At 72.8% G+C, this 55,213-nt stretch carries 53 protein-coding genes and 1 riboswitch (2 of these 54 running past the window's edge); of the genes, 39 read left to right on the plus strand and 14 right to left on the minus strand.

Features of this window, described 5'->3' with window-relative positions; all coding sequences use genetic code 11:
* The 4 genes in view from ABT034_RS13560 to ABT034_RS13575 are tightly spaced (at most 24 nt apart) and all read left to right on the plus strand, a layout consistent with a single transcriptional unit that may run on beyond the window.
* Positions 1–712: the 3' portion of an amidohydrolase family protein gene (locus ABT034_RS13560; RefSeq protein ID WP_351214535.1), read on the plus strand. Its footprint begins 209 nt before the window's first position; only the last 712 of its 921 coding nucleotides appear in the window; the start codon falls outside the window, past its left edge; the stop codon is at positions 710–712.
* A 24-nt stretch (positions 713–736) separates the two neighbouring features.
* The gene (gene ligA / locus ABT034_RS13565) at positions 737–2,044 is read left to right on the plus strand and encodes a protocatechuate 4,5-dioxygenase subunit alpha (protein ID WP_351214537.1); all 1,308 of its coding nucleotides are present in this window, start codon (positions 737–739) and stop codon (positions 2,042–2,044) included.
* Between the two features lies 1 nt (position 2,045).
* Complete coding sequence (locus ABT034_RS13570; protein ID WP_351214538.1) at positions 2,046–3,020, plus strand: Gfo/Idh/MocA family oxidoreductase; 975 nt, start codon at positions 2,046–2,048, stop codon at positions 3,018–3,020.
* A complete protein-coding gene (locus tag ABT034_RS13575) occupies positions 3,017–3,298 on the plus strand; it encodes an aldo/keto reductase (protein ID WP_351214540.1) in 282 nt (93 codons plus the stop codon). The genes ABT034_RS13570 and ABT034_RS13575 overlap by 4 nt, the downstream gene beginning before the upstream one ends.
* A gap of 12 nt (positions 3,299–3,310) precedes the next feature.
* On the opposite strand, the gene ABT034_RS13580 is transcribed toward ABT034_RS13575, so the two are convergent.
* Positions 3,311–3,877 (minus strand): TetR/AcrR family transcriptional regulator, encoded by a 567-nt coding sequence (locus ABT034_RS13580; protein WP_351214542.1) that lies wholly within the window; start codon positions 3,875–3,877, stop codon positions 3,311–3,313.
* A gap of 171 nt (positions 3,878–4,048) precedes the next feature.
* On the opposite strand from ABT034_RS13580, the gene ABT034_RS13585 reads away from it, so the two are divergent.
* The 5 genes from ABT034_RS13585 (at position 4,049) to ABT034_RS13605 (ending at position 9,356) form a co-directional block, all read left to right on the plus strand.
* A complete protein-coding gene (locus ABT034_RS13585; protein WP_351214544.1) occupies positions 4,049–5,656 on the plus strand; it encodes a CocE/NonD family hydrolase in 1,608 nt (535 codons plus the stop codon).
* A 119-nt stretch (positions 5,657–5,775) separates the two neighbouring features.
* The gene (locus ABT034_RS13590; RefSeq protein ID WP_351214546.1) at positions 5,776–6,729 is read left to right on the plus strand and encodes an ABC transporter permease; all 954 of its coding nucleotides are present in this window, start codon (positions 5,776–5,778) and stop codon (positions 6,727–6,729) included.
* Positions 6,726–7,583: an ABC transporter permease gene (locus ABT034_RS13595; protein WP_351214548.1), complete on the plus strand. Its 858-nt coding sequence runs from the start codon at positions 6,726–6,728 to the stop codon at positions 7,581–7,583. The genes ABT034_RS13590 and ABT034_RS13595 overlap by 4 nt, the downstream gene beginning before the upstream one ends.
* Positions 7,580–8,575 (plus strand): ABC transporter ATP-binding protein, encoded by a 996-nt coding sequence (locus tag ABT034_RS13600; protein WP_351214550.1) that lies wholly within the window; start codon positions 7,580–7,582, stop codon positions 8,573–8,575. Before ABT034_RS13595 ends, ABT034_RS13600 begins: the two co-directional genes overlap by 4 nt.
* Positions 8,568–9,356, plus strand: coding sequence for an ABC transporter ATP-binding protein (locus ABT034_RS13605; RefSeq protein ID WP_351214552.1), 789 nt, complete (start codon positions 8,568–8,570; stop codon positions 9,354–9,356). Before ABT034_RS13600 ends, ABT034_RS13605 begins: the two co-directional genes overlap by 8 nt.
* Before the next feature lie 178 nt (positions 9,357–9,534).
* On the opposite strand, the gene ABT034_RS13610 is transcribed toward ABT034_RS13605, so the two are convergent.
* Positions 9,535–9,978 (minus strand): MarR family winged helix-turn-helix transcriptional regulator, encoded by a 444-nt coding sequence (locus ABT034_RS13610; RefSeq protein ID WP_351214554.1) that lies wholly within the window; start codon positions 9,976–9,978, stop codon positions 9,535–9,537.
* A 106-nt stretch (positions 9,979–10,084) separates the two neighbouring features.
* Between ABT034_RS13610 and ABT034_RS13615 the strand changes: the two genes are divergently transcribed.
* The 3 genes from ABT034_RS13615 to ABT034_RS13625 are packed head-to-tail and all read left to right on the plus strand — an operon-like array spanning position 10,085 to position 12,016.
* Positions 10,085–10,645: a quercetin 2,3-dioxygenase gene (locus ABT034_RS13615; protein WP_351214556.1), complete on the plus strand. Its 561-nt coding sequence runs from the start codon at positions 10,085–10,087 to the stop codon at positions 10,643–10,645.
* Positions 10,646–10,649: 4 nt separating this feature from the next.
* Positions 10,650–10,796: a DUF1427 family protein gene (locus ABT034_RS13620; RefSeq protein WP_351214558.1), complete on the plus strand. Its 147-nt coding sequence runs from the start codon at positions 10,650–10,652 to the stop codon at positions 10,794–10,796.
* Positions 10,793–12,016 carry an alpha/beta hydrolase fold domain-containing protein gene (locus ABT034_RS13625; protein WP_351214560.1) on the plus strand — a complete coding sequence of 408 codons (1,224 nt, stop codon included), beginning with the start codon at positions 10,793–10,795 and terminating at the stop codon, positions 12,014–12,016. The genes ABT034_RS13620 and ABT034_RS13625 overlap by 4 nt, the downstream gene beginning before the upstream one ends.
* Positions 12,017–12,035: 19 nt before the next feature.
* Here the strand turns inward: ABT034_RS13625 and ABT034_RS13630 are convergent, their stop codons facing one another.
* Positions 12,036–13,484, minus strand: a complete 1,449-nt coding sequence (locus tag ABT034_RS13630) for an amidase (RefSeq protein WP_351214561.1) — start codon at positions 13,482–13,484, stop codon at positions 12,036–12,038.
* A gap of 29 nt (positions 13,485–13,513) precedes the next feature.
* Positions 13,514–15,160, minus strand: coding sequence for an ABC transporter substrate-binding protein (locus ABT034_RS13635; protein WP_351214563.1), 1,647 nt, complete (start codon positions 15,158–15,160; stop codon positions 13,514–13,516).
* Positions 15,161–15,388: 228 nt separating this feature from the next.
* Between ABT034_RS13635 and ABT034_RS13640 the strand changes: the two genes are divergently transcribed.
* Positions 15,389–15,850 carry a DUF3237 domain-containing protein gene (locus ABT034_RS13640; protein WP_351214565.1) on the plus strand — a complete coding sequence of 154 codons (462 nt, stop codon included), beginning with the start codon at positions 15,389–15,391 and terminating at the stop codon, positions 15,848–15,850.
* A gap of 60 nt (positions 15,851–15,910) precedes the next feature.
* Here ABT034_RS13640 and ABT034_RS13645 read toward each other — a convergent pair whose 3' ends face one another.
* Positions 15,911–16,324, minus strand: a complete 414-nt coding sequence (locus ABT034_RS13645; protein ID WP_351214567.1) for a MarR family winged helix-turn-helix transcriptional regulator — start codon at positions 16,322–16,324, stop codon at positions 15,911–15,913.
* A gap of 193 nt (positions 16,325–16,517) precedes the next feature.
* Here ABT034_RS13645 and ABT034_RS13650 point away from each other — a divergent pair, with 193 nt between their 5' ends.
* From ABT034_RS13650 to ABT034_RS13710, 13 genes are all read left to right on the plus strand, one after another.
* Positions 16,518–17,429: an SDR family oxidoreductase gene (locus ABT034_RS13650; protein ID WP_351214569.1), complete on the plus strand. Its 912-nt coding sequence runs from the start codon at positions 16,518–16,520 to the stop codon at positions 17,427–17,429.
* Between the two features lies 1 nt (position 17,430).
* Positions 17,431–18,318: an amidohydrolase family protein gene (locus ABT034_RS13655; RefSeq protein WP_351214571.1), complete on the plus strand. Its 888-nt coding sequence runs from the start codon at positions 17,431–17,433 to the stop codon at positions 18,316–18,318.
* A gap of 10 nt (positions 18,319–18,328) precedes the next feature.
* Positions 18,329–19,876, plus strand: a complete 1,548-nt coding sequence (locus ABT034_RS13660; RefSeq protein ID WP_351214573.1) for an acyl-CoA synthetase — start codon at positions 18,329–18,331, stop codon at positions 19,874–19,876.
* A 70-nt stretch (positions 19,877–19,946) separates the two neighbouring features.
* Positions 19,947–20,405, plus strand: a complete 459-nt coding sequence (locus ABT034_RS13665) for a MaoC family dehydratase (RefSeq protein ID WP_351214575.1) — start codon at positions 19,947–19,949, stop codon at positions 20,403–20,405.
* A gap of 435 nt (positions 20,406–20,840) precedes the next feature.
* The gene (dhaK, locus tag ABT034_RS13670) at positions 20,841–21,833 is read left to right on the plus strand and encodes a dihydroxyacetone kinase subunit DhaK (protein ID WP_351214577.1); all 993 of its coding nucleotides are present in this window, start codon (positions 20,841–20,843) and stop codon (positions 21,831–21,833) included.
* A gap of 26 nt (positions 21,834–21,859) precedes the next feature.
* Positions 21,860–22,492, plus strand: a complete 633-nt coding sequence (gene dhaL, locus ABT034_RS13675; RefSeq protein ID WP_502972910.1) for a dihydroxyacetone kinase subunit DhaL — start codon at positions 21,860–21,862, stop codon at positions 22,490–22,492.
* On the plus strand, positions 22,489–22,917 hold the full coding sequence (locus tag ABT034_RS13680; RefSeq protein WP_351214579.1) for a PTS-dependent dihydroxyacetone kinase phosphotransferase subunit DhaM: 429 nt from the start codon (positions 22,489–22,491) through the stop codon (positions 22,915–22,917). Before dhaL ends, ABT034_RS13680 begins: the two co-directional genes overlap by 4 nt.
* A gap of 63 nt (positions 22,918–22,980) precedes the next feature.
* Positions 22,981–23,213, plus strand: a riboswitch (cobalamin riboswitch).
* 29 nt (positions 23,214–23,242) lie between these two features.
* Positions 23,243–23,941, plus strand: coding sequence for an energy-coupling factor ABC transporter permease (locus tag ABT034_RS13685; RefSeq protein ID WP_351214581.1), 699 nt, complete (start codon positions 23,243–23,245; stop codon positions 23,939–23,941).
* Positions 23,938–24,369 carry an energy-coupling factor ABC transporter substrate-binding protein gene (locus ABT034_RS13690; RefSeq protein ID WP_351214583.1) on the plus strand — a complete coding sequence of 144 codons (432 nt, stop codon included), beginning with the start codon at positions 23,938–23,940 and terminating at the stop codon, positions 24,367–24,369. The genes ABT034_RS13685 and ABT034_RS13690 overlap by 4 nt, the downstream gene beginning before the upstream one ends.
* A 6-nt stretch (positions 24,370–24,375) precedes the next feature.
* Positions 24,376–25,125 carry a cobalt ECF transporter T component CbiQ gene (cbiQ, locus tag ABT034_RS13695; protein WP_351214585.1) on the plus strand — a complete coding sequence of 250 codons (750 nt, stop codon included), beginning with the start codon at positions 24,376–24,378 and terminating at the stop codon, positions 25,123–25,125.
* Positions 25,122–25,991 carry an energy-coupling factor ABC transporter ATP-binding protein gene (locus ABT034_RS13700; RefSeq protein ID WP_351214587.1) on the plus strand — a complete coding sequence of 290 codons (870 nt, stop codon included), beginning with the start codon at positions 25,122–25,124 and terminating at the stop codon, positions 25,989–25,991. Before cbiQ ends, ABT034_RS13700 begins: the two co-directional genes overlap by 4 nt.
* A gap of 117 nt (positions 25,992–26,108) precedes the next feature.
* Positions 26,109–28,124 carry an FAD-dependent oxidoreductase gene (locus ABT034_RS13705; RefSeq protein WP_351214589.1) on the plus strand — a complete coding sequence of 672 codons (2,016 nt, stop codon included), beginning with the start codon at positions 26,109–26,111 and terminating at the stop codon, positions 28,122–28,124.
* 32 nt (positions 28,125–28,156) lie between these two features.
* A complete protein-coding gene (locus tag ABT034_RS13710) occupies positions 28,157–28,789 on the plus strand; it encodes a PadR family transcriptional regulator (protein WP_351214591.1) in 633 nt (210 codons plus the stop codon).
* Here ABT034_RS13710 and ABT034_RS13715 read toward each other — a convergent pair.
* Positions 28,786–29,172, minus strand: coding sequence for an ATP-binding protein (locus ABT034_RS13715; RefSeq protein ID WP_351214593.1), 387 nt, complete (start codon positions 29,170–29,172; stop codon positions 28,786–28,788). The genes ABT034_RS13710 and ABT034_RS13715 overlap by 4 nt on opposite strands.
* Positions 29,173–29,370: 198 nt before the next feature.
* Between ABT034_RS13715 and ABT034_RS13720 the strand changes: the two genes are divergently transcribed.
* Complete coding sequence (locus tag ABT034_RS13720; protein WP_351214595.1) at positions 29,371–30,762, plus strand: FAD-dependent oxidoreductase; 1,392 nt, start codon at positions 29,371–29,373, stop codon at positions 30,760–30,762.
* A 144-nt stretch (positions 30,763–30,906) separates the two neighbouring features.
* Here ABT034_RS13720 and ABT034_RS13725 read toward each other — a convergent pair whose 3' ends face one another.
* A complete protein-coding gene (locus ABT034_RS13725; protein WP_351214597.1) occupies positions 30,907–32,247 on the minus strand; it encodes a DUF2252 domain-containing protein in 1,341 nt (446 codons plus the stop codon).
* Between the two features lie 183 nt (positions 32,248–32,430).
* Between ABT034_RS13725 and ABT034_RS13730 the strand changes: the two genes are divergently transcribed.
* Positions 32,431–33,186 (plus strand): GntR family transcriptional regulator, encoded by a 756-nt coding sequence (locus tag ABT034_RS13730; protein ID WP_351214599.1) that lies wholly within the window; start codon positions 32,431–32,433, stop codon positions 33,184–33,186.
* 28 nt (positions 33,187–33,214) lie between these two features.
* Here the strand turns inward: ABT034_RS13730 and ABT034_RS13735 are convergent, their stop codons facing one another.
* Both ABT034_RS13735 and ABT034_RS13740 read right to left on the minus strand, forming a co-directional pair.
* On the minus strand, positions 33,215–34,753 hold the full coding sequence (locus tag ABT034_RS13735) for an amino acid permease (RefSeq protein ID WP_351214601.1): 1,539 nt from the start codon (positions 34,751–34,753) through the stop codon (positions 33,215–33,217).
* A gap of 58 nt (positions 34,754–34,811) precedes the next feature.
* On the minus strand, positions 34,812–35,786 hold the full coding sequence (locus tag ABT034_RS13740; protein WP_351214603.1) for a hypothetical protein: 975 nt from the start codon (positions 35,784–35,786) through the stop codon (positions 34,812–34,814).
* Between the two features lie 303 nt (positions 35,787–36,089).
* On the opposite strand from ABT034_RS13740, the gene ABT034_RS13745 reads away from it, so the two are divergent.
* The 5 genes from ABT034_RS13745 (at position 36,090) to ABT034_RS13765 (ending at position 41,164) form a co-directional block, all read left to right on the plus strand.
* Entirely contained in the window at positions 36,090–37,655 is a 1,566-nt protein-coding gene (locus ABT034_RS13745; RefSeq protein ID WP_351214605.1) for an FGGY family carbohydrate kinase, read from the plus strand.
* Positions 37,652–39,070: an FAD-dependent oxidoreductase gene (locus ABT034_RS13750; RefSeq protein WP_351214607.1), complete on the plus strand. Its 1,419-nt coding sequence runs from the start codon at positions 37,652–37,654 to the stop codon at positions 39,068–39,070. The genes ABT034_RS13745 and ABT034_RS13750 overlap by 4 nt, the downstream gene beginning before the upstream one ends.
* Complete coding sequence (locus tag ABT034_RS13755; RefSeq protein ID WP_351214609.1) at positions 39,067–40,272, plus strand: FAD-dependent oxidoreductase; 1,206 nt, start codon at positions 39,067–39,069, stop codon at positions 40,270–40,272. Before ABT034_RS13750 ends, ABT034_RS13755 begins: the two co-directional genes overlap by 4 nt.
* 107 nt (positions 40,273–40,379) lie before the next feature.
* Positions 40,380–40,856 carry an NUDIX hydrolase gene (locus ABT034_RS13760; protein WP_351214611.1) on the plus strand — a complete coding sequence of 159 codons (477 nt, stop codon included), beginning with the start codon at positions 40,380–40,382 and terminating at the stop codon, positions 40,854–40,856.
* Positions 40,857–40,918: 62 nt separating this feature from the next.
* Positions 40,919–41,164: a hypothetical protein gene (locus tag ABT034_RS13765; protein WP_351214613.1), complete on the plus strand. Its 246-nt coding sequence runs from the start codon at positions 40,919–40,921 to the stop codon at positions 41,162–41,164.
* Between the two features lie 42 nt (positions 41,165–41,206).
* On the opposite strand, the gene ABT034_RS13770 is transcribed toward ABT034_RS13765, so the two are convergent.
* A complete protein-coding gene (locus ABT034_RS13770; protein WP_351214615.1) occupies positions 41,207–42,457 on the minus strand; it encodes a cytochrome P450 family protein in 1,251 nt (416 codons plus the stop codon).
* A gap of 47 nt (positions 42,458–42,504) precedes the next feature.
* Positions 42,505–44,454 carry an NAD-binding protein gene (locus tag ABT034_RS13775; protein WP_351214668.1) on the minus strand — a complete coding sequence of 650 codons (1,950 nt, stop codon included), beginning with the start codon at positions 44,452–44,454 and terminating at the stop codon, positions 42,505–42,507.
* Positions 44,455–44,815: 361 nt separating this feature from the next.
* Between ABT034_RS13775 and ABT034_RS13780 the strand changes: the two genes are divergently transcribed.
* Complete coding sequence (locus ABT034_RS13780) at positions 44,816–46,144, plus strand: D-alanyl-D-alanine carboxypeptidase family protein (RefSeq protein WP_351214617.1); 1,329 nt, start codon at positions 44,816–44,818, stop codon at positions 46,142–46,144.
* 28 nt (positions 46,145–46,172) lie between these two features.
* Here the strand turns inward: ABT034_RS13780 and ABT034_RS13785 are convergent, their stop codons facing one another.
* Entirely contained in the window at positions 46,173–48,551 is a 2,379-nt protein-coding gene (locus tag ABT034_RS13785; protein WP_351214619.1) for an ATP-binding cassette domain-containing protein, read from the minus strand.
* Positions 48,552–48,677: 126 nt separating this feature from the next.
* Positions 48,678–49,037: a DUF5133 domain-containing protein gene (locus tag ABT034_RS13790; protein ID WP_351214621.1), complete on the minus strand. Its 360-nt coding sequence runs from the start codon at positions 49,035–49,037 to the stop codon at positions 48,678–48,680.
* 17 nt (positions 49,038–49,054) lie between these two features.
* On the opposite strand from ABT034_RS13790, the gene ABT034_RS13795 reads away from it, so the two are divergent.
* Entirely contained in the window at positions 49,055–50,092 is a 1,038-nt protein-coding gene (locus tag ABT034_RS13795) for an NAD-dependent epimerase/dehydratase family protein (RefSeq protein ID WP_351214623.1), read from the plus strand.
* A 58-nt stretch (positions 50,093–50,150) separates the two neighbouring features.
* On the opposite strand, the gene ABT034_RS13800 is transcribed toward ABT034_RS13795, so the two are convergent.
* On the minus strand, positions 50,151–51,011 hold the full coding sequence (locus ABT034_RS13800) for a glutathione S-transferase C-terminal domain-containing protein (RefSeq protein ID WP_351214624.1): 861 nt from the start codon (positions 51,009–51,011) through the stop codon (positions 50,151–50,153).
* A gap of 343 nt (positions 51,012–51,354) precedes the next feature.
* Here ABT034_RS13800 and ABT034_RS13805 point away from each other — a divergent pair, with 343 nt between their 5' ends.
* From ABT034_RS13805 to ABT034_RS13820, 4 genes are all read left to right on the plus strand, one after another.
* On the plus strand, positions 51,355–51,810 hold the full coding sequence (locus ABT034_RS13805) for an RrF2 family transcriptional regulator (protein ID WP_351214626.1): 456 nt from the start codon (positions 51,355–51,357) through the stop codon (positions 51,808–51,810).
* A 193-nt stretch (positions 51,811–52,003) separates the two neighbouring features.
* Positions 52,004–53,371 (plus strand): acyl-CoA dehydrogenase family protein, encoded by a 1,368-nt coding sequence (locus tag ABT034_RS13810; RefSeq protein WP_351214628.1) that lies wholly within the window; start codon positions 52,004–52,006, stop codon positions 53,369–53,371.
* A gap of 154 nt (positions 53,372–53,525) precedes the next feature.
* On the plus strand, positions 53,526–54,398 hold the full coding sequence (locus tag ABT034_RS13815; RefSeq protein ID WP_351214630.1) for a universal stress protein: 873 nt from the start codon (positions 53,526–53,528) through the stop codon (positions 54,396–54,398).
* A gap of 161 nt (positions 54,399–54,559) precedes the next feature.
* Positions 54,560–55,213 carry the 5' portion of a CAP domain-containing protein gene (locus ABT034_RS13820; protein WP_351214632.1) on the plus strand. Its footprint extends 330 nt past the window's final position, so the window shows 654 of its 984 coding nt (coding positions 1–654); the start codon lies at positions 54,560–54,562; the stop codon falls past the right edge of the window.

The raw sequence follows: 55,213 nt of genomic DNA on the forward strand, positions 1-55,213 counted from the left end.
CACCCGCAGCGTCATCGTGCAGGCCACCTGCCACGGCGCCGACAACACCGCCATGGTCGACGCCCTGCGCGCCTCCAAGGGCATGGCCCGGGGTGTGGCGACCGTACGCCCCGATGTCTCCGACGAGGAGCTGCGCGAGCTGCACCGGGCGGGGGTGCGCGGGGTGCGGTTCAACTTCGTGAAGCGGCTGGTGGACGCCGCGCCGCGCCAGGATCTGCTGGACGTGGTCGGGAGGATCGCCCCACTGGGCTGGCACGTCGTCGTCTACTTCGAGGCGCCCGACCTGCCCGACCTGCGCGAGTTCTTCCTGTCGATCCCGGTCCCGCTGGTCGTGGACCACATGGGCCGGCCCGATGTCACCAAGGACCCGCACGGGCCCGAGTTCGAGGCGTTCCTGGACTTCCTGCGGGCCCGTCCGGACATCTGGTGCAAGGTGACCTGCCCGGAGCGACTGACGCGGGGCGGCCCGCCGGCCCTCGACGGCGAGCAGGATGCCTACCGGGACGTGGTGCCGTTCGCCCGGCGCGTGGTCGAGGAGTTCCCCGACCGGGTGCTGTGGGGCACGGACTGGCCGCACCCCAACCTCACCGACCACATGCCCGACGACGGGCTGCTGGTCGACTTCGTCCCCCGCATCGCGCCCACGCCGGAGCTCCGGCACAAGCTCCTCGTCGCGAACCCGACACGCCTGTACTGGCCGGACGCCGACTGACCTCCGTACGATTGGAAGCCCGCCATGTCACTGGACAAGACCTACAAGCTGGTGCCGGGGACGACCATCTTCGACGCCGAGCAGTCCGCCAAGGGCTATCACCTCAACCAGTTCTGCATGTCGCTGATGACTCCGGAGAACCGCGCTGCCTACCTCGCCGACGAGCGGGCCTACCTGGACGCGTGGCCGCTGCGCGAGGAACAGAAGCAGGCGCTGCTCGACCGCGACCTCAACGCGGCGATGCGCGAGGGCGGCAACATCTACTTCCTCGCCAAGTGGGGTGCCACGCTGGGCTTCTCGTTCCAGCAGATGGCCGGCTCGATGACCGGCATGACCGAGGAGGAGTACCGCGCCATGATGGTCGGCGGCGGGCGCTCGGTCGAGGGCAACCGCATCGACCACGCCGTCCTCGAAGCCGCCCACGCGTCGGCGGAGCCGACCGAGCACGCCGTCATCACCGGGGCCGTCTTCACCTCGCACGTGCCGGCGATCGGCGCGGCGCTGGACCACGACAAGGCCGAAGAGCCCTACTGGCAGCCGGTCTTCGCGGGGTACGAGTACTCCAGGGCGTGGGAGCGGGAGAACGTTCCCGACGTCATCTTCCTGGTCTACAACGACCATGCCAGCGCCTTCGACCAGTCGATGATCCCGACCTTCGTCCTCGGCACCGGCGCCTCCTACCCCGTCGCCGACGAGGGGTACGGGCCCCGCCCCGTCCCCGGCATCGAGGGCGACCCCCACCTGGCCGCGCACATCGCGCACTCCCTCATCCGGGACGACTTCGACCTCACCCTCGTCAACGAGATGGCCGTCGACCACGGCCTGACCGTCCCGCTGTCGCTGATGTTCGGCGACGTCGAGAAGTGGCCGTGCAAGGTCATCCCGTTCCACGTCAACGTGGTGCAGTACCCGGTCCCCTCGGGCGCCCGCTGCTTCAAGCTCGGCCAGGCGCTGCGCAAGGCCATCGAGTCGTACGAACGCCCCCTCACCGTGCAGGTGTGGGGCACCGGCGGCATGAGCCACCAGCTCCAGGGCCCGCGCGCCGGTCTCATCAACCGCGAGTGGGACAACGCCTTCCTGGACCGGCTGGTCGCCGACCCCGCCGGCCTGGCCGAGGTGCCGCACCTGGAGTACGTCGAGGATGCCGGCTCGGAGGGCATCGAGCTGGTCATGTGGCTGATCGCCCGCGGCGCGATGAGTGACGTGGACGGCACCGGCGACGTCGAGGTCAAGCACCGCTTCTACCATGTGCCCGCGTCCAACACGGCCGTCGGTCACCTGATCCTGGCGAACCACCCCCGGGCCGAGGCGCCCGCCGAAGGAGAGAACTGACATGACCGATGACCGAACCCTGCGGATCGCCCTGGCCGGCGGCGGCGCCTTCGGCGCCAAGCACGCGGCCGCGCTCCGTCGCATCGAGGGCGTCGAGGTGGCCGCCGTCGTGAGCAGCAGCCTGGAGCGAGCCCAGAAGTTCGCCGCCGAGCAGGGCGTCTCCCGAGCCGCCGCGTCCCTGGACGAGGTGCTCGCGATGGACGACGTCGACGCCGTCGTCCTCGCCACCCCGACCCAGTTGCACGCCGCGCAGACCCTGGCCTGCCTGGAGGCGGGCAAGCACGTGCAGACCGAGATCCCGCTCGCCGACTCCCTCGCCGACGCCGAGGCGTGCCAGGCGGCGCAGGAGCGCACCGGTCTGGTGGCGATGGTGGGCCACACCCGCCGCTTCAACCCGAGCCACCAGTGGGTGCGGCGCCGGATCGAGGCCGGCGACTACAACATCCAGCAGATGGACGTGCAGACGTACTTCTTCCGCCGCACCAACCTCAACGCGCTCGGGGAGCCGCGCTCGTGGACGGACCACCTGCTGTGGCACCACGCGGCGCACACCGTCGATCTGTTCGCGTACCAGACCGGCTCGCCGATCGTGCAGGCCAACGCGATCCAGGGCCCGATCCACCCCGAGCTCGGCATCGCGATGGACATGTCGATCCAGCTGCGCGCGGCGAGCGGCGCGATCTGCACGCTGTCGCTGTCGTTCAACAACGACGGACCGCTCGGCACGTTCTTCCGCTACATCGGCGACAGCGGCACCTACATCGCCCGGTACGACGACCTGTTCACGGGTGAGGACGAGCCGATCGACGTGAGCGGTGTCGACGTGTCGATGGACGGCATCGAGCTCCAGGACCGCGAGTTCGTCGCCGCGATCCGCGAGGGCCGCGAGCCGAACTCCTCCATCGCCCAGGTCCTGCCCTGCTACCGGACGCTGGCGGCGCTGGAACACCAGCTCACCTCCGCCGAGGGCTCGTGACCGCGCCGACGCGCGCCGGCGCGGGGCGGGTCCCGCGCCGGATCGGGCCGTTCGAGGTCCCTGCCGTCGGCCTGGGCTGTATGGACCTCGGCCACGCCTACGGGGTCGCGCCCTCGCCCGAGGAGGCCGAGCGGCTGCTCCTGACGGCGCTGGAGAAGGGCGTGACGCACTTCGACACGGCAGCTCTCTACGGCTTCGGCGCCGACGAGGAGCTGGTCGGACGGGTGCTCGCCAGGCACCGGGTCCGGATCGTGCTCGCCACAGATGTCGGTGGTTGAGGGTACGTCCGGTCAGCTGTCGATGAGGGCGTCCACAACGGCTCTGGCGACGCGGCTCGCGCGCTCCGGTGTCCAGTAGGCGGGCTCTTCCACCGTGGAGACGTAGTAGCCGCGGGTCAGTAGGGAGAGGACGTCGGCGGCGAGGCCGGCGTCCGGCACCCCCGCGGCGAGGGAGGCGTCGAGGAACTCCGCGCGTGCTTCGTACGGTTCCTGTCGGTCGACGCCGTTGGGGTCGGAGTGTGCCGACGAGAGCATCTCGATCCACAGCGTGCGGAGCAGCAGGTCCTCCGGATCCGTGGTCAGGTGCCACTCCACCGTGGCTCGCAGCCGGTCCGCGCCGGACAGGTCGCCCAGGTGGGCTTCCAGGTCGCTCCGCCACCGGGACTCGGCAGCGCGTACGGCGTTGGTGATCAGCGCGGTGCGCGTGGGCACGTAGTTGGTGACCATGGCCGTGGAGCCGCCGAGTTCCTTGGCCACGGCACGGATGGTGATGGCGCGCGCGCCGTCCCGGGCGGCGACAGCGAGGGTCGCCTGGGCGATTGCCTTGCGGCGCTGGACTTCGTCGACGTCGATCGGCATGGAATCAACCTAGCTCAGAGGGGGGTTGACGTTGAGCGCACCTAAATGCAACGCTGTTATATCACGTTGTTATCTAAAGGTTCGCTTCCTTGGAGGGGCTTCATGAGCCTTGCTGTCCGACGCGTAACGCCGGAACCCGTCCCGCCGTCCGCGCAGCAGCACATGGTGCGTATGCGTGACGGAGTGCGACTGGCCACCGATGTGTACGGGGCCGATCAGGGGGTGAGGCCCGCGCCGACGATCCTGGCCCGCCTGCCCTACGACAAGAACAGCCGCTATGTCTTCTTCGACGAGATCGCGAACAGGTTCACGGCGCGTGGCTACGTCGTGGTGGTCCAGGACGTCCGGGGCAAGTTCCGCTCGCAGGGCAGGACGCTGGGCTGGACCGGAGAGGTCGACGACGGCTACGACACCCTCGAGTGGATCACCCGCCAGTCCTGGTCCGACGGGATCGTGGGCATGTTCGGCGACTCGTACTACGGCTTCACGCAGTGGTCCGCCGTCTCCAGCCAGCACCCCGCCCTTCGCGCCATCGTCCCCCGGGTGACCAGCACCACGAACGCCCCCGGCATCGCCACCTACGACTCGGGCTCCGGGCGACAGCCCCTGTGGCTGGAGGGGGCCAGCTACCAGGCGCAGGTGTGGACGGACAACGACATCCACGAGTTCGACGTCGACCTCAACCGGCGCCCGATCATCGCCGCCTACGAGGAGGCGTTCACCACGATCGGGAAGCGCTCCGCCGGGTTCGACCTCATCGTCGGCGGCATCCCCCTCGACCCGTACAACGGGCCGCACCCCTACGACGCCCGCCCCGTACCCGTGCTGCACTGCGTGGGCTGGTTCGACAACCTCGGCATCGCCCACATGCGCGACTACACGGAGCTGGCCAAGCGCCCCTGCTGGGCGGCCGTCCAGTACCTGATCGCCGACACCATCGACCACGAGAACTACTTCCTCGAGGACGCCCCGGCGACCCCGGAGACCGACCACCTGGCCGGCGGCGCCGCCCTCGCCCGCATGCTGGACTCCTACACCGGTCCAGCGATCGAGTTCTTCGACGTCTTCCTCAAGGGCGCCGCGCATCCCGACTCGCTTCCCCGGGTGCGCTGGAAGCTCGGCCATGCGGGCTGGCGCACCTCGGCCACGTGGCCGCTGCCGGAAGCCAGGGCAGCCGAGTGGTATCTGACGCAGCCGGCCGCGGCGACCGGCGCGGTCCCCGGTGGACAGCTGGCCCCGAGCCCGGATGGCACATCGGAATCGGCGGAGTGGAGGTACGACCCCGACGATCTCGTACCGTCGGCCGCGGCTGATACGTTCATGCAGGTGCGCGACCACGTCGACGAGCGCCGTACGCTCGACCGGGACGACGTGCTCGTGTTCACCAGCCCCGCCTCTGATCGGCCACTCGACCTCGCCGGCCCCGTCCACGCGGTGCTGCACGTGGAGAGCACGGCCCCCACGTTCGACATCTTCGTACGCCTCCTCGACCTCGCCCCGGACGGCACGGCACGCCTCATCGTGCGTGGCTGCGTCCAGGCCGACAGGCCCGGCGAGGTCGACATCGCCCTGGGACACACCGGCTACCGGGTGCGCCCGGGCCACCGCCTCGCGCTGATGATCGCCGGCAGCGACTTCCCGAACCACCTGCCCAACTCCGGCTCTCCGGAGAGTCCGTGGCTGACGACCGCCCCCAAGGCGAGTCTGCAGACGCTCCGGACCGGCGCCGCTCACCCCTCCCGCCTGTGTCTGACCGTCCTGCCCGAAAGCGGCGAATAGCCCCTGCACCCAGGAGGGCCCATGCTCCCTCTGCGACATCTCCCCAGCTCGACTCCGGCAAGCGGCGCGGGAGCGCACCACACGGCCGTCGAACGGTGTCATGAAGGAGGCGGTCCGGAATGAGTCTCCGATTCGTCGCGGTCAGGTTGGGCATGCTCGTCCTGACCGTGCTCGCCTCCAGCCTGGCCATCTACGGCGCGATGTTCCTCACTCCCGGGGATCCCGCCACGCTGCTCGTCGGGGGCAGCCGGAATCCCGACCCCGCCGTACTGGCGCAGATCCACCGCGAGTACCACCTGGACGATCCGTTCGTCCAGGGCTACTGGCACTGGCTGAGCAGCTTCCTTCAAGGGGACTTCGGCAGGTCCCTCGTCTACCGCGACTCCGTCGCCGGCCTCATCGGCGCCCGCGCCGGCGACACCCTGGCACTCGTCGCCTACGCCTCCGTCCTCGTCCTTGTCGGCGGCACCGTCATCGGCACCGTCGCCGCTCTGCGCGGCGGACGCACGGAGACGCTGGCCACGACCCTGACGGCGGGTGCGATGGCGGTACCGACCTTCGTCATGGCGGTCCTGCTCATCTGGCTCTTCGCCGTCCAGCTCCCGTGGTTTCCCGTCTACGGATCCGGCGAGGGCTTCACCGGTACCCTGTCGCACCTGACGCTTCCGGCTGTCGCGCTGGCGCTGAGCTGGATCGGGTACGTCGCCCAGGTCACCCGGACCGCCGTCCGCGCGGAGATGCGCTCCGAGCACGTGGAGACCGCCCGCAGCCGCGGCGTCCCCGAGCGCACGGTGATCAGGCGGCACGTGCTGCACAACGCCTCCGGGCCCGTCTTCGCCGTCTCCGGCGTCGGCATCGCCGGACTCATCGCCACCGCGGCCGTCGCCGAGCAGGCGTTCGGCACAGGAGGGCTCGGAGCCCTCATGATCGAGGCCGCGTCCAAGCAGGACATGGCCGTCGTGCAGGCCGTGTCACTGATCTTCGTGATCGTCTTCGTCGTCATCAACACCACCGTCGACCTCGTCAGCGCCGCCTTCGACCCCCGAACCGCACAGAAGGGGGCCACCCGATGACGACCGCCCTGTTCACCCGCACCGTGCCCAAGCGGCGGACCGGACGCCCACGCGACCACCTGACGTTCGGCGCGGGATGCGTCGTCGCCCTGTTCGTCCTGCTGGCCGTGCTCGGGCCGCTGCTCGCCCCGCACGACCCGAACGCCGTCGATCCGCTGAACGTCAACGCCGGACCGTCCGCCACCCATCTTCTCGGGACGGACGACACCGGACGCGATCTCCTGTCCCGGCTGATCGCGGGGACCCGCGCCAGCCTCGCCGCCCCGGCCTTCGTGATCGCCGTGTCCACCACGCTCGGTACCCTCCTCGCGCTCACGGCAGCCTGGTTCGGCGGTTGGCTGGACCGGTTCGTCTCCGGGGCCCTGGACATCGTCTTCGGTTTTCCGGGGCTCATCATGGCCGTTCTCGTCGCCGCGGTCTTCGGCGCCGGACTCACCGCACCGATCGTCGCCCTGTCGATCGCCTACCTGCCCCTGATCACCCGCGTCGTGCGATCGGCCGCGCTCAAGGAACGCAACCTGCCGTACGTGTCGGCGCTCCAGCTCCTCGGTGCGCCCACCGCCCGCATCTGGCTGAGGCACCTGCTGCCGAACCTGCTGCCGCTCGTGCTCGTCCAGGCCACCATCGGCTTCGGCTACGCGCTGCTCGACGTGGCCGCCATCTCCTTCCTCGGACTCGGCAGTCAGCCGCCGGACCCGGAGTGGGGGCTGATGGTGGCCAACGGAGCCCCCTCGATCCTCGCCGGCCAGCCGCAGCAGGCGCTGTACGCGGGCATCGCCATCCTGATCGTCGTCGTCGCGTTCAACCTGCTCGGGACGGGACTGTCCCGACGTCTGCTCGGAGAGAACGCATGAGCACACCACCCCTGCTCCAGATCGACGCGCTCGGCATCGACCTGCTCCTCGACGGCACCCCGCGTACCGTCGTCCACCGCGCCCACGTCACGATCCCCGAAGGCAGGGCCGTCGCCCTGGTCGGCGAATCGGGTTCCGGCAAGTCCCTGACGGCCCGCTCCGTGATGGGGCTGCTGCCTGAGGGCGCCCGGATCCACGGAGACGTGCTGTTCGCCGGGGAGTCCGTCCCAGGGATGAAGCCCGAACGCCTGCGTGCCTTCCGGGCGACCGAGGTCGCCATGGTGTTCCAGGACCCCCGCGCCCACATCAACCCTGCCCGCAGTGTCGGCGACTTCCTGATCGAAGGGCTGACCACCGCACGCCGTGTCCCGGCGGCCGAGGCGGTCGAGAAGGTCACGGGAATCCTGCGGGAGGTCGGCATCGCCGACGCCGACCGGCGCATGCGTCAGCGGCCCCACGAACTGTCGGGCGGCCTGCTTCAACGCGTCATGATCGCCGCCGCACTGGCCGCCGAGCCACGACTGCTCCTCGCCGACGAACCGACCACCGCCCTCGACGTGACCACCCAGGAAGAGGTGATGGCCATCATCGGAGAAACCCGCGAAGCCCGCGGTCTCGCCCTGCTGTTCATCACCCACGACCTGGAACTCGCGGCCGCCGTGTGTGACCGGGTCGTGGTGATGTACGCGGGCACCACCGTGGAAGAACTCCCCGCCGACCGCCTGCGCGGGCACGCCGCCCATCCCTACACGCGCGCCCTGCTCGCCTCCCGCCCCTCGGTCTCCGACGCCGCCGCGGAACTTCGCTCGATCCCCGGAAGGCCCCTTTCGGGCTTCGAAGCACCCGACGGATGCGCCTTCAGCGACCGCTGTCCCCACGTTCAGGACCTGTGCCGGAGCGACCGGCCCCAGCCGAGCGCCGACGGTGACGCCTCGGCGGCCTGCCACTTCCCCCACACGTTCACTCCCGAGGAGGCCGCTCGCCATGCTTGAGGTACGCAACCTCCGCAAGGAGTTCGGTGACTTCGTCGCCGTGGACGACGTGACGTTCTCGCTCCCGGAGCAGGGGGCTCTGGCCATCGTCGGCGAATCGGGATCGGGCAAGACGACCACCGCCCGCATGATCGCCGGACTCGAGACGTCCAGCGGCGGACACGTCATGGTCGCCGGCGATGAGCGCAGGCCCGGCCGGCTGCGCTCACGCGAGCGCCGCGCCCGCGGCCGTCAGATCCAGATGGTCTTCCAGGACCCTTACTCGTCCCTCGACCGGCGCCAGCGCGTCGGCGACGCCGTCGCCGAGGCGGTCGGGCTCCACAAGGACCTGCCGGCGGACCGGCTGCGCGCCCGCGTCGCCGAACTGCTCGACATGGTGGGTCTGGACGACAGGCAGGCACGCTCCCTGCCGAAGTCCCTCTCCGGCGGACAGCGTCAGCGCGCCGCCATCGCCCGCGCGCTTGCCGCCGAACCACGGATACTGATCCTGGACGAGGCCATCGCGGCTCTGGACGTGTCCATCCAGGCGCAGATCCTGGCCCTGCTCACCCGCATCCGCACGGACACGGGGACCGCGCTGCTGTTCATCACGCACGACCTCGGCGCTGTACGGCACATCAGCGACGACGTCCTGGTGATGCAGAGAGGCAGAGTCGTCGAACGCGGCCCCGTCGCCAAGGTCCTCGGCGACCCTGAAGACCCCTACACCCAACGCCTCATCACCTCCATCCCGAAGCCGGGCTGGAAACCGCGGAGAAGGGCGGACAGAGCAGCCGCCTGATGACCCGTATGGTCACGCGGCTCACAGAGCGAAGACGGCTGTCCCGGCGACGGAGCGGGGCAGCCGTCTTGCTCTCGTCACATCCGGGTCACGCCAGGGAGGGCACGTCGGCGGGCCGGACCGGCAGGGCCCCGTTCGCCTGCCCTTCGACGGCCCGCCCGCTGCGGGCCGACGCCGCTCAGGGCGCTTCCACCAACGGGGGCTCTCCCATGGGGGCGGTCAACGCTTCACGCAGGGCGCTGAGGGCATCTGCACCGATACGGTCCGCCAGGACGCTTTCGATGACGGCGAGGGTTCCCTGGGCGCGTCGGTGCACACGGGCGCCCTCGGCGGTGGCGCGGATCAGGCGGCTGCGGGCGGAGGCCGGATCGGGGACCTGCTCCAGCAGTCCCATGCCGATGAGGGCGTGCACGGCCTGGTGAGCGGTCTGCCGGGTGACGCCCATCCGGCGAGCGAGCTCGGAGACCGTCGTGCCCTCTTCGTCGAGGGCGGCGAAGACAGCCGCCTGCCCGACGGTGACCGGCTGCTCGCCGGCGGCCCGCATGCTGGCCAGCAGCGCGTCGTCGAACCAGCGCTTGGCGTCGGTGAGCAGCTGGGGCAGGTTGCGGGTGGGGGTGGTCATGGCTCCTCGTGGGACGGGGCTTCGAGCATAGCGACCACACAGGGTCCCCTCCGCAATGAATGTCAGGTAGCCTGACATTCACCCGTTCGTCGTGCCGGAGGTTCCCATGACCATGGAGTTCGCCCGTCCCAGCCGTCCGCGGTCGCACATACCGGCCGAGCCCGGCAAGCCGTACTTCATCGAGAAGGGCATGGGCGACCGAGCCCACCTCTTCACCGACCTGGTCACCGTCTACGCGGGCGGCGAGCAGACCGAGAACGCCTTCAACTTCTTCACCGTCGAAGGCCCCAAGGGCGACGTGATCCCGGCCCACGTCCACTCCGACACGTACGAGGTCTTCTACATCACCGACGGTGCGGTACGGCTGTTCGTCGAGGACCTGGAGGGCGACCAGCACGAAAGGCTGCTCACCGCCGGCGACTTCGGGTTCGTACCGAAGAACTGCCCGCACGCCTACCGCATCGAGCGCCACCACAGCCGGGTCGTCGGCGTGGCCGCCGGACCCGGCGGCACTTTCGAGCGGTTCTTCGAGAACCTGGGCGTCCCGACCGAGGAACTCGGCCTGCCGACCGAGCCGTACGTACCGGGGCGGCAGAAGTTCGCCACCGTGCCGCAGCGGTACGACGTGCGCTTCCTGCCCGGACACCAGTGGCGCACCGGCGGCTGACCCCGTGCCGTACGTCCAGACGTTCTCGACCGGGGTGCTGGTCGGTGTCCTCTACGTAGCGCTGCGGGTCAAGGCCCCGGCTCCCCCGCTCGTCGCGCTGTTCGGCCTGCTCGGGATGGTTGCCGGGCAGAGCGCCTTCGGGGCGCTGTGACCGACCCGCGCCGACTGCGCCTGTCCCGGTTCGCCCGCCGGGCCACGGTCTCCTTCACCGCCGGGACGGCGATGGGCGCCGCGTGCTGGGGACTTGGGCTCACCGCGCCCGCGCCGACCCTGCTGGGCCTGGCCGGGCTGCTGGGCGTCGGCATCGGCGAGCGCGCGGCCACGGCGTTCCGCGTCCGACTGGCCCGTCGCCGCCCACGTCACCGATCCCGGCTGTCCGCCCGCCCCGATCAAGCCGCGCCCAGAGAGGCACCCATGTCGCTGTCACCCGACCTCGCCGCGTTCCTGGCCCCGCCGGCCCCCGAGCGGTTGCCGCTGCCGCCCGCCGCTCACCCCTCCCCCGGCGTGCGGCTGCTGCGCGGCGTCCCGTACGCCTACCGTGCGGGCGTCCGGCCGCTCGAACTCGATCTGTGGCTGCCCGACGAGACGCACGGCCCCCTGCCGGTCGTCCTCTACCTCCACGGCGGGGGCTGGCGCGCGGGCACGCGTACGGAGATGGGGCCACGCTTCCGCCACTGGGACCCGGGCCCCTTCGCCCGTCTCGCACAGGCCGGGTTCGCGGTCGCCTCCGTCGACTACCGACTGAGCGGCGAGGCCGTCCATCCGGCCCAGCTCGACGACGCGACGGCGGCTCTGGGATGGCTGAACGCCCGAGCCGACGAGATCGGCCTGGACACGCGCCGGACCGTGGCGTGGGGCGAGTCGGCCGGCGCCCACCTCGCCGCCCTGCTCGCCCTCACCGCTCCCCTGAGCGGCTGCGTCGCCTGGTACGGGCCCACCGACCTGACCACCCTGCCCGGCCAGTGCCAGCCCGGCGCCTACGACGCCGCCGACCCCAGCACCCGTGAAGCCCTGCTGATCGGAGCGGCGATCGCCGACGCGCCGGACCTGGCCCGCGCCGCGAGCCCGGTCGCCCACGTGCACGCCGACGCGCCGCCGTTCCTCGTCCTGCACGGCGCCGAGGACGCGCTCATCCCGCTCGCCCAAGGCGAGCAACTGGCAGCCGCGCTGCGTCAGATGGGCGCCGGTGTCGACTTCCGGCCCGTACCCGGCGCCGACCACGGCTGGGCGGGTCTGGCGGATGACGGAGTGGAGCGGTGCTTCACCGCGTCCCTGGACTTCGCCCACGCCTGCACCGCGGGCCCGCTTCCTCCCGTAGGCTGCGCGACTCAGGACGGTTCATGCTCGGGTCGATCATTCAGTCCGGGGTGACCGGCACGGCTCCAGGCGGTCAGCCGGACTGCGCCCAGGAGAGGGTCGGCCTGGTGCGCGTGGCGCGTGCCTCGATCGCCGTGGCGACGTGGAGCAGCAGGTCCTCCTGGAAACGTCCGCCGATCAGCTGGACGCCGGAGGGCAGTCCGTCGCGCAGTCCGGTCGGTACGGAGATGGCGGGGAACCCGAGGACGGGGACGGCCTGCATCGGCCACTGCGCGGCCAGGAGTTCGCTTACCCGGGTGTCGCCGGCGAGGTCGGCGTCCTGCTCGAACGGGGGCTCGGCGCAGACCGGCGTCAGCACGATCCGGTCCTGGCCCAGGAACTGCTGGAGGCGGCTGATGAGAGTGCCGCGGCGGGCGTAGCCCCGGATGTAGTCGGTGAGGGTGGGCTGCTCGCCCCAGGTCTCCGCGGCGGCGGTGAACGAGGCGGCGAGCGAGACGCGTACGGTGTCGTCACCGAACCGCTCGATCTCGGACATCATCGTCTTCAGCTCCTGGTAGAGCAGAAGCGACCACAACCGGGCGGCCTCGCCGAGAAGGGGAAGCTCGATCTCCTCCACCTCGTGTCCGGCCTCGCTGAGCCACCGGGCCGCGTCGTCGATGGCTGCGTTGACGCTGGGATGCGGCTTGGCGCCGCCGGCGTCGCGGACGACGGCGACCTTGACCCGGCCGGGCTCACCCAGCGGCGGGCGTACCGGGAGGCCGACGGGGTCGTTCAGGTCCGGGCTCACCATGGCGTGCAGGCCGAGCCGGACGTCGTCGACGGTCCAGCCGAGCGGCCCGTGGACCGCCATGGTCTGGAAGGACAGCGGGCTGTCGAACTCCTCCGCGCCGCGCGGTTCCACCCCGGAGACGAGTCCCATGGTGGGGCGCAGGCCGACGGCGCCGCAGCAGTAGGCGGGGAAGCGGACGGAGCCGCCGATGTCGTTGCCCTGCGCGATGGGCGTCATGCCGGCGGCGACCGACGCTGCGGCGCCCCCGGAGGACCCGCCGGGGGTGCGGCCGGGGTCCCACGGGTTGAGCGTCGTGCCGTGCAGGTCGTTTCCGGTGAACCAGCGGACGGCGAAGGCCGGGCTGTTGCTGCGGCCCATCAGGGTCGCACCGGCCTCGCGGAGGCCGGCGACGCAGACGGCGTCGTCCTGGGCCACGGCGCCGGCCCAGGCCGGGACGCCGTGCGAGCTGACGTGTCCGCGCTGCGAGGTGTTGATCTTCGTGGACACCGGGACACCGAGCAACGGGGGCAGGTCCCCGCCGGCCGCGACCGCGGCGTCGGCGGCGGCGGCCTGGGCCAGGGCTTCCTCGGGCCGGATGTCCACGAGGGCGTTGAGCGCCGGGTTGGTCTCCTCGATGCGCGCGAGGAACGCCTCGGCGACCTCGGTCGCGGAGAACGTCTTCGCGCGGATGCCGGCGGCCAGTTCGGCAGCGGAGTGGTCCCACAACGGGCTGCCGCTGGTGGTGTCGGTCATCGTCGTCTCCTGATTCGAAGGGGTGGTGGTCACTTGCCGGTGCCGCCGAGGTAGGCGGCCCACGGCATGCCCATGTACGCGAACGACGTCGGCGCACCGCTGATGCGCTCGTTCATGAACATCCGCTCGTGCGTGCTGGCCAGGAACACGGCCGGGGTGGTGGGGGTGAACAGGGCCTGGGCTTCGGCGTACGCCTTGGCCGAAGCCGCGGGGTCGGAGGAGGTACGGGCCTGGTCGAGCAGCCGGGTCACCTCGGGGTTGTCGTAGCCCGTCCAGTTGAAGAGGCCGCGGGGGGTGACGCTCTCGGCCACGTAGGACGACGGGTCGGGCATCGTGACGTAGCCGAAGGTGAGGATGAGGTCGAGACCCTTGCGGACCGAGGGGTCGTAGAAGAGCGAGGACATCTCGGTGGGCTGGAGCTGCTTGATCCCGATGTCGACACCGATCTTCTTCGCCGCGGCCTGGATGAATGTCAGCGCCTGGAGTCCGCGCTGGTCCCCGGCGGGGATGGCGGCCACCAGCGGATGCGAGAGGGGGCGGGCCTGCGCGACCAGCTCCTTCGCCTTGTCCGCGTCCGGCTTCGGGACGTCGGGCAGTGCCGCGTAGGCGGCGTCGAACTGGGCGGCGGCCTTGTCCCCGCGCCAGGTCAGCGGAGGCACGAGCGACTTCAGGGTGGTGGCGTCACCGCCGAAGACGTTCCTGATCAGCGCGTCGCGGTCGATGACCAGGGACAGGGCGTCCAGCAGCTTCCGGTCGGCCGCGGGCGACTCGGCATGCGCGGGAATCAGCAGGACGTTCTGGGTCGACGGGCCGAGGTGCACAGCGCCGTTCCCGGCCTTGCCGAGCGCGGTGGCGCTGCTGGGCGGCAGCTCGTAGGTGCCGTCCACTTCGCCGGACAGCAGCGCGCTGGTGAGTGTGTTGTTGTTGGTGATGAACTGGAACGCGACCCGCTTCGCCTTCGGCTTGAGCTTGGTGTCCCAGTAGGCGTCGTTGCGTTCCAGGGTGATGCCGTTGCCGGTCTTCCAGGAGCCCAGCTTGAACGGCCCCGTACACATCAAGCCGCCATTGGCGGTCCCGTAGGCGGGGCCGGCCTTCTCGGTGTACGCCTTCTGGCTGACCGCACCGAACGACGTGGCGAGTGCCTTGGGGAGCGTCTGGTCGTACCCCTTGGTCCGCAGTGTCACCTGGTGGGGGCCGGTGGCCTTGATCGAGGTCACGGCAGACAGGTAGTTCCCGTACAGGGCCTGCGTCCTCGGGTCGCGCTGTCGCTCCAGACTGTGGATCACGTCCTCGGGTGCCATGGGCGAGCCGTCCCAGAACGTCACGCCGGGACGGAGGTCGAGAACCAGAGTGCGGCCATCGGCCCAGGTGACCTTCTGGGCGAGGCCGGGGCTCAGGGAGAAGTCCGCGTTCATCCGGGTCAGGGTGTCGCAGAGGTTGGCTTCGACCGTCTGGGGCGAGTAGTCGCCGATCTTCGCGGGGTCGAGGGTCGTCGGTTCACCGTAGGGCAGGGCCCAGGTGATCCGGTCCACTTCGGCGGTTCCGGGAGCCGTGGTGGTGGTCAGACGGCCGGGCTTGGGGATGGTGCCGTTTCCGTTCGACGAGCTGGTGCAGGCCGTGGCGGCCAGCAGTCCCACGCTCGTGAGCAACGCCAGCACCGATTTCTTCGCAGCCATAGCTGATGCTCCTTGCCGAGGGGAGTCGAGAGGAGTGAGGAGAGAGAAGGGGACGCTCGACACGGGGGGAGAGATGGGACACGCCGACGAGCCGTCGTAAACGAACGTCATATAACGTTGTTGCATGTCACGCTTGCATCTGGTGAGCTAACGCGTCAAGAGCAAGACGTGGCCGGATCGCATCGGGACTTCGGGTGCGCCGCCCTCTCACAGAAGCGGAGAACCACCATGCCCTTCACTCCCGCCCTCGACTTCGTGTTCGAGATCCGCGCCGAGGTGTCCGAAACGCTGCACATCGGCAACGGTGACGGAGAGGTCACCGAATTCACCCCCATCACCGGGGGCGTCGTGGAGGGCCCCCGCTTGCGCGGGACGGTCCTTCCCGGCGGAGGCGACTGGAGCAGCACGCGCGGGGAGGTGTGTGAGCTGGAGGCCCGTTACCTGCTCCAGGCGGAGGACGGAGCCGTGATCGACATCGTCAACCGCGGTTACTACCGACCCAAGGCCGACACCCCGGACCAGTTCGACGGAGAGGTGCAGGTCTCCGAGGCCGGCCACTACTACCGCACGTCGCCGGTCTTCCGCACGGACGCCCCCGCCCACCGCTGGCTCACGGAAACCGTCTTCGTCGGGCTCGCCCGCCCGGACGGCGACGATGCCGTGGTCATCCGCATGTACGCGCTCAAGTAGGGGTCCGGCCGTGGTCCGCGCGAGGTCCGCGCGGACCACGGCGCGGCAGCCGCCCCCCGGCTAGGACAGGGATCGCCATGTGGTGACCAAGGCCTCCCGGAGTACGCCGATCTCCTCCGCGGTCAGGTCGGCCACCATGCGCTCCTCCAGCGCGCGGGCCGGCTCGGCGTACTCGGCGAGCAGGCGTTGCCCCGGGGCGGCGATCAGGATGAGGCGTTCGCGGCGGTTGGCCGGGTTGGGCTCGCGGCGGATCAGGCCGCGGCTCTCCAGTGAGCGGACCATGTCGGCCATCGTCTGGGCGGTGACGAAGGAGTCGCGGGCGAGCTGGGCGGCGGAGATGCCGTCGTGCCGCTCCAGCACCGTCAGGGCGGTGTACTGCAACGCCGTGATCCCGGCGGGCTTGAGCAGCTCCTCCAAGCGGGCGCGCACCGCCAGCTCCGTCCTCTTGAGCAGGTAGAGCAGTGAGGTGCTCACGTCGTCTCCCGTGGTGATCGTCCGCGTGGGGGCGGGTCATGTCGCCGCCGCCGGAGAGGCGGTGCCCCTCACTCTAAAACATTGACAGGAATCCTGTTGATACCCAGACTGACGTTCATCAGGATTCCTGTCGATCCCGGCTCGTGCCGGCGTTTCGGCATTCCCCCTCCGCTACGTACGAGAGGCACCTCTCATGGATCTTCAGGGCAAGGTCGCGGTCGTCACCGGCAGCGGACGCGGTCTCGGCCTGGCGTACGCCCAGGCCCTCGCCGCGGCCGGCGCCGCCGTCGTCGTCAACGACGTCGACAAGACCGTCGTCGACGCCGCCGTCACCTCCATCACGTCCGAGGGCGGCAGGGCGACCGGCGTCGTCGCGGCGGTCGGCGACAGCGCGGCGGCGCAGGAGCTGGTCGACGCGGCGGTACGGGAGTTCGGGCGCCTGGACGTGCTCGTCACCAACGCCGGCATCCTCCGCGACCGCGTGCTGTGGAAGATGACCGACGACGACTTCGACGACGTCGTCCGCGTCCACCTCCGCGGCACCTTCACCTGCGCCCGCGCGGCCGCGGTCCGCATGCGCGAACAGGGCACCGGAGGCCGGCTCGTCCTGATCTCCTCGCCCGCCGGGCAGCGCGGCAACTTCGGCCAGACCAACTACGCCGCCGCCAAGGCGGGCATCGTCGCCATGGCCCGCACCTGGGCCCTGGAACTGGGGCGAGTCGGCATCACCGTCAACGCCGTCGTGCCGGTCGCCGCCACCGATATGACCAAGACCATCCCCGCCTTCGCCCCGGTCATCGAGGAGTCCGAGCGCACCGGCAAGCCGCTGCCCGACTGGCTGCGCAAGGACGAAGGCCTCGGCACCGTCGAGGACGTCGCCGCACTGATCACCTTCCTGGCCTCGGACGACTCCGACGGAGTCACCGGGCAGGCGATCGGCATCGGCGGCGACCGGCTGGCCCTGTGGGCACACCCCAAGGAGAAGGCGGTCGCCTTCGCCGAGGGCGGCTGGAGCGCCGACGCCATCGCCGCCGAGTGGCCGGACGGCGTCGGAGCCGAGCCCGAGACCTACGGCGTCCCCGCGCCGCAGGCCCCGGAGGCGTGACATGACCGACCTCGCGCTCGACCTCGACCGGCTCACCGCCATCGACATGCACACCCACGCGGAGGTGTCCAAGGACGGTCACGGGGCCCTGAGCCCGGAGCTGTTCGGAGCCTCCGAGAAGTACTTCAAGGCCCACGGCCACCGGCAGCCGACCATCGAGGAGATGGCCGGCCACTACCGCGAACGCAGCATGGCCGCCGTGGTGTTCACCGTCGACGCCGAACACGCCACCGGCCACCCGCGGATATCCAACGAGGAGATCGCCGAGAGCTGCGCCGCCAACGCCGACGTCCTCATCCCCTTCGCCAGCATCGACCCGCACAAGGGCCGCGCGGGTGTGAGGGAAGCCCGGCGGTTGGTGACGGAGTACGGCGTCCGCGGCTTCAAGTTCCACCCCAGCATCCAGGCCTTCTCCCCGAACGACCCGCTCGCCCACCCGCTGTACGAGGCCATCGAGGAACTCGGCGTGCCCGCGCTGTTCCACACCGGCCAGACCGGCATCGGCGCCGGCGTGCCGGGCGGCGGCGGCATCCGGCTGAAGTACTCGAACCCGATGCTGGTCGACGACGTGGCCGTCGACTTCCCCGAACTGCGGATCATCCTCGCCCATCCGTCCTTCCCCTGGCAGGACGAGGCCCTGGCCGTCGCGACCCACAAGCCGCACGTGTACATCGACCTGTCCGGCTGGTCGCCGAAGTACTTCCCGCCGCAGCTCGTGCGCTACGCGAACACGCTGCTGAAGGACAAGGTCCTCTTCGGCTCCGACTACCCCGTCATCACCCCCGACCGCTGGCTCGCGGACTTCGAGAAGCTCGACATCAAGCCCGAGGTCCGGCCGAAGATCCTCAAGGAGAACGCCGCCCGCCTGCTCGGCCTGACCAGGGACTGAAGGAGACGCCGTGTTGAACCAAGGCATCGGCTCCTGGCCGGCGCGCCGGGCTCGCAAGACACCCGACCGCGTGGCCGTCGTCCACGACACCCGCACCCTGACCTACCGCGAGCTGCACGAGCGCGTCCTGCGTCTCGCCCACGCCCTGCGGGCACTGGGCGTGGCGCGGGGGGACCGGATCGCGTACCTCGGGCCCAATCACCCGGCGTTCCTGGAGACCCTGTTCGCCGCGGGCTCCCTGGGAGCGATCTTCGTCCCGCTCAACACCCGGCTCGCGGCGCCGGAACTGGCGTACAACCTGACCGACTCGGGCAGCACCGTCCTCGTCCACGGGCCCGAGCAGGAGGAGAGGGCCAGGGTCGCGACGGCCGAGGCGGACCTGAGCCGTCGCATCGCGCTGACCGGCCCTGACGAGGACGGCGCCCTCGGTTACGAGGAGATGCTCGCCGGCGCGGGGACGGAGGCCCTGGACGAGCCCGTGGCACCCGAGGATCCGTGCATGATCATGTACACCTCCGGGACTACGGGCCGTCCCAAGGGCGCCGTCCTCTCCCACGCCAACATCACCTGGAACAGCGTCAACGTCCTCGTCGACACCGACCTGTCCGGCGACGAGGTCACCCTCGTAGCCGCCCCGCTGTTCCACACCGCCGGGCTCAACATGACCTGTCTGCCGACCCTGTTGAAGGGCGGCCGGGTGGTCCTGCTCGGCGCCTTCGACGCCGAGCGCGTCCTGGAACTGATAGGGCACCTGGGCGTGACGTACATGTTCGGCGTCCCCACGATGTACGACGCGATGGCCGCCCGGCCCCGCTGGGAGAGCACGGACCTGTCCAGCCTGCGCACCCTCAACTGCGGCGGCGCCCCCGTGCCCGCCCGCACCATCGCCGCGTACCTCGATCGCGGCCTGGCCTTCAGCCAGGGCTACGGCATGACCGAGGCGTCCCCGGGCGTGCTCTTCCTGGACCGGGAGCAGACCTCGGCCAAGGCGGGCTCCGCCGGCGTCCCGCACTTCTTCACCGACACCCGCGTGGTCCTGCCGGACGGCAGCGAGGCCCGACCCGGCGAGCGCGGCGAGATCCTCGTACACGGCCCCCACGTCATGAGCGGCTACTGGAGACGGCCCGAGGACACGGAGGCCGCCTTCGCGGACGGCCACTGGCTGCGCACCGGCGATGTCGCCAGGACCGACGCCGAGGGCTACACGTACATCGTCGACCGAATCAAGGACATGTTCGTCTCGGGCGGCGAGAACGTGTACCCGGCGGAGGTGGAGGACGCGCTCCTCTCCCATCCCGCCGTCGCCGAGTGCGCGGTCATCGGAGTGCCGGACCCCACCTGGGGCGAGGTCGGCCGCGCCGTCGTCGTCCTCGAACCCGGCGTCCGCGCCGACGAGGACGGCATCCTCGGCCACCTCCACGGCCGGCTTGCCAAGTACAAGATCCCCACATCGCTCGTCGTGACCGACGCGCTGCCCCGTACGGCCTCCGGGAAGATCATCAAGCCCGGCGTACGCGACGCCTACGCGGCAGGTCCCGCCGAACGCACCCACCCGTGACCCACGTCGACCACCACGCTCTCAGAGGCCACGCCGACACGTCGCCTCCGCCACCGAGAGGAACCCCTCCATGCCCACCACCGCCCACGGCCTCGACAGCCTCAAGTCCCTCAGCGGAGCCGATCTCGGCCGCACCGAATGGCTCGAGATCACCCAGGACCGGGTGAACACCTTCGCCGACGCCACCGACGACCACCAGTGGATCCACACCGACCCGGAGAAGGCCAAGGGCGGCCCCTTCGGCGGCCCCATAGCCCACGGCTATCTGACCCTCTCCCTCATCATTCCGCTCTTCGGGGAGCTGCTCACCATCTCCGGCACCAAGATGAGCGTCAACTACGGCCTGGACAAGGTCCGTTTCCCCAGTCCCGTCCCCGTCGGCGCGAAGGTCCGCCTGCACGGTGTCGTCGGCACGGTGGAGGAGGTCAAGGGCAACGGCGTGCAGATGCCGCTGACGTTCACCGTCGAGGTCGACGGCAGCGCCAAGCCGGCCTGCGTCGCCCAGGCCGTCTACCGCCACTACGCCTGACCGGGTGGTCATGCGAATCCGGTCGGGAGCCGTCCACACGGTCTCGCTGAGCGCATTGTCTTCGAAGTCCGCAGGTCGCCCTGCTTGCGGGCCCCGGCCGCATGCTGATGGGGGCACCGGACGGACGCAAGCGTCGTTGAGAGTATGGCGGTCTTCTGGTGCCATCTGGTGTGACAGGAAGACACTCGCAGGAATGAGTCTTGCCGACATGCTCTTTGCTGCGGCAATGTCGATATCGTCCGAGCCGGGAGTCTCCATCGCCGCCCATCAAGGCGACGCACTGTACTGACGCTCCATCACTGAAGTCAGCATCAGCACCGACAGACGGCGCTTCCAGCCGCCGTGCAGCGCCGAGATCATCCATCCTGAGAACACCTCCTGATCTGCGAAGACACGAGTCAAAGGCCCTTCCGCTCGAATGCCGAGGAGACAGCCATGAGGATGCTCATCAACGTTCCGGAGACCGTCGTCGCCGACGCGTTGCGGGGGATGGCGGCCGCGCATCCCGAGCTCACCGTCGATGTCGAGCGGCGGGTCGTGCTGCGGCGGGACGCGCCCGTGGCGGGGAAGGTCGCGCTGGTCTCCGGCGGCGGGTCCGGGCACGAGCCCTTGCACGGGGGGTTCGTGGGGCCCGGGATGCTCGCGGCCGCGTGTCCCGGGGAGGTGTTCACCTCGCCGGTGCCCGATCAGATGGTGCGGGCCGCGGCGGCCGTCGACAGCGGCGCCGGGGTGTTGTTCGTCGTCAAGAACTACACCGGCGACGTCCTGAACTTCGAGATGGCGGCGGAACTCGCGGAGGACGAGGGCATCCAGGTCGCCAAGGTCCTCGTCGACGACGACGTCGCCGTCACGGACAGTCTCTACACGGCGGGCCGGCGCGGCACCGGCGGCACGCTCTTCGTCGAGAAGATCGCGGGCGCCGCCGCCGAGGAGGGCGCCCCGCTGGAGCGGGTGGAGGCGATCGCCCGCCAGGTCAACGCGCGCTCCCGGTCCTTCGGCGTGGCCCTCGGCGCCTGCACCACCCCCGCCAAGGGCAGCCCCACCTTCGATCTCCCCGACGGGGAGCTGGAGTTGGGCGTCGGGATCCACGGCGAACCGGGTCGTGAGCGGCGGCCGATGATGACCTCACGGGAGATCGCGGACTTCGCCGTCGACGCCGTCGTCGAGGACCTTCGACCCTCCGGGCCGGTGATCGCACTGGTCAACGGCATGGGCGCGACCCCGCTGCTCGAACTGTACGGCTTCAACGCCGAGGTGCAGCGCGTACTCGGCGAGCGGCGCGTGCCGGTGGCCCGTACCCTCGTCGGCAACTACGTGACCTCGCTCGACATGGCCGGCTGCTCGGTGACGCTGTGCGAGGTCGACGAGGAGCTCCTCCGCCTGTGGGACGCGCCCGTGCAGACGCCCGCGCTGCGCTGGGGCCGGTGAGACGAGGGATGGGAGAGGGGACCGACATGACGGAGATCTTCGGCGCGGACTTCCTGGTGCGCTGGCTGGCCGCGGTCGCCGAGGCCGTCGACCGTGAGGCGGACCGGCTCACCGAGCTCGACTCCGCCATCGGCGACGCCGACCACGGTGCCAATCTGAAGCGGGGGTTCGCCGCCGTCACCGAGACCCTGGCGAAGGAGCCGCCGGCCACGCCGGGCGCGGTGCTGACCGTCGCCGGACGGCAGCTGATCTCCACCGTGGGCGGCGCGTCGGGGCCGCTGTACGGCACGCTGCTGCGCCGTACGGGCAAGACGCTGGGCGACGACGAGCGGGTGACCCGCACGCGGTTGGCGGAGGCGCTCGGCTCCGGCGTGGCGGCCGTCTCGCAGTTGGGCGGCGCCCAGGTCGGCGACAAGACCATGCTGGACGCGCTCGTCCCTGCCGTGGAGGGTCTGCGGGAGTCGTACGGGGCCGGCCGCGCCGCCGCCGAGGAAGGCGCCCTCGCGACCGTACCGCTACGGGCGCGGAAGGGCAGGGCCAGTTATCTGGGCGAGCGGTCGGTGGGGCACCAGGACCCGGGGGCGACCTCGTCGGCGCTGCTGTTCGCCGCGCTCGACGACACCGCGCGGACGACCGCGCGTACGGAGGGGGTGTCATGAGTGCCACGACCGGAGGCGCGGCGGCCGCGCCCGTGGGCATCGTGCTCGTCTCGCACAGCGCCGCCGTCGCCACCGCCGTGGCCGAGCTTGCGCGCGGGCTCTCCGGCGGGGGTGACCTGGCGCCGGTCGTCCCCGCGGGCGGGACCCCGGACGGGGGGCTCGGGACGAGTTCCGAGCTGATCTGCGAGGCGGCGAAGGCCGCGGACCGGGGCGCCGGGGTGGCGGTCCTGGTCGACCTGGGGAGTGCGGTGCTCACCGTGAAGGCGCTGCTCGCCGAGGGCGACGAGCTTCCCGGCGGCTGCCGTCTGGTGGACGCGCCGTTCGTCGAGGGCGCGGTCGCCGCGCTGGTCACGGCGAGCGCGGGCGGCGACCTCGACGCGGTGGCGGCGGCGGCCTCGGAGGCGTACGCCTACCGCAAGGTGTGACGGCCTGGAGTACCGCGTGGAGCGACTGCGTGGAGTGAGCGAGAAGCCGCACCGGGTGGCGACCGTGTTGTGATGTACCTGGTCAACGCACTAGTGTCACAGGGCCTTGGTGTTCGGGAAACCGGTGCAGTACCGGTGCGGCCCTCGCCACTGTGATCGGGAGGTCCGGCTCCACCCCCGCGGGTTCCACCCTCGGGGAAGCCACTGGACCGCGACGGGAGACCGTCGTGGTGTGGGAAGGCGGAGTCGGACGTATGACCGTCAGCCAGGAGACCGGCCAGGGTGCGTTGTCCATCCACGAGGTGCTGGAGAGGGTCTCCCAACCATGCATATAGCCGAGGGGTATCTGCCCCCTGTGCACGCGGCCGCCTGGGGCGTCGCGTCCGCACCGTTCATCGTCCACGGGGTCCGCGCGCTGACCCGCGAGGTCCGGTCCAACCCCGAGTCCACTCTTCTGCTCGGCGCCGCCGGCGCCTTCACCTTCGTCCTCTCGGCGCTCAAGCTGCCGTCCGTGACCGGCAGTTGCTCGCATCCGACGGGCACGGGTCTGGGCGCGATCCTGTTCCGGCCGCCGATCATGGCGGTGCTTGGGACGATCACCCTGCTCTTCCAGGCCCTGCTGCTCGCCCATGGCGGGCTCACCACGCTCGGCGCGAACGTCTTCTCGATGGCGATCGTCGGCCCCTGGGCGGGATACGGGACGTACTGGCTGCTGCGCCGGTCCGGTACGCCCCTGATGGTCGCCGTCTTCTTCGGCGCGTTCGTCGCCGACCTGTCGACGTACTGCGTGACCAGTGTGCAGCTGGCGCTCGCCTTCCCCGACCCGGGGAGCGGTATCGCCGGTGCGCTCGCCAAGTTCGGCGGGATCTTCGCCGTGACGCAGATTCCGCTCGCGGTGAGCGAGGGCCTGCTGACCGTGCTCGTGATGCGGCTGCTCGCGCAGTCCAGCAAGGGCGAACTGATCAGGCTCGGCGTCCTCGGCGGGCGCACGGCCAAGCGGCGCGAGGAGGCGGCCACGCGATGAGCCGGAACGCGAAGATCAATACCCTGTTGCTGCTCGTCGTCGCCGCGCTCGCGGTCCTGCCGCTCGCGCTGGGGCTCGGGGACCACAAGGAGGAACCGTTCGCCGGGGCGGACGCTGAGGCGGAGGTCGCGATCACCGAGCTCCAGCCGGACTACGAGCCGTGGTTCACGCCGCTGTACGAGCCGCCGTCCGGGGAGATCGAGTCCGCCCTGTTCGCCCTCCAGGCGGCGCTGGGCGCCGGTGTCCTGGCGTACTACTTCGGTCTGCGGAAGGGACGGAGGCAGGGGGCCGCACGCGCCGGGGCGACCGGGACGGACGGGGACGGCGAGACCACGGACGTCCAGGCCACGGCCGTCACGGATCGCGCGGTCACCGGGCGCGGCGCCGAGGAGCCGGGAGGCTCGGCCGCCGACCGGCGGGGCGCGTAGCCGCCGATGCTGCCGATCGACGCGGCGGCGCACAGCAGTCGCTGGCGCCGCCGCCATCCCGCCGAGAAGGCGCTGCTCGGCTTCGGTCTGACCCTGTGCGCGGTCTGTCTGCCGCCGTGGCCGGGGGCCGTGCTCGTGGCCGCGGCCACGCTCGGTGTGCTGCTCGGTCCGGCCGGTGTGCCGGGCCGGGCGCTGTGGCGGGCTTTCCGCATCCCGCTCGGTTTCTGTGTCACGGGCGCGATCCCGCTGCTCTTCGAGGTGGGCGGCGCGCGGGGGCTCGTCGCATTCGCCCCCGGAGGCCCGGTCCAGGCGGTCGAGCTGCTCCTGCGGACCGCGTCGGCGTCGCTCGGGGTGCTGCTGTTCGCGTTCACGACGCCGGTCTCCGACGTCCTGCCCCGGCTCGTACGGGCGGGGGTGCCGGCGCCGGTGGTGGACGTGGCGCTCGTGATGTACCGGATCATCTTCCTGCTGCTCGACTCCCTGGCGAAGATCCGGCAGGCGCAGGCGTCCCGGCTCGGGCACACCACCCGGGCCGCGACCTGGCGTTCGCTCGCCGGTCTCGGCGCGACCACGTTCGTGCGGGCCTTCGACCGGGCGCAGCGCCTGCAGTCGGGTCTTGCCGGGCGGGGGTACGACGGGACGCTGCGGGTGCTCGTGCCCGTGTGCGTGGTGTCCCGCCGGTTCCTCGCCGCCACGGGCGCGCTGCTCGCGGGGCTCGTCGCCCTCACCCTCGTACTGGAAAGGTTCCTGCCGTGACGTCTTCGACGCCTTCGGTCCCTGCGGCTCCCGTGGTGGAGCTGGTGAACGCGGGCTTCGCCTACGAGGAGGGGCCGGCGGTCCTGTCGGGCGTGGACTTCTCGGTGGCGGAGGGGCGCGCGGTGGCGCTGCTCGGCCGCAACGGCAGCGGCAAGACCACCCTGCTCCGGCTCCTCAGCGGCGGGCTGCGCTGCGGGAGCGGGTCGCTGCTCCTGGACGGGGCGGAGGTGGCGTACGACCGGAAGGGGCTGACCCGGCTGCGGACCACCGTGCAGCTGGTGACGCAGGATCCGGACGACCAGCTGTTCGCGGCCTCGGTCGGCCAGGACGTGTCGTTCGGTCCGACGAACCTCGGGCTGCCCGAGGAAGCGGTACGGCTGCGGGTCCAGGAGGCTCTTGAGGCGCTGGACATCGTGGCGCTGGCGGACCGGCCGACGCATCTGCTGTCGTACGGGCAGCGCAAGCGGGCGGCGATCGCGGGGGCCGTCGCGATGCGGCCGAGGGTGCTGATCATGGACGAGCCGACGGCCGGGCTCGACCCGCACGGGCAGGAGCGGCTGCTCGACGCGCTCCAGCGGCTCCGGGAGTCCGGTACGACGGTGCTCATGGCGACGCACGACGTGGATCTGGCGCTGCGCTGGGCGGACGAGGCGGCGGTGCTCTCCCCCGCCGGTCTGCGTACGGGCCCGGTCGCCGAGCTGCTCGCGGACGACGCGCTGCTCGACGCGGCCCGGCTGCGGCGCCCCTGGGGTACGGCTGTGGCACGGCTGCTCCGTGCCCAGGGGCTGCTCGGCGCTGACGCACTGGAGCCTCGGACGCCGGAAGACCTGGACATGTGGGCGGGGACGCCCGTTGCTACCGACTAGTAGCCCCTTTGCTACCGAGTAGTAGATATCACGTCCCCGATCTTCTGCAACTAGTTGCACAACGGGAGGGGGTCCCCTACAACTGAGGTCGACGTTCCTGCGCGAGGAGGCGCCCGCATGACCCCGTACCCGCACCTGCTGAGCCCGCTCGACCTGGGGTTCACCACCCTGCCCAACCGGGTGATCATGGGGTCGATGCACGTCGGTCTCGAGGAGACCGAGCACGGCTTCGAGCGCATGGCCGCCTTCTACGCCGAGCGCGCCCGGGGCGGCGTGGGCCTCATCGTCACCGGTGGCATCGCGCCCAACGACGCCGGCCGTCCCTGGGACGGCGGCGCCAAGCTCACCACCCCTGACGAGGTCGCCGAGCACCGGCTGATCACCGACGCCGTGCACGCCGAGGGCGGCCGGATCGCGATGCAGATCCTGCACTTCGGTCGGTACGCGTACCACCCCGCCCTCGTCGCGCCCAGCGCCCTCAAGGCCCCCATCAGCCCCTTCGTACCGAACGAGCTGACCGACGCCGAGGTCGAGCAGACCGTCGAGGACTACGCCCGGTGCGCCGAGCTCGCCAAGGAGGCCGGGTACGACGGCGTCGAGGTGATGGGCTCCGAGGGCTACCTCATCAACGAGTTCATCGCGGCCGCCACCAACCAGCGCACCGACCGGTGGGGCGGCTCCTACGAGAACCGCGTCCGCTTCCCGCTGGAGATCGTCCGCCGCATCCGCGAGCGCGTGGGCGAGGACTTCATCCTCGTCTACCGCCTCTCCATGCTGGACCTCGTCCCCGGCGGCTCCACCCTGGAGGAGGTCGTCCAACTGGCCAAGGAGATCGAGGCCGCGGGCGCCACCATCATCAACACCGGCATCGGCTGGCACGAGGCACGCATCCCCACCATCGCCACCTCCGTGCCGCGCGGCGCCTACACCTGGGTGACCAAGAAGCTGATGGGCTCGGTCTCCGTACCGCTCGTCACCAGCAACCGCATCAACACCCCCGAGGTCGCCGAGGAGATCCTCGCCGACGGCCGCGCCGACCTGGTCTCGCTGGCCCGCCCCTTCCTCGCCGACCCGGACTTCGTCGCCAAGGCCACGGCCGGCCGCGCCGACACCATCAACACCTGCATCGGCTGCAACCAGGCCTGCCTCGACCACACCTTCAATCTGAAGATCACCTCCTGCCTGGTCAACCCGCGCGCGTGCCACGAGACCGAGCTGGTCCTCTCCCCCACCCGCCGCGCCAAGCGAATCGCCGTCGTCGGCGCGGGCCCGGCCGGTCTCGCCTGCGCCGTGTCGGCGGCCGAGCGCGGCCACGCCGTGACCCTCTTCGACGCCGCCGACGAGATCGGCGGGCAGCTGAACATCGCCAAGCGGGTCCCCGGCAAGGACGAGTTCGACGAGACGCTGCGCTACTTCCGCGTGCAGCTCGCCGAGCGCGGGGTCGAGGTACGCCTCGGCACCCCGGTCGCGGCGACCGACCTGGACGGTTACGACGAGGTCGTCGTCGCCACCGGCGTCGCCCCCCGCACCCCCGCCATCGCGGGCGTGGACCACCCGAGCGTCGTCAGCTACCTGGACGTGCTGCGGGACGGCGCACCCGTCGGCGAGCGCGTCGCGATCATCGGCGCCGGCGGCATCGGCTTCGACGTGGCGGAGTACCTCACGGACGGCGGGGAGGGCGCGAGCCAGGACCCCGAGACGTACTTCCGCCAGTGGGGCGTGGACACCTCGTACGAGAACCGGGGCGGCCTGCGGGCCCCCGAGCGCGCCGCGCCGCCGCGCCAGGTGCACCTGCTCCAGCGCAAGGAGACCAAGGTCGGCGCGGGCCTCGGCAAGACCACGGGGTGGATCCACCGCACCGAGCTCAAGCACCGGGGCGTGGCCATGGTGGCGGGCGTGTCGTACGACCGCATCGACGACGAGGGCCTGCACGTCACGATCGGCGGCGAGGCGCAGCTGCTGCCGGTCGACACGATCGTGCTCTGCGCCGGCCAGGAGCCGCGCCGCGACCTGTACGAGGAGCTGGTGGCGGCGGGCCGGGTGGCGCACCTGATCGGCGGCGCGGACGTCGCCGCCGAACTGGACGCCAAGCGGGCCATCGACCAGGGCACCCGGCTCGCGGCGACGCTGTGATCAGCGCGGCCGGCCTTTCCTAGGATGCGTGCATGTCCCTGCCGCACGCGATCCTCACCGCGCTGCTCGAGAAGCCGTCCTCCGGTCTCGAACTGACGCGCCGCTTCGACAAGTCGATCGGATACTTCTGGTCGGCCACGCACCAGCAGATCTACCGCGAGCTGGGCAGGCTGGAGCAGGCGGGGCACATCCGTGCCCTGCCCGCCCCGGTCCCGGTACGGGGGCAGCGCAAGGAGTACGAGGTGCTGCCCGCGGGCCGCGCCGAACTCGGCACCTGGGTCGCCAGGTCCGAGGACCCGAAGCCGATGCGGGCCGCCCTGCTGCTGCGGATGCGGGCGGCGGCCGTGGTCGGCGCGGCAGGGCTGCGCGCGGAACTCTCCCGGCACCTCGCCCTCCACGAGGGGCAGCTGGCGGAGTACCTGGAGATCGAGACCCGGGACTTCCCGGCGGAGCGCCGCCGCACGGAGCCCGACCGGCTGCGCCATCTCGTCCTGCGGGGCGGGATCGACATGGAGCGCTTCTGGGTGGAGTGGCTGAGGAGCGCGCTGGTGGAGCTGGGGGCGCCGGGGTCGGGCGGGGACGAGGCGCCTTCGGCGACGCCTGGGGAAACACCCTCGGGGGCGCCGTCGGAGACGTCTTCGGCGGCCACTTCCGACGCGCCCTAGTTGTCCACGTGCGCGTGGACGGTCTTTCCGTCCGCGTCGCGGCGCACGGTCAGGCTGTCGACGAGGCGTGTGACGATGCCCCAGCCGAAGCCGCCTTCCCTGCCGGGGTCATGGGCTTTCGGCCGGGGCGGGTCGGGGTTGCGGTCGTGGACGTCGATGCCGATGCCGCCCCCTTCCAGGGCGAGGTCCAGGGTGCACTCGCCGTCGGCGTACCGGATGGCGTTGGTGACCAGCTCGCTGACGACGAGGACCGCGTCGTTCTCGGTGGTACGGCGCAGGGGGTGCCCGGCGACCAAGGCGTCACCGGCGAGGCGGTGCACCTCCAGGCGTGCTCGGGCAGCGGCCCCCGGGCCCTTGAGATCATGGTGCCGTGAGACCGCCATGACGCTCTTCCCCTCTCCTTCCTCGGTTCTGGACAGCCTCGGTCCCCGCCTCTGCCCGGATGCCCGGCATCCATTCACGCGCGAGCAGGAAGGCCGAAACCGTACTGCCGTGGTCGGCGTGCGGGTGACGGCACGCGACGGGTCGCGTACCGGCGTGGATACTGGGCCGTTGGAGTTCCACCACACGAAAGGGCGGGTATGGCCGACGACTTGGGGCACCGGGCGACACGTCACGCGGTGGTCATCGGGGGAAGTCTCGCTGGGCTGCTTGCCGCTCGGGTACTGGCCGAGCACGCGGAGAAGGTGACGGTCGTCGAGCGCGACCGGCTTCCCGACGGGCGGGAGGCGAGGCCCGGCGTGCCGCAGGGCCGGCACCTGCACGTCCTGATCGCCGGCGGGCAGCAGGCGCTCGACGAGCTGCTCCCCGGGTTCATGGGCGAGCTGCACGCGCTCGGCGCGCCCAAGGTGGGCGTTCCCGAGGACATGGTCCAGTGGCAGAACGGCCGGTGGTTCCGCCGTACGGCGGCGACCGCGCACTTCTACACCGGTCCGCGCCCCCAGCTGGAGTGGCTGGTGCGGCAGCGGGTGCTCGCCGACCCGCGGATCGAGCTGGTCGACGGTACGGAGACGGTGGGGCTGACCGGCGACTCCTCGCGCGTCCGGGGCGTACGGCTGCGGGAGCGCGGCGCGGGGGCCGACAAGCAGCCGCGGACCCTCGCGGCCGATCTGGTCGTGGACGCCTCGGGGCGGTCCACGAAGGCCGCGGACTGGCTGGCGGGCATCGGCGCGGAGGCCCCGCACGAGGAGACCGTCGACACCGGTCTCGCGTACGGCACCCGGGTCTACCGCGCTCCGGCCGAGGACGACGGGACCGACGCGACCGGCTACTACATCGTGCCCAACCCGGCCCAGGTCTACGGCGGTGTCGTGCTGCCCCTCGGCGACGGGCGGCACCTGGTGACCCTGTCGGGGCTGCGCGGCGACGAACCGCCGACGGAGGAGGGCGCGTTCGAGGAGTACGCGAAGCGGTTGCCGCATCCGGTGCTCAGCGACTGGCTGGCGCGGGCCGAGCCGGAGTCCCCGGTGTACGGGTTCCGCAAGACCGCCAACATCCGGCGGCGGTACGACCGTCCGGGCCGCCGCCCGGCCGGTTTCCTCGCCACCGGCGACGCGCTGTGCGCCTTCAACCCCATCTACGGGCAGGGGATGGCGGTCGCCGCGCTCAGCGCGGTCGCGCTGCGGCGGGCGCTCGCCGACCCGCGGCGCACCCCGACCACCCGGCAGGTGCAGCGCGCGCTGCTCGACGCCTCGCGGCAGGCCTGGGACATCTCGGTGGGCGCCGACAAGAAGATGCCCGGCGCGACCGGTGACGCGGCCCGCCCCGGGGCACTGGACAAGGCGGTCGGCTGGTATCTGAGCCGGGTGCAGACGCGGGCTGCGGGCGATCCGGTGGTGGGGGCGCCGTTCCGTGCGGCGCTCACCCTGACCGCCCCGCTGACCTCGCTCTTCGCGCCGCCGGTGGCGCGGGCGGTGCTCTTCGGCCCGGTGGCGGACACGCCGGCGGGACCACCGCTGCGGCGCGACGCCTGAGGCCGCGGCGGGCCCTCGGCGGCTCCGGCGCCCGGCGCCGAGGACCGCTCAGGACCCGCGCCGGGCTGCCCGGCGCCAGAGCCGCCGGGGCTCTCGGCGGACTCGGGCGCCCGGCGCCGAGGACCGCCGGGGCCCTCGCCCCGCTCAGGCCCCCGGCGCCGCCGTCACCATGCCCGCGGCGATGGCCGCGCCGAGCGCCGCGTAGTCGTCGGCGTTCTGGCCCGCGTAGGCGAGGGCGAAGTCGGCGACACCGCGGTCGAAGACGTCGGAACCGCCGAGGTAGGCGGCGATCGCGATGCGGTCGCCGGTGCGGGCGTGGGCGCGGGCCAGGGCTCGGCCGCAGAGCCGCGCGTAGTCCCTGAGCGCGGCCGGGGACATGGTCTCCACCTCGGCGGAGCCCTTCATGTCACGCAGCTGGCGCCAGTAGAAGTGGCGTTCCTCGGGGCCGGTCATCCAGCCGAGGAAGATGTCGCTCGCGGCCTGGATGAGCCGCTGGCCGCAGACGACCCGGCGTCCCTGGTGGCCGTACGCGCTCGGCGCGAGGTAGGTCTCCAGGACGGAGGGGCCGGCCTCCTTGATCTGGAGGATGAGCGGGTCGTCCTCGTCCCGGCCTTCGAGGAGGAGGACGAAGCAGCGGGTACCGACGCTGCCGACCCCGACGACCTTGCGGGCGGCGTCGCGGAAGCGGTAGCGGTCGAGGAGGATCCGCCGTTCCTCGGCGAGCGAGCTGCGGTAGTCGCTGAAGACCTTGCCGAGGGTGACCCGGTCGATGTCCGTGGCGCGTTCGAGGAGCGGCGGGTCGTCGACGATGTGCCGGACCCCGGTCGGGTCGGCCTCGGTCAGCTTGGCCAGGGCCTGGAGGCTGGTGCGCCGGCGGGCGCGGGCGAGGCGGTCGGCGAAGCGGGCGCGTTCGTCGCGGTGGACGAGGGCGAGGAGGTCGTCGGCGGCGATCCGTTCGTACCAGACGGCGAGCTCCCCGAGCCCGGCCAGGCGGCGCACGGCCGTCCGGTACGACTCGGTGGCCAGGAGGGCCGCCCGGTGGGCCCTGGGCCGGGAGCTGCCGTTCTGGAGGGCGGCGACGGCGACACTGGCGGCGAGCCGCTTCACGTCCCATTCGAAGGGCCCGGGGAGCGTCTCGTCGAAGTCGTTCACGTCGAAGAGCAGCGTCCGTTCGGGTGAGGCGTAGACCCCGAAGTTGAGGAGGTGGGCGTCGCCGCAGAGCTGGACGGTGAGCCCGGTGTGGCGTTGGGCGGCGAGGTCGGCGGCCATGACGGCGGCGGCGCCGCGGAAGAAGGCGAAGGGGGAGGCCGCCATCCGGCCGTAGCGGAGGGGGACGAGATCGGGCAGCCGGTCCTGGGACTGGCGTTCGAGCACGTCGATCGGGTGGGGGCGCTGGGCGCTGGGTATCCAGCGGCCGTGGGAGGAGCGGGGGACGCGTTTGCGGGCCGCTCTGCCCCGTGCGGCGCGCTCCGACGGTGTCGTCATCCGGCCTCACCGCCTCTTCCGCCGCCGCGGTCTCGTCCCCGCCACCTGGTACCTCATTACAAGGCGCGCCGTTCGTTTCGGCCACTCTGCCGAAGTGGTCTAGCAAAATGGTTTAGACCAATGATAGGAATTGATCACCCACACGGCCCATGCGGTCACGCTGAGCGAAGAGAGGGTCTGATCATGGCCGAGCCCGATTCCGAAGCGCCGGCGGAGGCGCCGCTCTATCTCCGGGTCGCCGCCGCGCTGCGCGAGGATCTCGCCCACCGGCGCATCTCCCCCGGCAGCCGACTCCCCTCGGAACGTTCCCTGTCCCAGCGGTACCACGTCAACCGGCAGACCGTACGCAGCGCACTCCAGCTCCTGCGCGACGAACGGCTCGTGGTCACCGACCGGCGCGGCACCTTCGCCGCCGCCGCGGCCGGGGGCGAGCCCGTCGTCCCGGCCCTGACGGCCCGCCGGCCGACGTTCCCCGGCGGTCCCCGCGCGGCCGAGGCGCTGGTGCGGGCCTCCCTCGTCTGGGAGCCGCCGCCCACCCCGCTCGCGGCGCGGCTGCTGCTCGTACCGGGCGAGCCGACGCTCGTGCACCGGCACGTCGTACTCGGGCCGCACGGCGCGGCGCTCCAGCGGGCGGTGTCGTGGTTCTCCCGGCCCGCGCTGACCGAGATCCCCCAACTGTCCCGGTACCGCCGCTACCGGGACAGCAGCCAGCAGCCCGATCTGCGGCTGCTCTACCACTGGATGCACCAGGCGGGGCTGCGGATCACCCACCGGGAGTCGGTCGCCGTCCCGCCCGGCCCGGCCACCGCGGCGGACGGCGGCGCGGCCCGGCTGCTCGTCCACCGGGTGGTGAGCGATCAGCACGGGCACGCCCTGGAGATCACGGACATCGACTTCTCGGCCCAGTCGGCGGCCTGGACCTACGAGTTCAGCGGATGACGGCGCCCCCGGCGGGGTCCGCACCCCGTCAGACGATGCCCTCCGAGATCTCCGCCTCCTCGCGGGCGGTGCCGTACGCCGTCGGTGTCCCGTACGAGCGGCGGGCGACGTACCACCAGACGCTGGCTAGGACGAGGACGACGGCGAGCGCGATCACGGCGTAGTTCATGGTGTCGACCGTCACCGGCGCCTTCTGCGGCAGGCAGAACAGCACGGTGACGATCGCCACCCAGACGACGGCCGTCCAGCCGATCGGCTTGCTCCAGCGGCCCAGGCTCCACGGGCCGGGGGTGAACCGGTCGCCGGCGCGCAGCCGCAGGTAGATCGGGATGGCATACGCGGGCGTGATGCCGATGACGTTGATCGCGGTGACGGCGCCGTAGGCGGTGGCGGAGTACAGAGAGGGGAGGGCGAGCAGCGCGGCGACCGCCACCGCGAGCCAGACGGCAGGCACCGGGGTCTGGGTGCGTCCGCTGACCTTGCGCCAGATCGCCGATCCCGGCAGGGCGTTGTCGCGGCTGAAGGCGAAGACCATCCGGCTGGCGGCGGCCACCTCGGCGTTGCCGCAGAAGAGCTGGGCGACGATGACGACGAGGAGCAGGGCGGTGGCACCGCCGGTGCCGAGCGCGTCCAGGAAGATCTGGGCGGGCGGGACGCCCGTGGCGCTGTTCTGCGTGGCGGTGTAGTCCTGGATGGCGAAGCTCAGACCGGCGAGCAGGGCGAATCCGGCGATCCAGGAGACCCAGATGGCGCGGACGATGCCCTTGGCGGCGGCGACGGAGGCGTTGGAGGTCTCCTCGGAGAGGTGGGCCGAGGCGTCGTAGCCGGAGAAGGTGTACTGGGCGAGGAGCAGGCCGATCGCGGCGACGTAGAAGGGGTTGGCCCAGCCGGTGTCGTTGACGAACTCGGTGAACACGAACCCGGCGGACTGGTGTCGGTCGGGGACGAACGCGAGGGCGCCGACGATGACCGCCACGCCCGTCAGGTGCCACCAGACGCTGATCGAGTTGAGCACGCTGACCAGCCGGACGCCGAAGAGGTTCAGGAGGGCGTGGAGCAGCAGGATCGCGAGGAAGATCAGGAAGGTGGAGCCGGCGGTGGGTTCGAAGCCCCACTGGAGGTTGAGGAAGGCGCCGGTGAAGAGCGCGGCGCCGTAGTCGATGCCGGCGATCGCGCCGAGCAGACCGAGCAGGTTCAGCCAGCCCGTGTACCAGCCCCAGCGGCGTCCGCCGAGCCGGTCCGCCATGTAGTAGAGGGCGCCGGAGGTCGGGTAGGCGCTGGTGACCTCGGCGAGGGCGAGGCCGACGCACAGCACGAAGAGGCCGACGCCGACCCAGCCCCACAGCATGACGGCGGGGCCGCCGGTGCCCATGCCGAAGCCGTAGAGGGTCATGCAGCCGGAGAGGACGGAGATGACCGAGAAGCTGATCGCGAAGTTGCCGAAGCCGCCCATACGGCGGGCGAGGACGGGCTGGTAGCCGAGCTCTCTCAGCCGCGCCTCCTCGTCCTGGGCGGCGGCCTGGGGCGGCTTGCGTATCGCGTCGGTGGGGGCGGCCGTGCGTGACATCGTTCCTCCGGGGACGGGGGTGAGCGGGCAGTCCGGAAACAGGGGGTGTGCCGGGGCGTCAGCCGCCGAGACAGCGGGCGCGGGCGCGCAGGAAGACCTCTTCGGCGAGTGCGCGGTCGTCCGGGTGGGGAGTCCGGTACGCCCACGGCGGCGTCGTGTAGTACGGGCCGAGCGAGTCGAAGACCCGGGCCGCGTCGTCGAAGCGGAGGGCGCCGAAGAGGGCGTGCGCCAGGTGGTTGAGGTCGAGCAGGGAGGCGTCGTCGGTGGCGCAGAAGAGGAACCAGGAGTCGAGGGCGCGCCGGGCCTCGCGTACGGCGTCCTCCGCGACCCAGTGGAGGTCGAGGGCGCGCTCGTGGCCTCGCTCGCGCCGGTAGCGCTCGACGCGCACATAGAGCGGGAGGACGTGCAGGGCGGAGCCGACGGGCGCGTTGGAGGCGGCCCAGTGGCAGTAGTTGACGGCCTCGGAGAGCGGCCCGGGGCGCCGGGCGTAGACGAACTGCAGCATGCGGTGGTGCGCTTCGCGGTTGTGCGGGGCGCGTTTCTCCGCCTCGGCGAGCAGGCCCCAGGGGCCGGGCGGCAGCATGGGGGCCGGCGGGGGGAGCCGGTGTTCGGCCATGCGCTGGCGTACGTCGAGTGCGGCGAGGGCGAGCAGGCCCACCCACGGCACCGGGTCGGCGGGGGCGAGATCGGCGGCCTCGCGGCAGGCGGTCCCCGCCTCCTGCCAGAGTTCCCTGGTGCGGGCGTGGCCGGCGCGGTGCGCGCGTACGGCCCGCTCGACGGCGACACGGCTGTGCATCACGGTGGCGGCGGGGCTGTCGGGCTGCTCGGCGCGCCAGGTGTGGATGACGTCGGTGCCGGCGGCGACGGCGGCGAGGACCTGGGTGCGCCGGGTCCAGCTGTCCCAGTCCGCCGTCTCGCCGAGGAGGCGCGCCATGGCCACCCAGCGGCCGGTGCGTAAGTCCTGGACGGCGTTGCGCAGGGCGTGGTCGTGGCCCGCGGGGTGGTAGACGGGCCGGAAGCCGTGTCCGGCCATCAGGGGGTGGGGCGTGGTGTGGGCGACATGGGTCCTCGGTGGATGGAGGGGGTGGTCAGTCCCCCGGCGTGCGTCCCGGCCGTTGATCGGCGATCACTATAGAGGGCGCTGGATGCGACCGGTCCACTTTCTTTCCCGACCGTAAATATCCAGCCAGCGACCGATTTTGACTCACCATCAGGCAGCTGCGGCGGACCTGACGGGGTCCTCCGCCGAGGCTTGACGAAGGGCCGCCGCGACGGCACCCTGACCCCTTTCGGTGACCGTCCGGTCACCGAGAGGTCCAGCGACAGGAGCAGCACGATGACGGGCGGCCCGGTACTCGCCGTCGATCAGGGCACCTCGGGCACCAAGGCCCTCGTCCTGTGCCCCGAGCGCGGAGTCGTCGGCAGCGGTACGGCCCCGGTACGGCCCCGGTATCTGCCGGGCGGCCTGGTCGAGGTCGACCCACGTGAGCTGTACGACTCCGTGGTCGCCGCGGGGCGGGCCGCGCTCGCCGACGCGGGCACCGCGGTCGTGTCCGTGGGCCTCGCCAACCAGGGCGAGACCGTCCTCGCCTGGGACCCCGCCACCGGCGAGCCGCTCACCGACGCCCTGGTGTGGCAGGACCGCAGGGCGGCCGGGATCTGCGCGGAACTCGACGCCCACGCCGACCGGTTGCGGCACCTCACCGGTCTTCCGGTGGACCCCTACTTCGCCGCACCCAAGATGGCCTGGATCCGCCGCCACGCCACCGGCGCCGGCGTCGTCACCACCAGCGACGCCTGGCTCGTCCACCGGCTCACGGGCGCCTTCGTCACCGACGCGGCGACCGCGGGCCGGACCGGGCTCCTCGACCTCGACACCGTCGCCTGGTCGGAGACCGCCCTCGACCTGTACGGCCTCGGCGGCGAACGGCTCCCGCGGGTCGTGGACTGCGACACGCCCGTCGGCACCACGAGCGCCTTCGGTCCGCCTCTGCCGCTCACCGGCCTCCTGGTGGACCAGCAGGCGGCGCTGCTCGCCCAGAGCGCCGACGACCCGGCCGCCGCCAAGTGCACGTACGGCACGGGCGCCTTCCTCCTCGCCCGGACGGGGCCGGTGGCCCGGCGCGCCGCCTCCGGCCTCGTCAGCTGTGTCGCCTGGCGGCTCGGCGGACAGGTCACCCACTGTCTGGACGGCCAGGTGTACACGGTCGCCTCGGCCGTGCGCTGGCTCACCGACCTCGGCGTGATCGCCGGGGCGGAGCAGATCGACCCGGTCGGCGGCGCAGTGCCGGACACCGGTGGGGTCACCTTCGTCCCCGCCCTCGCGGGGCTCGCCGCGCCCTGGTGGCGGGGCGACGTACGCGGCTCACTCACCGGCCTCGGGCTGGACACCGCGGCGGGCCATCTGGTGCGTGCCCTGTGCGAGGGCATCGCCGCCCAGGTCGTCGAGCTCGCCGCGGCCGTCGCCGCCGACCGGGGCGCTCCCCTGACCTCGCTGCGCGCCGACGGCGGGCTCACCCGGTCCGCGCTGCTCATGCAGACCCAGGCGGACCTCCTTCAACTCCCGGTCGAGGTCTCCTCGTCACCCGACGCGACGGCGCTCGGGGTGGGCGCGGTGGCCCGGCTCGGGCACGATCCGGGGCTCACGCTCCGCGAGGCCGTACCGGAGTGGAAGCCGTCGGTGGTGTACGAGCCGAGGATCTCGGGCGACGAGGCGGCGGCGCGGCTCGGCCGGTTCCGTGACGAGGTGGAGGCGGCGGTGGAGCGGGCGGGGGCGGGGGCCGGCGGCGGCGGGGCTGGTGGTGCCGGTAGTACTGGTGATGCCAGTGGTGCCGGTGGTACTGGTGGTGCCGGTTCCAGCGGCGGGTCCGGTCCCGGCGGCGGGGGTTCCGGTTCCGCATGAGCGTCACCCGCACCGGCCCGCTCCCCGCGGGCGCCGAAGCGGCGTACGACGTCGTGGTCGTCGGCGCCGGGGTCGTCGGGTCCGCCATCGCCCGCACCCTGGCCCGCCACCCGCTGCGGATCGCGCTCGTGGAGGCCGCGAACGACGTCGGCGACGGTACGTCGAAGGCCAACACGGCCATCCTGCACACCGGTTTCGACGCCGTGCCGGGCACCCTGGAGGCGCGGCTCGTCCGTGACGGACACCGGCTCCTCTCGGCGTACGCGCGGGAGACCGGCATCCCCGTGGAGCCGCTCGGCGCCCTCCTCGTCGCCTGGGACGAGCAGCAGCGCGCCACCCTCCCCCGCCTCGCGGAGAAGGCCGAGCGCAACGGTCACCGCACGACCCGGCTGCTCTCCGCCTCCGAACTCCGCGCGAGGGAACCGCACCTGGGCCACGGCGCGCTCGCTGCGCTCGCCGTCCCGGGCGAGTCGGTGATCTGCCCGTGGACGACGACCCTCGCGTACGCCACGCAGGCCGTACGCTCCGGGGTGGACCTGCACCTGAACTGCCGGGTGGAGAAGGTGCGTCCGGGCGATCCGTACCACCGGCTCCTCACCGGGCGAGGGGTGCTGCGGACCCGGCACCTCGTGAACGCCTGCGGGCTCCACGCCGACGCCTTCGACGCGCTGGTCGGCCGCGAGGACTTCACCGTCACCCCGCGCCGGGGGCAGCTGCTGGTCTTCGACAAGTTCGCCCGCGATCTGGTCCGGCACATCCTGCTGCCCGTACCCGGCCCCCTCGGCAAGGGGGTCCTCATCGCGCCGACGGTGTACGGGAACGTGATGCTCGGGCCCACCGCCGAGGACCTGGACGACAAGACCGCCACCGGCACGACGGCGGAGGGACTCGCCGGACTCCGCGAACAGGGCGGCCGGATCCTCCCGGCGCTCCTCGACGAGGAGGTCACGGCCGTCTACGCGGGGCTGCGGGCCGCCACCGGGCAGGAGGACTACCGGATCGCCGCCCACCCCGAGCTGCGGTACGTGACGGTGGGCGGGATCCGTTCCACCGGGCTCACCGCGTCCCTGGCCATCGCCGAGCACGTGCGCGGACTGCTCGCCGACTGCGGGCTCGACCCGGGTCCCGAACGGCCGCTCGCCCCGCTCCGTATGCCGAACCTCGGGGAGGCCTTCGCCCGCCCGTACCGGGACGCCCGGCTCATCGCCCGCGACCCCGACTTCGGCTCGATCGTCTGCCACTGCGAGCGGGTCACCCGGGGCGAGATCCGGGCCGCGCTCACCTCGGCGATCCCGCCGGGGGGCCTCGACGGGCTGCGGCGGCGTACGCGCGCGCGTGGGGGCCGCTGCCAGGGCCACTACTGCGGCGCGGAGGTACGGGCGTTGTTCGAGGAGTACGGGGAGGGCGCGCGGTGAACCGTACGGTCGACGTACTCGTCGTGGGCGCGGGACCCGCCGGGCTCGCCGCGGCGGCCCGTCTGGCGGCGACGGGCGCGGGCCGCGTCGAGGTCCTGGAACGGGAAGAGGCGGCCGGCGGGGTGCCTCGGCTCTGCGCCGGCACGGGATTCGGCGCGGACGCCCTGGGCCGCCCCCTCGACGGGCCGGCGTACGCGCGGCGTGCCCTGCGGGCGGCGCTGCGGGCCGGGGCGACCGTACGGACCGGTGTGTCGGCGACCGGCTGGGCGGGGCCACTGACCCTCGACGTCACCGCACCGACCGGGCTCGAACGCGTCCGGGCCCGTGCGGTGGTCCTCGCGACGGGCGCGCGTGAACGGCCCCGCAGCGCCCGGCTCGTACCGGGCTCACGGCCCGCCGGGGTGCTGACCACGGGCGAGCTCCAGCGGACGGTGTCCCGGTTCGGCGCCCGGCCGGAGCGGATCGGGCGGCGGGCGGTGGTCGTCGGCGGCGATCCCGTGGCCCGCGCCGCCGTGCGGACGCTGCGGGCCGCGGGGGTGGAGGTGGCCGCGCTCGTGAGCGAACACCCGGTGCGGCGGGCCGCGTTCGGGAGGCTCCCGGTGCTCGCAGGGGCGGTCGTGACGGAGCTGCTCGGGCGCGGCCGGCTGACCGGGGTGGCGATCCGGGACGGGAACGGCCGTGCGGCCGTGCTGCGGTGCGACACGGTGGTCTTCACGGGCGACTGGATCCCGGACCACGAACTGGCCCGCGCCTGCGGACTGCCGCTCGCCCCGGGCACGCGCGGCCCTGCCGTGGACGGCGCCTTCCGCACCGCCGAACCCGGGGTCTTCGCGGTCGGCAACCTCCTGCACGGAGTGGAACCCGCGCTGGTGGCCGCCGCCGAGGGCCGGGCCGTGGCGGCCGCCGTACGGGAGCGGCCCGACGGAGGTCCCCCGCCGGTGACCGGGGTGACGGTGGTGGCGGAGGGGCCGCTGCGATGGGTCTCGCCCGGTCGCCTGGGTCCGGTGGCGGTCCCGCTGCTCGTCCGTCCCGAGCGCCGGCTCGTACGGCCGGTCCTGACCGCCGCTCAGGACGGGACCCCGCTGCGGCGGGAGCGGCTCAGCGGTTCGCTCGCCCCGTGGCGTTCGGTACGGCTGCCGCCCCACTGGACGAGCGGCGCGGATCCGGCGGGCGGGCCGGTGGTGATCAGCGCGGAGGAGTGAGGAGCGTGAGGGGGTGAGGGCGCGTGAGCCGGGGAGTACGGGCCGGGCGCGCGCGGCGGTGTGTTGCGCCGCTGCGGGGGTGGGGCCCGTCGGCGACACTGGGTGGCATGCCGGAGAAGCGCAGCGCGGGTCTGCTCGTCTTCCGCCGTACGACGGACGGTGGCGTCGAGGTCCTCATCGGCCATATGGGTGGGCCCTACTGGGCCACCCGCGACCAGGCCGCCTGGTCGATCCCCAAGGGGGAGTACGAGCCGGACGAGGCTCCGGAGGCCGCGGCGCGCCGCGAGTTCCAGGAGGAGCTGGGGCTTCCCGCACCCGAGGGCGAGTGGTCCGATCTCGGTGAGAGCCGGCAGCGCAACGGAAAACTCGTCACCGTCTGGGCCGTGGAGGGCACGCTCGACCCGGCCGAGGTCGAGCCGGGCACCTTCACCCTGGAATGGCCGCCCCGGTCCGGTGTCCTGACGGAGTTCCCGGAGATCGACCGGGTGGGTTGGTTCGCCCCGGAGGAGGCAGCTCCGCTGCTCGTCGCGGGACAGCGGGTCTTCCTCGAACGGCTCCTGACACACCTCGACGGGCGGGGCTGAGCGCGATTGTCAGACCCGTACGAGAGGGTGGTCAGCGCCGAACTGTCGAGAGGGAGCCCGACATGACCACGATCACCGCACACGAGCGCGCGGCCGCCCAGGCGTACCTGCGGCTGCTCGAATCCACCCAGGCCGTGCTGACCGATCCCCAGCTCGCCCCGTACGCGGGGGTGATGCTCACCAACCCGATGGCCGAGGCCGACGAGGCGCTCCGTGCCGCGGGCCTCGCGGGGAACGAGGACCGGCTGCTGCGGCTCGTCTCCTCGCTGCGGGCCTCCCCCGCGAGCGCGTGGGGGCGCGCCGGCTGAGCCCCGCCCGGCCCCGCCCCCACGTGGGCGACGTGGGGGCCGTCAGCCGCCCGGCCGGACGGGGAGCGTCCGGACGCTGTTGCCCACGAAGCCGGAGTGGCGGGGCAGCTCGGACTCCGGGACGGCCAGGTCCAGGTCCGGGAAGCGGGTGAAGAGGGCCTCAAGGGCGAGGGCGGCCTCCATCCGGGCGAGCGGGGCGCCCAGGCAGTAGTGGGGGCCGTGGCCGAGCGAGAGGTGCTTCACCGCCCCGGTGCGGGTGAGGTCGAAGCGGTCGGCGTCCGGGCCGTGGACCTTCGGGTCCCGGCCCGCCGCCGAGTACCCGGCCAGGACGGGGGTGCCCCGGGGGACGAGGGTGCCGTCGACGGTGAGGTCGCGGGTGGGGTAGCGGAACGGGAAGTAGCTGACCGGGCTGTCCCAGCGGAGGGTCTCCTCCACCACGTCGGCCCAGGTGGCACGCCCCTCGATGACCAGGGCGAGCTGGTCGCGATGGGCGCAGAGCGCCCGGACCGCGTTGGTGACCAGGTTCAGGGTGGTCTCGTGTCCTGCGACGATCAGCAGGAGCAGGGTGCCGATCAGTTCGAGCTCGCTGAGCCGGTCGCCGCCCTCGTCCCGGGCGGCGATGAGGGCGCTGGTGAGGTCGTCACCGGGCGCCGCGGCCTTCTGCCCGGCGATGGAGGCGAGGAGTTCGACGAGTTCGCGGTTGGCGGCTACGGCCCGCGCGGGCTCGGTGTCGGTGGCGACGACCAGGCTGGAGAGACGGTGCAGCCGGTCCTGGTGGGCGGGGTCGACGCCGAGGAGTTCGCAGATGACGCCGAGCGGCAGCGGAAGCGCGTAGTGGCGGCGCAGGTCGGCGACGCCGTCGCCGACCTGCGCGGCTTCGGCGAGTGAGTCGAGGAGCCCGGCGGTGACCGTCTCGACGCGCGGGCGGAGTTCCTCGACCCGGCGGGCGGTGAAGGCGCTGCTGACGAGGGTGCGCAGCCGTCGGTGGTCGGCGCCGTCCGCGGTGGTCATGCCGGGGACGGTGGCGAAGGTCCGCAGGGGCCAGCCGTCGGGTATGCGGCCTTCGGTGAGGGCGGTGAAGTGCTGGGCGCCCTTGGCGACGTCGGGATGGGAGAGGAAGTCACGCAGGGCGTCATGGCCGAGTACCGCCATGCCCTCGACGCCGCCGGGCAGGATCACCGGTGCCACGGCGCCCTCGGCGAGCAGCCGCGCGTTGCCCGCGTGCGGGCAGCCGCCGGCCGGGTCCAGGCGGTGCGGCGGCCTACCGGAGGCGGCGCTGTGCGATGTGTTCACGGCGGGGACTCCTGACGGCCGAGGGTGTGAGCGGTCAGATCCTACGGTCAACTCTGTTCCGTGCGTACGGCGTTGCCCAGGGCACTGTCGTCGCCCGGCCGGTCGGGGCCCCCGCCCCTGCCGAGGAGTTCGGCCAGGCCCCGACGGGTGGCGGCCACGACGACCCGGTCGCCGGGGCCCAGGACGCGCTCGGGGCGCAGCCGCCAGCCCTGTTCCCCGGCACCGGAGCGGGAACCGGCACCGGTGGCCGTTCCGGTGGCCGTGGCGCTCCCGTCGAGGGCGATGACCCGCCAGGCGCCCGCGTGGAAGGCGTCCGCCACGGTGAGGCCGTCCAGGAGCGGGTGGTCCGTGACGTCCACGGCGGCGAAGAGGAGGACCCGGCGCTCGACCGGGACGGCCCCGAGCACCTGCCGGCCCAGCATGGCGCCGGCGAAGGCGGGTGCGGCGAGGTGGGAGACGCTGCGGCTGCGGGTGAGGGCGGCCGGGTGGGCGGTGCGCAGGGTGCGGAAGACGGCGGTGGCGAAGTCGTCGTCGTACAGGCGCAGGACGACCCGCAGGTCGGGGGTGACGGCGCGGGCGGAGAGCGCGGCCTCCAGGTTGGTGATGTCGACGCTGGTCAGGGCGAGGAGGGCGTGGGCGCGGTGGATCCGGGCGGCCTCCAGGACGCCTTCCTCCGTGACGTCGCCGATGACGGTGGGGACGCGGAGCCTGCGGGCGACGGCGATGCCGCGGGCCTCCGGGTCGGACTCGACGCACACCACGGGGATGTTGAGCCTGCGCAGCCGGGCGAGGACGCGGGTGCCGACCTTGCCGAGACCGAGGAGGACGACGTGCCCGGACAGTCCGCGCGGTGGTCTGCGCAGGGTGGTCGCCGTACGGAAGGTGCCGAGGCCTTCGATGAGGGCGGCGACGATCACGGGCAGCAGGAGCAGTCCGACGAACCCCGCGAGGATCTGGAGGACCTGCCGGCTGGTCGACTCCTCCAGGGCCGGTTCGCCGATGGCGAAGATGTCGAGGAGCGTCAGATAGGCGGCGTGCAGGGGGTGGTCGCCGGTGGTGAAGGTGGAGGCGAGGGCGAGCGCGAGGACCGCGGCGGCCGCCCCGGCCAGGGACCAGCGCAGCCGGCGTGAGAAGAGGGAGGCGACGGGCAGTGCGGAGGCGGCGAGACGGCCGGGCGAGAGGGCCGGTCCGGCCGGGGTGACCGCTTCGAGGGTGACGGCGGCGCGGCCGGTGGCGGCGGCCACCGTCCGGTCGTCGGGCAGCAGCCGGGGGCCCTCGTCGCCGCTCCCTTCGGAACCTTCGCAGCCCGCCGGGTCGCCGGCCGTGGCGGAGAGCAGGGCGAGCGTGCAGAGGCCGGGGTCGGGGGCCTCGCCCGCGGTGGGCGGGCGTTCGACGGCGTGCAGCAGCAGTCCCCCGGCCTGGACCACTTTGCTGGTGCCCGCGACGGCGGCCGCGGCGAGGCCGGGCGCGGCGGTGTCGACGTCCGAGAGGACCGTGGTGGCGGCGTCGAGCTTCTCGGGGTCGAGGCCCGGTTCGGCGACGGCGGCGGCCTGGTCGAGGAGGGTTTCGAGGTGCTGGCCGAGCTTGCGGTTGTAGAGCCGGATGACCAGGCGGAGGCGGGGGTTGAGGCGGCGGGCGGTGAGCGCGGCCCGGATGTTGGTCTCGTCGTCGTCGTGGACGAGGGCGAGCGCGGCGGCCCGCTCCACCCCGGCGTCAGTCAGGGCCCGGTCGTCCGCATCCGCGGCCTCGACGACGCGGAGGGTGCCGGTGGGCTCACCGCCTTCGGTGGCGCCCCCAACCGGGGCGGCGGTGGCGGTCGTGCGGGTGACGGCGGCCGTGACCCGCCCGAAGAGGGCGAGCGCCCGGCCGGCCCGGGCGATGGGGGTGCGCGGGGCGTCCGGCCGGCGCGGGACCAGGAGGGTGACCTGCTCGCCGTACACCTCGTGGAGTTCGCCCGCGAGGCGGTGGGCGAGGGCGTCGTCCCCGCAGACGATCATGTGCCCGTCCGGGGCCCGGCGCGGCTGCCGATCGGCCCGGAGGGCCGGCGCGCCGAAGGGGCCGCCGGCGGCGGTCCCCGGGGACCTGGCGGGGCCCGGGACGGACCGGGGGGCCGGTTCGACGGGAGTGACTCCGGTGGCTCCTGCCGGAACCGCGTTGCTCTGGTACGGGTGTGAGGGCACGTCACAAGGATGCCCTGCGGCACCGACAGCGGGCCGGGGAGGCCTGTGGGCGGTGGGGGGGCCGCCGCCCCCTCCGCCACCCGGGCGGGCTCACGACGCGCCGCCGTACGCCGCACTCGCTACCCCGGTCGGCGCACTCCGATCTGCGCGTCCCGCGCCGCCTTCCTACGGTGGCTGAATGATCGTCATGTCAGCTGTCCGCCATACCGCCGTGGGCACCGCGGCGGTGCTGTTGGTGCTGCCCGTCCCCGCGGCCGCCGCGGCTCCTGCCGTCCCGGCGGGCTCCGCCTCCCGCGTCGGTGTGGTCGGGGAGCCCACGCCGCCCGCCCGGCAGTACGTCGACCCCGCGCGGCTCGCCCGGAGGGGCACGCAGGTGCAGCGCTTGCCGGGCGCCCCCGACGTGCCTTCGGTGTCCGCACTGTCGTGGGTGGTGGCGGACGCCTCCTCCGGCGAGGTGCTCGCCGCGCGGGACGCGCACCGGAAGCTGCCGCCGGCCAGCACCCTGAAGGCGTTGTTCGCCCTCACCGCGCTCCCCCGCCACGACCCCTCCGCGCAGCACACCGTGGCCGATACCGAGCTGACCGGGATCGGGGACGGCAGCAGCCTGGTCGGGGTGAAGGAGGGGTACACGTACAAGGTCTCCGACCTGTGGAACGGGGTGTTCCTCAGCTCCGGGAACGACGCGGTGCGCGTGCTGGCCGCGATGAACGGCGGCTGGGAGGCGACGGCCCGCCAGATGCAGGAGAAGGCCCGGTCCCTGGGCGCCCTGGACACGAACGTGGTGTCCCCCGACGGTTACGACGCCCCGGGGCAGGTGTCCTCGGCGTACGACCTGGCGGTGTTCGGTCGGGCGGGGCTCCAGGACCCGGCGTTCACCCGGTACTGCTCGACGGCGTACGCGGACTTCCCGGCGGGCTCCTGGTCGTACGGCATCGCCAACACGAACCGCCTGCTCACGGGCGCGGACGGGGTGGCCCGCTATCCCGGGCTGATCGGGGTCAAGAACGGCTACACGAGCAACGCGGGCAACACGTTGATCTCCGCGGCCCGGCGGGGCGACCGGACCCTGGTCGTCACGGTGATGAACCCGCAGAGCGGCGGCGGGCTCGCCGTCTACGAGGAGGCGAGGGAACTCCTCGACTGGGGCTTCGGGGCGGCGGGACGGGTCCAGCCGGTGGGCACGCTGCTGCCCGTACGGACGAAGGCGGCGGCCGATCCCGGTACCAAGGCCGTGACGGCGACCGGGGGCGAGCGCGACACGGAGGCGGCCGGACGGGCGCCGCGCGCCGGGGCGGAGGCGGACGGTCCGGCGCGTGGCGCGGGGGCGGACCACCCGGCGCCACGCGCGGGGGCGGAGGCGGCGGTCGCAGTCGGCAAGGACCCGGCGGAGGAAGAAGCCGCCTCGCCCGCGTCCGCCGCGCTGCCCCTGACCCTGGTGGGCTCGGCCTGCGCGGCGGCGCTCGCCCTGTGGGGGCGACGGCGCAGGGCGGGCCACCGGGCGCCCTGACCGGACGGCCGGGCCGCCTCGCGTTCCGTCAGGCGCCGATGTACGCGGCCAGGTGCTCCCCCGTGAGGGTGGAGCGTGCGGCCACGAGCTCGGCGGGGGTTCCCTCGAAGACGATGCGGCCGCCGTCGTGTCCGGCGCCGGGGCCGAGGTCGATGATCCAGTCCGCGTGGGCCATGACCGCCTGGTGGTGCTCGACGACGATGACCGACTTCCCGGAGTCCACGAGCCGGTCGAGCAGGCCGAGCAGCTGCTCCACATCCGCGAGGTGCAGTCCGGTGGTCGGCTCGTCGAGGATGTAGACGCCGCCCTTCTCGCCCATGTGCGTGGCCAGCTTGAGCCGCTGGCGCTCGCCGCCGGACAGTGTGGTGAGCGGCTGGCCGAGGCTGAGGTAGCCGAGTCCGACGTCGGCGAGCCGGGCTAGGATGCGCTGCGCGGCCGGCGTGCTCGCCTCGCCCGCGCCGAAGAACTCCACGGCCTCGGTCACGGACATCGCGAGCACCTCGCTGATGTCACGGCCGCCGAGGAGGTATTCGAGGACCGAGGCCTGGAACCGCTTGCCCTCGCAGTCCTCGCAGGTGGAGGAGACGCCGGCCATCATCCCGAGGTCGGTGTAGATGACGCCCGCGCCGTTGCAGGTGGGGCAGGCGCCCTCGGAGTTGGCGCTGAACAGCGCGGGCTTCACGTCGTTGGCCTTGGCGAACGCCTTCCGGATGGGGTCGAGCAGTCCGGTGTACGTCGCCGGGTTGCTGCGGCGCGAGCCGCGGATCGGGCTCTGGTCGATCGACACGACGTCCTCGCTCGCGGCCGCCGACCCGTGGGGCAGCGAACCGTGCACGAGGGAGCTCTTGCCGGAGCCGGCGACGCCGGTGACGACGGCGAGCACCCCGAGCGGGATGTCGACGTCGACGTTCCGCAGGTTGTGCGTGGTCGCGCCCCGGATCTCCAGGGTGCCGGTGGGCTTCCGTACCGTGTCCTTCACGCCCGCCCGGTCGTCGAAGTGGCGGCCGGTGACGGTGCCGCCGGTCCGCAGGCCCTCGACGGTTCCCTCGAAGCAGACGGCGCCGCCCTCCGTACCGGCGCCGGGGCCGAGGTCGACGACGTGGTCGGCGATCGCGATCGTCTCGGGCTTGTGCTCGACGACGAGCACCGTGTTGCCCTTGTCGCGGAGTTGGAGCAGGAGGTCGTTCATCCGCTGGATGTCGTGCGGGTGCAGACCGATGGTGGGCTCGTCGAAGACGTAGGTGACGTCGGTGAGCGAGGAGCCGAGGTGCCGGATCATCTTGACGCGCTGGGCCTCACCGCCGGACAGGGTGCCCGCGGGCCGGTCGAGGGAGAGGTACCCGAGGCCGATCTCCACGAACGAGTCGAGCGTCAGCTGGAGCGCCGTCAGGAGCGGCGCCACCGACGGTTCCTTGAGCCCGCGCACCCAGGTGGCCAGGTCGCTGATCTGCATCGCGCAGGCGTCGGCGATGCTGATCCGTTTGATCTTCGACGCCCGGGCTCCTTCGGCGAGACGGGTGCCGTCGCACTCGGGGCAGGTGGTGAACGTGACGGCGCGCTCGACGAACGCCCGGATGTGCGGCTGCATCCCCTCCTTGTCCTTGGCCAGGAACGACTTCTGGATCCGCGGGATCAGCCCCTCGTACGTCATGTTGATGCCCGCGATCTTCATCCGGGTCGGCTCGTGGTGGAGGAAGGCGTGCAGCTCCCTCTTGGTGTACTTGCGGATCGGCTTGGCGGCGTCGACGAGCCCGGACTCGGTGTAGAGGCGGTAGTTCCAGCCGCCCGGCGTGTAGCCGGGGATGGTGAGCGCGCCCTCGTCGAGCGACTTGGAGTCGTCGTAGAGCTGGGCGAGGTCGATGTCGGAGACGGTGCCCCGGCCCTCGCAGCGCGGGCACATGCCGCCGGTGCGGTTGAAGGTGGCCTTCACGGCCTTCTTGTTGCCGACCTCGACGGTGATCGCGCCGCTCGCCCGGACCGAGGGCACGTTGAAGGCGTACGCGCTGGGCGGGCCGATGCGCGGCTTGCCGAGGCGGCTGAAGAGGATGCGGAGCATCGCGTTGGCGTCGGTGGCGGTGCCCACCGTGGAGCGGGGGTCGGCGCCCATCCGCTGCTGGTCGACGATGATCGCGGTGGTCAGCCCGTCGAGCACGTCGACCTCGGGGCGTGCCAGGGTCGGCATGAAGCCCTGGACGAAGGAGCTGTACGTCTCGTTGATCAGCCGCTGGGACTCCGCGGCGATCGTGTCGAAGACGAGGGAGCTCTTGCCCGAGCCGGAGACGCCCGTGAAGACCGTGAGCCGGCGCTTCGGGATCTCGATGCTGACGTCCTTGAGGTTGTTCTCGCGGGCGCCGTGCACGCGGATCAGGTCGTGCCGGTCGGCCGGGTGCGGAGGCTGCTTGTCCATGCAGACACGCTAGCCGCGGCCGAACGGCGACGCTTCTCTCATCCTGATCGATCCATGTCGCTCCATGGCGGCCCATGGCAACCCTAGACGGCCCCTGGCGGGCCATGGCGGTCCGTGATCGATCCGTCAGGCCCCCGGGAGGCCCTCCAGGGCTTGCCGGGGCGCGGGGCGGGATCCGGCCACATATCGTTCGGCGGCGTGGACGGCTTCGCGGGCGGTTCGTTCTCCCATGAGGACGCACAGGGTGTACGCCGTGTCCTCGAAGCGCCGGCGCGCCGACAGGTCGCACGGCCTGGCCAGCACGGTCCGCTCCTGGGCGCGGTAGTGCCGGAGCAGCCGGTCGACCGTGTTCCTGTCGGGCAGCAGCATGGTGTCCTCCTTCTCCTTCTCCTGAGTCGCTCCATAGTCCCGGTCGTCGGCGACGCTCGCGACCCGCACGGACACGCCGAGTGACGGCGCCGCCCGGCGTGCGCTTCCGCCGTCCATGGCGGAGGGTCGAAGACATGAACCCGAGCACGATTTCGCGCGTGGTCGTCACCGGCGCCACCGGCAATGTGGGCACGAGTCTGGTCCGGGCCCTGGCGGGCGAGCCGGGCGTCGGGTCGGTCCTCGGTCTCGCCCGGCGCCGACCGGACCTCGACATCCCCGGGGTCGAATGGGCCGAGGTGGACCTCTCCCGGGAGGGGGACGAGCCCCGGCTCGCGCGGTACGTCGCCGACGCGGACGCCGTCGTCCACCTGGCGTGGCGGTTCGGGCCGACCCACGACCCGGTGGAGACCTGGCGGACGAACGTCCTGGGGTCGGTGCGCGTCTTCGACGCGGTCGCGGCGGCGCGCGTGCCCGCCCTGGTGTACGCCTCCTCGGTCGGGGCGTACTCGCCCGGCCCCCCGAGCGGTGCCCCGGTGTCCGAGGCGTGGCCGACGCACGGCTGGCCGGGCGCGGCGTACACCCGCGAGAAGGCCTATCTGGAGCGGGTCCTCGACACCTTCGAGCGGGACCATCCGCTGACCCGGGTGGTCCGGATGCGGCCGGCCTTCCTCTTCAAGGAGGAGTCGGCGAGTGAGCAGCGGCGGATCTTCGCGGGGCGGTTCTTCCCCGGCCAGCTGATGCGTCCCGAACTGCTGCCGCTGCTGCCGGAGTTCGAGGGTCTGCGCTTCCAGATCCTGCACACCGAGGACGCCGCCGACGCCTACCGTCGGGCGCTGCTGCGGGACGTCCGCGGCGCGTTCAACCTGGCCGCCGAGCCGGTGATCGACGGGACGACCCTGGGCGGGATGCTGCACGCCCGGCCGGTACGGGTGCCGGCGGGCGCGGTGCGGGGCGCGTTGTCGGCGGCCTGGCACCTGCGGCTCGTTCCTGCCTCCCCCGGGCTCTTCGACGCGATGCGCCACATGCCGGTCCTCGCGACGGAGCGGGCGCGGCAGGAACTGGAGTGGACGCCGTCGCGGAGTTCGCAGGAGGCCCTGGAGGCGTTCCTGCGGGGTGTCCGCGGGGGCGCGGGCGACGAGACGCGCCCGCTCGCGGGGCGCCGCGTGGGCTGATCCGGCGGCCGCCACGCGCGCGGGTGGACGACTTCACGCGCGGGTGGACGACGAGCCGTCAGCGTGGGGTGCTGGGCCAGTCGACGAGTCGGATCGCCCCGCCGGCGGCCTCGCGGCCGCGGCAGTGGGCGCGGTGGCGTCGTATCACCGCGTCGATGTCGAGTCGGCGGGCGAACTCGGGGCGCGCGGCGAGGCGCCGGGCGTACGCCCACAGGGCCGGATGCCCGGCGACCCGTTCCATCGCGGCGGCGTCCAGGTGCCAGCGGTGGACGGTGTCGAGCTGGACCAGGGTGACCCAGACCCGCACGTCGGCGGCGGTCGGCGCGTCACCGAGAACGTACGGGTGGCGGGCGAGCCTGCGTTCCAGGGAGCCGAGTGCCGCGAAGAGGACGGTGAGGGGGTCGCGGTGGGCGGACTCGCCGTCGAGTCCGAGCTCGCCGGCCCGCTGGGCGGCCCGGTTGATGCTCCTCTCGCACAGGTCGGTGATCGCCTCGATCTCGGCCCTGTGCTGCTCGGGCAGCAGTTCGGGTCCGTCGCCCCGGAAGCGGAGGGCGAGGTCCCGGAGGATGTCGGGGACGTGGGTGCTGACGATCCGCCCGGCCCAGCCGTCACTGAGGACGGGTGCGGCGGCCGGCCCGTCGTAGAGGTGTGCGCTCGCGTCGTACAGCGGGCGGAGGGCGGTGTACCCGCCGTCGGGCGTGTCGGGGGTGTCGGGCAGCACGGTGAGCGGGAGCGTGTCGTCGAGTCCGAGGAGGCTGTGGGTGAGGGCGATGCTCAGACAGCCGGGGTCGGACGGTGCGAGATGGAGACGGTAGCGGTGCGGCACGGCGTAGTGGCCGCTGCGCACGTCACGGCCGATCCGGCCGCGGAATACGGGCACGGCGGAGGCGGGCAGCAATGAGGAGGGGACGACGGACATGCTTCTCCCTTGGGGGTGCTCGGTGCTCGGAGCTCAATGGCCGGGTCTCGGCGGACGCGGGCGCGCGTCAGTGCACGGGACGTACGCGCCGGTGGTGACGGCGACTCGCGGCGCTGCAGACCCGCAGCAGATCGATGTGCCGACGCGACGTGAGGGGCAGGGGCCGCGGCAGGGGTAGGGGGCGCGGGCGGGGCGCGGCGGGTGAGGTGTCCCGCCGACCGCTGCGTCCCATGGTTCCCTACCTGCTCGCTCGGTTTACCCGTCCCCGAGTCTCCGACCGGTCGTGGGCGACGTCAAGGGTGCGGAACGGGCCACCTCCCGCGCCGTGCGGAATAATGCGCGCATGCGCATTTCAGCCAGGGCCGACTACGCGGTGCGTGCCGCCCTCCAGCTCGCCGCCGCCGAGGACGCCGGGCCGCTGAAGGCCGAGGCGATCGCCGAGAACCAGGGCATCTCGCACAAGTTCCTGGAGGGGATCCTGGGCGACATGCGCAAGGGCGGCCTGGTGCAGAGCCAGCGCGGTGGCAACGGCGGTTACTGGCTGGCCCGGCCCGCGGAGTCGATCTCGGTGGCGGAGGTCATCCGCTGCGTGGACGGCCCGTTGGTCTCCGTCCGCGGGGAACGGCCGCCGGATCTGTCGTACACCGGGCCCGCCGAGTCGCTGCTCACCCTGTGGATCGCCCTCAGGGCCGGTGTCCGCGAGGTGCTCGGGGTCTCGCTCGCAGAGGTGGCGGCGGCCGAGCTGCCGGCCGGGATCGTCGCGCTCGCGGACGATCCGGAGGCCTGGACCAACCCCTGAGCCGTCGGCCAACCCCGTACGACCTGCGCCGACTTGTCGTCGTCCCACAATCCGGGACGACCCTGTCCATTCTGCGGACGCCCCTTGGGGCGGGACCTTCACCTCTGCCACTATCCCTACTATTCCAGTGGGAATAACAGAGATCGGGTGAGGTGACGTGAGTACGCCGAGGAGATCGCCGAAGAGAGCAGCGATGGGCACCGCCTTCGCACCGCTCGGCCGACCGGGTGACCACCCCGACGGACCTCTCGCGGACCCTCTCGCCGAACACCCCGCCGACCGGCCCGCCGACGACGGGATCTGGCCCCGCGTCACCCGCGAACTCGCCGACGACCTGGCCTACGACGCCCTCGCGCGGGACCGGGCGGGGAAGGTGCCCCACGACGAGGTCGCCCGGCTCCAGGAGGCCGGCCTGCCCGCCCTGCTCACAGCGCCGGGACCGGGCAGGCGGGGCGCCGACTGGCGGGCCGCGTCCGCGGTCGTACGGGAGATATCCGCCGCCGACAGCTCGGTGGGCGAACTCCTCGCCCACCACTACGCGCTGTCCTGGAGCGGCCGCTTCTTCGGCCCCGTGCGGAAGCCGGGCGGCCGGCGCCCGAGCGGGCCCGCGCTCGATGTCCGTACGGCCGAGGGGCGCTGGCTACTCGCCGGCGGCATCGAACCGCCGCGGGACGACACCGGCCCGGGGCTCACGCTCACACCCGCCGCCACCGGCCGCGGCTGGGTCCTCGACGGGACCCGTGCCTTCGCCTCCGCCGTGACGGTGGCCGACCGGCTCGTCGTCGGAGCCCGTCCCGGCGGCACGGGCGACCTGCTCGTCGTCCTGGTGGACCCGGCCCTGCCCGGGGTGTTCACCGACGCCGGCACGGACCGGGTCGGGCAGCGTCTCGCGGGCGCGGGCACCGTCACCTTCGACCGGGTCCCGGTGCCGCCCGAGGACGTGATCGGCGCTCTCCCCCAGGACGAGCACGCCGTCGCCCCGTACACCACACTCGCCCCCCTGGCCCTACGGCTGCTCCTCGTCCAGGTCGCCCTGGGTGTCGCCGAGGGGGCGCTCGCCGAGGCCCGCGACATCCGCCGCGCGGGGAAGGCGGGACCGGCACCGGCCGACCGGCCGGGAGGTCACCCGATCGGCCTCCCGAGCGCGGACGGCACCGGGGAGATCCCCGCCGGGGACGATCCATACCTCCTCCTCGCCTACGGGGAGCTGGCCACGGCCGCGCACGCCGCCGCAGCGGTGGTGGAGCGGGCGACGGACGCCCTGGTCCGCGGTCTGCTCGCCGCCCGGACGCTCGGCGTGGAGGAACGGGCCGACATCGCCGTCCTGGTGGCGGCGGCCGAGACGGTCACCGGCAGGGCGGCCGTGCACATCACCACCCGCGTCCTCGAACTCGTCGACGGCACGGCGGGCGCCGACGTCCACGCCGGAGGGCCCGGCTTCGACCGCTTCTGGCGGAACGCCCGGACGCTCACCGCCCCCACGCGGGCGGCCCACCGGCTCCGTGACATCGGGGACCACTACCTCAACGGCAGCCACGCCCGGCTCACCCTGCCGGCCTGACGGGGAACACCGCGCCGGCGGAGGGGCGAGGGGACGGACGTACCGGCATGTCGGGACGTCCGGCCCTCTCGGCGGGCCGCCGATGGGCCCAAGCTGGGAGGAGAAGGGCCCGACCGTCCGGCGGGCCCGACACCGCGCCCACGGAGGCATCCTGATGAGCCATGAGATCGTCGCTGGAGTGGACGGGTCCCCGGAGAGCCTCGCCGCGGCCGACTGGGCCGCCCGCGAGGCCGGCCACCGGGGGCTCCCGCTCCGCCTCGCGCACGCGTGGCGCTGGGAACCGCTCGACCTGCCCCTGGTGCAGGACCGCCCCGCCCAGGAACGCGCCGCGGAGGCGGTCGTGCGCGAGGCGGAGGCCACCATCGCCGACCGCTACCCCGGGCTCGCGCTCACCGCCGAGGTGCTCGCCGACACGCCGCCCGCCGCGCTGCTCGGCACCGAGGAGCGCGCCGAGATGCTCGTCATCGGCTCGCGCGGCCACGGGGCCGTCACCGGGTTCCTGCTCGGCTCGTACGGGCAGCAGATCATCGCCGCCGCCACCCGCCCCGTGGTGGCCGTCAGGTCCCGCGACGGGGAGCCGGCCGAACCTCCCACGGGGCACGTGCTCGTGGGGCAGCACGGCGGGCCCGAGGACAGCGCGGCCGCGCTGCGCTTCGCGTTCGAGACCGCCGCCGCGCGCGGGGCCTCGGTGCGGGCCGTGCGCGCGTGGAGCCTGCCGCCGCTGTTCGCCTACAGCCCCGCGTCGATGCGGCTCGCCGACGAGGCCGGCGGGCTCGTCCCGTACGAGGAGAAGGCGCTGCGCGAGGCACTGGCGCCGTGGCGCGAGCGTCACCCGGACGTGCCGGTCACCGAGCACGTCGAGCTGGGCAGCGCCGGTCAGGTGCTGCTCTCCACCTCGGGGGCCGCCCAGCTGATGGTGGTCGGCCGACGGGCCAAGCGGGGAGCGATCGGGCCCCGGATCGGTTCCGTGGCGCACGCGGCGCTCCACCTCGCGCCCTGTCCGGTGGCGGTCGTCCCGCAGGACTGAAAGGGTTCAAGTGGTCAATACGGGGTGACGCGCCGTGTTGACGCGTCACCTTGACGAGGAGTGTCGGGGCGGACGGGGCCGGAAAGTGTTATCGCCGTCGCCCCGGTGGCTCTCCCACAGCGCCGGACCGTCCGGCGACCACGGCGAGAGAGCGGAGCTCCATGCGGCACCACGACCATCCCGAGCACCACGAGCACCACGAGCACCCGGCTTCCGTACCGGTACCCGTACCCGTACGCGCATCGGCGGAGGACCCGGCGGCGCGCCCGAACGGGCGTCACCGCAAGGGTGGTGGGACGAGACGGCGTCCGTCCGGACGTCCGTCCTTCCGCACCGCCGTCACCGTCGCCGGGGCCGCGACCGCCGTGCTGACGGTGGCGACCGGCGTGTACGTGGCGGCCTCCCCCACCGGAGGCCCCGCGGCCTCGGGCTCCGCCGCCGCTGGCACGGCCGCCGCTCCCGCCGTCGCGGAGCTGGTCGCGCCCTTGAACTCCCCCGCCACCAGTGCCTCCACCGCGCCCGAGACCGTACCGAAGGCCACGCCGACGTCCGCACCGCCGCCCCCGTCGCCCACCGGCGCGCCCTCCCCCGTCACGACGAAGGCGGCGACGGCCCGGCCCACGGCCGCGCCCACGGCCACGCCGACGGAACCGAGCACGGCGCCGGAGCCGCAGCGGGAACAACCGCGCGCACAGCCCCAGGAGACGCAGCGGGCACAACAGGGCGCGGCCCAGGGAGCCGAGGCGCCGGCGGGGTCGGCCGCGAGCTTCGTCCAGGATGTCGTCGCCCTCGCCAACGTCGAGCGCGACAAGGCC

This window comes from Streptomyces sp. NPDC002773, assembly GCF_040295605.1.
Classification (GTDB): Bacteria; Actinomycetota; Actinomycetes; order Streptomycetales; family Streptomycetaceae; genus Streptomyces.

Excerpts from the sequence above, each read along its gene's own strand:
- ligA (WP_351214537.1), top strand. The coding sequence starts at position 737 with ATGTCACTGGACAAGACCTACAAGCTGGTGCCGGGGACGACCATCTTC.
- ABT034_RS13570 (WP_351214538.1), top strand. The coding sequence starts at position 2,046 with ATGACCGATGACCGAACCCTGCGGATCGCCCTGGCCGGCGGCGGCGCC.
- ABT034_RS13580 (WP_351214542.1), bottom strand. The coding sequence starts at position 3,877 with ATGCCGATCGACGTCGACGAAGTCCAGCGCCGCAAGGCAATCGCCCAG.
- ABT034_RS13585 (WP_351214544.1), top strand. The coding sequence starts at position 4,049 with ATGCGTGACGGAGTGCGACTGGCCACCGATGTGTACGGGGCCGATCAG.
- ABT034_RS13590 (WP_351214546.1), top strand. The coding sequence starts at position 5,776 with ATGAGTCTCCGATTCGTCGCGGTCAGGTTGGGCATGCTCGTCCTGACC.
- ABT034_RS13595 (WP_351214548.1), top strand. The coding sequence starts at position 6,726 with ATGACGACCGCCCTGTTCACCCGCACCGTGCCCAAGCGGCGGACCGGA.
- ABT034_RS13600 (WP_351214550.1), top strand. The coding sequence starts at position 7,580 with ATGAGCACACCACCCCTGCTCCAGATCGACGCGCTCGGCATCGACCTG.
- ABT034_RS13605 (WP_351214552.1), top strand. The coding sequence starts at position 8,568 with ATGCTTGAGGTACGCAACCTCCGCAAGGAGTTCGGTGACTTCGTCGCC.
- ABT034_RS13610 (WP_351214554.1), bottom strand. The coding sequence starts at position 9,978 with ATGACCACCCCCACCCGCAACCTGCCCCAGCTGCTCACCGACGCCAAG.
- ABT034_RS13615 (WP_351214556.1), top strand. The coding sequence starts at position 10,085 with ATGACCATGGAGTTCGCCCGTCCCAGCCGTCCGCGGTCGCACATACCG.
- ABT034_RS13630 (WP_351214561.1), bottom strand. The coding sequence starts at position 13,484 with ATGACCGACACCACCAGCGGCAGCCCGTTGTGGGACCACTCCGCTGCC.
- ABT034_RS13635 (WP_351214563.1), bottom strand. The coding sequence starts at position 15,160 with ATGGCTGCGAAGAAATCGGTGCTGGCGTTGCTCACGAGCGTGGGACTG.
- ABT034_RS13640 (WP_351214565.1), top strand. The coding sequence starts at position 15,389 with ATGCCCTTCACTCCCGCCCTCGACTTCGTGTTCGAGATCCGCGCCGAG.
- ABT034_RS13650 (WP_351214569.1), top strand. The coding sequence starts at position 16,518 with ATGGATCTTCAGGGCAAGGTCGCGGTCGTCACCGGCAGCGGACGCGGT.
- ABT034_RS13655 (WP_351214571.1), top strand. The coding sequence starts at position 17,431 with ATGACCGACCTCGCGCTCGACCTCGACCGGCTCACCGCCATCGACATG.
- ABT034_RS13665 (WP_351214575.1), top strand. The coding sequence starts at position 19,947 with ATGCCCACCACCGCCCACGGCCTCGACAGCCTCAAGTCCCTCAGCGGA.
- dhaK (WP_351214577.1), top strand. The coding sequence starts at position 20,841 with ATGAGGATGCTCATCAACGTTCCGGAGACCGTCGTCGCCGACGCGTTG.
- dhaL (WP_502972910.1), top strand. The coding sequence starts at position 21,860 with ATGACGGAGATCTTCGGCGCGGACTTCCTGGTGCGCTGGCTGGCCGCG.
- ABT034_RS13680 (WP_351214579.1), top strand. The coding sequence starts at position 22,489 with ATGAGTGCCACGACCGGAGGCGCGGCGGCCGCGCCCGTGGGCATCGTG.
- ABT034_RS13685 (WP_351214581.1), top strand. The coding sequence starts at position 23,243 with ATGCATATAGCCGAGGGGTATCTGCCCCCTGTGCACGCGGCCGCCTGG.
- ABT034_RS13690 (WP_351214583.1), top strand. The coding sequence starts at position 23,938 with ATGAGCCGGAACGCGAAGATCAATACCCTGTTGCTGCTCGTCGTCGCC.
- cbiQ (WP_351214585.1), top strand. The coding sequence starts at position 24,376 with ATGCTGCCGATCGACGCGGCGGCGCACAGCAGTCGCTGGCGCCGCCGC.
- ABT034_RS13705 (WP_351214589.1), top strand. The coding sequence starts at position 26,109 with ATGACCCCGTACCCGCACCTGCTGAGCCCGCTCGACCTGGGGTTCACC.
- ABT034_RS13710 (WP_351214591.1), top strand. The coding sequence starts at position 28,157 with ATGTCCCTGCCGCACGCGATCCTCACCGCGCTGCTCGAGAAGCCGTCC.
- ABT034_RS13715 (WP_351214593.1), bottom strand. The coding sequence starts at position 29,172 with ATGGCGGTCTCACGGCACCATGATCTCAAGGGCCCGGGGGCCGCTGCC.
- ABT034_RS13720 (WP_351214595.1), top strand. The coding sequence starts at position 29,371 with ATGGCCGACGACTTGGGGCACCGGGCGACACGTCACGCGGTGGTCATC.
- ABT034_RS13725 (WP_351214597.1), bottom strand. The coding sequence starts at position 32,247 with ATGACGACACCGTCGGAGCGCGCCGCACGGGGCAGAGCGGCCCGCAAA.
- ABT034_RS13730 (WP_351214599.1), top strand. The coding sequence starts at position 32,431 with ATGGCCGAGCCCGATTCCGAAGCGCCGGCGGAGGCGCCGCTCTATCTC.
- ABT034_RS13735 (WP_351214601.1), bottom strand. The coding sequence starts at position 34,753 with ATGTCACGCACGGCCGCCCCCACCGACGCGATACGCAAGCCGCCCCAG.
- ABT034_RS13740 (WP_351214603.1), bottom strand. The coding sequence starts at position 35,786 with ATGGCCGGACACGGCTTCCGGCCCGTCTACCACCCCGCGGGCCACGAC.
- ABT034_RS13745 (WP_351214605.1), top strand. The coding sequence starts at position 36,090 with ATGACGGGCGGCCCGGTACTCGCCGTCGATCAGGGCACCTCGGGCACC.
- ABT034_RS13750 (WP_351214607.1), top strand. The coding sequence starts at position 37,652 with ATGAGCGTCACCCGCACCGGCCCGCTCCCCGCGGGCGCCGAAGCGGCG.
- ABT034_RS13760 (WP_351214611.1), top strand. The coding sequence starts at position 40,380 with ATGCCGGAGAAGCGCAGCGCGGGTCTGCTCGTCTTCCGCCGTACGACG.
- ABT034_RS13765 (WP_351214613.1), top strand. The coding sequence starts at position 40,919 with ATGACCACGATCACCGCACACGAGCGCGCGGCCGCCCAGGCGTACCTG.
- ABT034_RS13775 (WP_351214668.1), bottom strand. The coding sequence starts at position 44,454 with ATGATCGTCTGCGGGGACGACGCCCTCGCCCACCGCCTCGCGGGCGAA.
- ABT034_RS13780 (WP_351214617.1), top strand. The coding sequence starts at position 44,816 with ATGATCGTCATGTCAGCTGTCCGCCATACCGCCGTGGGCACCGCGGCG.
- ABT034_RS13785 (WP_351214619.1), bottom strand. The coding sequence starts at position 48,551 with ATGGACAAGCAGCCTCCGCACCCGGCCGACCGGCACGACCTGATCCGC.
- ABT034_RS13790 (WP_351214621.1), bottom strand. The coding sequence starts at position 49,037 with ATGGACGGCGGAAGCGCACGCCGGGCGGCGCCGTCACTCGGCGTGTCC.
- ABT034_RS13795 (WP_351214623.1), top strand. The coding sequence starts at position 49,055 with ATGAACCCGAGCACGATTTCGCGCGTGGTCGTCACCGGCGCCACCGGC.
- ABT034_RS13800 (WP_351214624.1), bottom strand. The coding sequence starts at position 51,011 with ATGTCCGTCGTCCCCTCCTCATTGCTGCCCGCCTCCGCCGTGCCCGTA.
- ABT034_RS13805 (WP_351214626.1), top strand. The coding sequence starts at position 51,355 with ATGCGCATTTCAGCCAGGGCCGACTACGCGGTGCGTGCCGCCCTCCAG.
- ABT034_RS13810 (WP_351214628.1), top strand. The coding sequence starts at position 52,004 with ATGGGCACCGCCTTCGCACCGCTCGGCCGACCGGGTGACCACCCCGAC.
- ABT034_RS13815 (WP_351214630.1), top strand. The coding sequence starts at position 53,526 with ATGAGCCATGAGATCGTCGCTGGAGTGGACGGGTCCCCGGAGAGCCTC.